Genomic DNA, 48,386 nt, shown 5'->3' on the forward strand with positions numbered 1-48,386 from the left:
TTTCTTTACACTCCAGACTACAAGTGCAACATCGGTGGCGAAACATCTGCCACCGTGTTTTCTATGCAGTCCAGACTACAAGTGCAACATCGGTATTCAAAATCGCCCCCCATGTTATCTTCACACTCCCGGTCATAAGAGCAACACGGTTCACGTTTCTGCCTACTGGTCACGGTATGAAAAAAAGTTCAAATGCCCCATATATTCATTAATGTGACACTTGAGAAAGAAAAATCATCACTTTAAACGTGGATGCGCACATAAACGGTGTCAACGGTCACAAATCGCGATATATATGACCGTTGAAGACCAAAAGTGATCGGTTAGAGGGCTGGATTGTCACATACGTGTTAGGAGACCACACGCTTGCATCAGGTGGTGGTCATCGGTCACGTCTTTTTACCATTCAGCAAACGTGTTCTGTGTTTCCCACAACCCTTGCAGTAACGAACAACGATCGACATCGAAGTGAGATGAACTTCAACAGACGATCGGTAGGTGTTTGCCTGTAAAGATCGATCTCGGTCATTGGATTCAGAGAAATTCTTTCGTTCAACTTATATAGAATACGATTAAACTAATATATCCGTTAGTTGGAGAAGAGTATTTTACAAAAAATTATGGAAATCTGTTTTTAAAGTAATAGCAACATCGAACGCTAACAGAGCTTTATTTTTATATGGAGGAAACGATCGATTAGAAGTGGACGAGAGCTCAATACCATTGAACCACTGCTTGGCAATGACCTCAGTTTGACGATGATGCGATAAGACACACGGTGGACGTGTAAAGTGAATCGAACACACCACACCTGGTCCCTGTGACAAAAAGGCAATTCAGCAGGTTGCCCAAGCTGCTTTAACTTGTAGAGAGAATAAGAAGAGGAGGTTAGTGGGCATCCCACTCTCCTCCTCTTCTTGAATCAGCTCCGCCAGTAATGATCCCGGCTTCGTCATCGACAACGATACTTTGCACGCTGCCAAAGTAAATGGCGCTTTTCGTGTGATCAACGGTATACCCTTCTTGTTCAAGTGATTCGGTGACGTCTGGAGGGATGCGACCTTCAACAGATATTGTTGGGGAGTGAAAATCATAGAATGATCGATTCGCTTCGATGGCATCTTCAATCGGTTCATCCATTAACAAGTGGCGGACGAGCACTTGCGTAAGTGTCGACGTAATGCGGCGGCCACCAGAGCTTCCAATGCCGATTTTTGGTTGTCCATCAGCTGCAATAATCGTCGGGGTAATATAGCTAATCGGTCGTTTGCCAGGTTCATAGCGATTCGGAGACGTTGTGCTCGCTGAAAAGTTATCCAACTGGTTGTTTAAGAAAAATCCGTCCATGTATATTCCCGACCCAAAAAAGCTACTCAGTGTATTCGTCGCTGAGACCATCATCCCTTCCTCATCAACGATCACAAAATGCGTCGTGTTGCCATCCGTTTCTCCGCCTTCCATATCTTCAGGAAGCGGATCTTTGCCGGTATCGTCAAGAAACTCCTTTGCAAGGTTATCCACGTAATCCGAATCCAAGATGTTCGTTAGCGGCACGTCTACAAATGCAGGGTCACCAATCGTTTGAACTCGGTCTTCGTAAGCGGTGCGGGCAATCCCCCCGACTCGTTTCATAAATTCGGATGGGTTATCCGCCCATTCATCAAGTGACAGCCGCTCCGCCATTTGCAAAGCGTGCACGAGCATCGTCCCCCCTGCAGGGGGTGGCGCCGCGTATACATCCATTCCAGCAAAAGTCGCACGCACCGGATGGCGAACTTGTACGTCATATCCTGCCAAATCTTCACGACCTAACCCGTCAATGCGTGTAATGATCCGGTCCCCAATCGGTCCATGATAAAACGCGCCAGGTCCTTCCTCTTGAATGGTTTTTAACGTTCGCCCTAACTCTTCTTGAACGAGGGGGTCTCCAGGCTCAATTGCTCGACCTCCTGGAAAGAAAACATCTGCGGTCTGAGGCTCTATATGGGAGTACGCATTTTGTAGGTGAGTATGAAGTGTATAAGAAACATCCACTCCGTCCATGGCGAGTTCGATTGCAGGCTCCATGAGGTCCTCGATCGGTTGTGATCCGTAGTTCGCGTTTACCTTTTCCATCCCACGGACGAACCCGGGCACACCAATGCCCGGGTCTGGTTTATTGTTTTGATTCGGTGCGGTCTCTCTGTAATCAAAAGCGACGGGTTCCTGTTCCTCAGGTGCGTGGACAAGCATCAGGCCGCCACCACCGATGCCTGATGCTTGAGGTTCAAGAACACTGATGGCATAAGAGATGGCAACAGCGGCGTCAGCTGCGTTCCCCCCTTGATCAAGAACTTCCATTCCAATCTCTGTCGCTACAGGGTGGTCGGTAGCGACCCCGACGCATCTACTAGTGAATTTGATGGGGTGTCTGTTTTCATTTCGGGTACTTCGGTCCGATCTTCTTCGTGATCTCGCTCATCGCTCGTGAAATTTAAACTCAAAAGAACGACCGCAACGAGGAGGAGAACGATGACGATGATTGTTTCGATTCGACTGCGATTCATTACGATCCCTTCCTTTTCTTACATGAACACGAGTAAAACGAGTAGAGAGGCGACAAACGCAATCATCGTCTGAACGGAAGCATCTTTTTTCTGGTATTTTACTGCACGCACGCACCGTTCTTTAAGTGGTAATGATTGTTGCATGGTATTCCCTCCTGTTTTTTAGACAAACAATAGTTGATACACAAGCAGAATCCCGAATGTAGCTACGCTTAATAGCGTTGTACTTGCCATCGTTGCCACAAATCCTTGTCGCTGAATGGTATTCGCGACAAGGCCTGGGACGATCAAGCCGATCGCTTGCAAATTCCCAACATCTTCAGGTGTGAAATTAAACACGGTGTCAAATGCTAGCTTGAGTATAATTCCGGTTAGGAGCATTGCCGCGAACTTTCTACGGCCATAGAGAATCGTGAAGCGATTGATAATGTGCATGACAACGAGGTACGTTGCAAAGCTAATAAATAAAATGGATGTTGCGTATAGCGGTGAGGTCAAGACGAGTGCAATGTACCCTGGGACAACGAGTCCGGCAGGTACAATACCTGTTTTCTCAGCGAAAAATAAACTGAGTGTCACACCGGCAACGAGGGCGACGGTTACTTCTGCGATATCCATGGTGAGTCTCCTTAATCAAACGTTTGTTTATTGTAGGACTGCGATTTTTTCTTCATTTGTTTTCTGCATGTTTCTAAGCTCTTGTGTTAGCGGCTCGGCAGCTCCGTGAATGTTGCCGACGCCATAAATGACGGTATCTTTTATATAAGGGCGTACTTCTTCAATAATGTCGGCGGTGTCGTAGCTTTCTAGGTTCAGGAACTGGTCTGCGGGAATCTCTCCACGATCAAACGCAGCAGCGATTGGATTCGTCGTTTCTCCGATAGTGACGAGTGTTCTGCACGGCAAGTGCGGCAAAACATCGCTTGCAAATTGTTCTGTGCGTTCGTAACGATCGCTTCGGCAATTCATAATAACAACCGCATCATCGGTTGGGTAACCGAGTGATTTTACCCGGTCCCATATATTAATGGTTGACGCCGCATCATTGGCAGCAAAGCCGTTTACGAGGTAAGAAGGGGTTGAATCGTCAAGGTCAATCGGCATGATTTGTAATGATCCTGGATCAGGCCAAGCATTGAGCATGCCTCGAAACGCTGTTTCGCGATCAATGTCGAGCGCTTCTGCGACGGCAAGAGCAAGTGCCGCGTTCTCTGGAAAGACCATATAGTCAAACTGAAGCAAGTAGGCTTCAGGAATTTTGGTTGTGTCACACACAATGACTCGGGTGTTCCTTTTCTCAGCAATTTCTTTATACATCGGAACGTAGGGGCTGTCGTTGACGATGAGGTGACCATCGTAAGGGATGGTGGCGGTAAAGGCGTGGGCCACTTCATCTAGAGTTGGCCCCATGAGGTCCATGTGATCTTCAAGTACGTTCACGATGACACCGATGTTCGCTTGGAGCATTCGCTCTTGAAAAACGACCTGGTAATCAGGAGTGACAGCCATGCATTCACTGACGATGGCTTCTGCATCTTGGTCGGCGACTTGTTTCATCACATGTTTTTGCTCTCCGATGTTTGGACCTTCTGGTCGGCGCACAATCGGTTCTTCTTGACCACTATACCAATAAAGCATTCTTGCTTGTGTTCCTGTCGTTTTTCCTACCGTTTTAAGCCCTGCTTCTGTAAGAACACCTGTCACGAGGCGAGTGACTGTAGACTTACCGCGTACACCATTTATATTGATGCGTATCGGAATTGAAGAAACATTTTTGTTGTGTTTACGGCTCTCTATAATGCCAAAGACCAGTAATGATAATAAGCAAGTTGCGACGATGAGTAGCATAGATGATCTCCTTTATTCTTTGTACAATTGACATCACTCGTCAGTATACCTACCAAAGATAAACGTGCCATCACAACAACATTAAAAACCATTACGTTTGGATTAAGCATTCGAATGTTTATTATTGGTGTATAATGAAAAACCGAGTAAAATAGGTTGCTCATCCTACTCTATCTGGACGATAAATATAGAAATATCTACCAATAACTGTTTGGCGTTAAGCATGAGCTTAAGAATAGTCCCGAATTCATCTAGAAAATCACGGTGTCATCTCACTGTGATATGGCTGTAACATAACTCAGGAGCTATGACCTAAAATTGTTTTTCTCTCTTGAAAGACGGGAATAGAACTGCAAATAGATCGAGTATTCGGTGTGAGGTGAGTGCAAATGAAAGAATATACAAACTTCGATGCGGTTGGGCTGGCATCTCTCGTCCAAACGGGGCAAGTAAAGGCAAATGAATTAGTAGAAGCGAGCATTGCACGTGCAGAAGTGGTGAACCCGAGTCTGAATGCAATTGTGAAGGAGCGATACGACGGGGCGCGAAAAGAAGCGAAGGAACGTCGTTTTCACAATGAAGCGTTTGCCGGAGTGCCGTTACTACTCAAAAATCTATCACATACAATACAAGGAGAACCAATAACGGCTGGGTCAGCGTTGCTTTCACACCGGGTCGCCCAAAGAGACAGTCACTTTGTCAGTCGACTCAAGAGAGCAGGGTTTATGATGACGGGCTTTACGAACACACCTGAATTCGGCTTAAAAAATATTACCGAGCCGAAGGTGTATGGACCGACCCGCAACCCGTGGGGAGAGGCATTCTCACCTGGGGGATCGAGCGGGGGTGCTGCAGCAGCTGTTGCGGCACGGATTGTACCGGTTGCTGCAGCGAGCGATGGGGGAGGATCGATTCGAATTCCAGCATCGTTTACAAACCTTGTTGGTTTGAAACCGACAAGAGGGAGAATACCCGTTGGTCCAGGGGTAGGAAGGCAATGGCAAGGGGCGGCCATTGATTTTGTTCTATCTCGTTCTATGAGAGATAGCGCACGAGTGTTGGATGAGCTTCAGGTGTATCAAAAAGAAGCCGCATTTCATACGCCCATATATGAAGAAAGTTTTGAGAAGCAAATGGCAACAGCCGAAAAGCATAAACTTCGGATCGCTTGGAGTGATCGTTCCCCTGTCGAGACACCGGTCTCGGAAGATGCGAAGCGGGCTGTGCGTCAAGTTGTACGTTGGTTGGAAACAGAAGGTCATTACATTGAAGAATGCGGTCCAGACATTGAAGGAAAAACGCTTATGGAACAATACTATACGATGAACGCTGGTGAGATGGCTGCCCTATTATCTTCAATAGAACGTGACCTAGGGCGATCAGTAACGCGAGAGGATGTTGAAGTAGAGACGTGGCTGTTGCGTCATTTAGGAGACAGACTTTCCGCGGCTCACTATGCCAGTAGCCTGTCGGCTTGGGATCAAGCGAAAGCCCGTATGGTCAGGTTTCAAGATACATTTGATTTGTACATCACACCAACAACGGCGTTTTCCGCACCGCGTGTTGGGGAGTTGACCCCCACTCACAAAGAAGTTGAACGCTTGTATGAATCTGTGGAGAAGTCAACGGAACAATTGTTTGAAACGGTTTATGAGATGTTTTTGCCAAGCTTAACGTATTCTCCGTTTACACAACTTGCGAACATGACGGGGTTACCGGCGATTTCATTGCCGGTGTACAAGACGTCTGAAGGAATGCCGCTCGGTGTACAAGTAATCACACAAGCAGGACAAGAACACCGTCTACTCCAACTTGGATGGCAACTCGAACAGTCGCCACTTTGGGAAGGAGGATAAGCGGTTTGAAAGGGGGGAAATTCTATGAGGAATCATTCACTAAACATTGTACCAGTTCCAACACAATTTCATGTGCCGATTAACGAAGACGCTGAGCCATTGAGTGTAGCTACACAACAGCAGGTGGATGCCTACTGGCAGCGGGTAAATGCCGATGGCAAGTTCTTTCGCGGTGAACTTTTCATTATTGATTCGATTCATCATACAAATGACGAACTCGTCATCGCAATGAAAGCGAGTGATTACGCCCACCACCTGTATGCAAAGTCCAGCACGTTACCCCCGCAAGAGGCATGCACGATATTAGCACCGGCAGCACTCATTCGAACGAAAGATAATTATTTAATTTTCGGGAGGATGGGTGAACATACAGCAAAACCACGTATGATCCAATGTGTCGGCGGTGGAATTGACGACGCGGATGTCGTGAACGGTGAAATCGACCTTGTTGGAAACGTTCAACGAGAAGTACTGGAAGAAGTCGGACTTTCTACACAAATGATGGAGCACGTGACGTCTATTGGACCTCTTTGCCTCGTGTATCCAGAAGCATATGTGTGGGTCGCGGTGATTTATGAAATTAACATACCGATGCGAAAAGACGAATTTGTATCCTTTTTTGAAGCGCATCAAATGAGACTACGAAGGCTGGTAATGAGCCCGAACTGATGGAGATCATATCGGTAAAGGCGGACCGGAAAAGTCTGCGCACGTTCGTATCAGACCAATCAGATGACTTGATTCGTTATTTGCCGCCTTTGTTAAATGCGATCAAATAGGGTTTTTCAAAGCTTTCACTGTGATTCACTGCCAGAGAGAGTTGCGTTTTCATACGACGTGTGCAAAAGTGAAGCATTAGCCAATTAGCGCATAAGTTGAAAGGTTAAGATTATGGATCAATTTTTATTTAGCTGAAGCGAGTGATTCTTCAGATCAGTGAAGCATCGCCCCCATTCTTATATTTGAAGTGAGCATTACTTCAACTGCTCGTTAACATAAACGCTGTAGGATTTGTATGAGGTAGTAATTCGCTATGGGAGGATATTCTCGAATTTGCTAGCGTTTTTGGATGAAATCTTACCACTGGTCATTCTATGGTAAGATTTTCGTCCCTCGGTCCCCTGGCAATGCTCCGTTCGTGGAAGTTATCGAAATCTTGTAGGCATATGAATCGCTTTAATTTACCTTATCTATAAAAGGAACGATACATTTGTGTGCGCATCGAGTTGAGAGAGCTGTGCAAGTGGGGTTTGGGAATATGTAAGTATGCAAAGAAGGTAAATTTGAATGGGTATCGGTTCTCTACGATGTTGAAGAACGATTTGGCTCATAAACACTTCTATTAGGTAAGCACATGGATATTTCTAGGAGAATGGCGATCTAGATAGAATGAACGTAAGGCTTTCCTGATTTGCGATGTTGGTTGCTGGGTGAAGGGGTAGTGCGGTGCCATTTTGTGCGCAGTTTGTTCCAACTGGATCGCAGGTTCCAGGCTGAAGTGCCAACGACACGTCTGCCCCGCCGGGGCCGAAACGAAACCGAACTCGGTTCGGCGCGGCTTGCGCCGACAGGATGCTAGGTTTATGGCTTGGAAATGCAAAGGATGGTTCTCTGAACCCGTTGCCGCAGGGATGGTGGCACATGCGGGCAAGACGAACGACCGTACTGCGCGCTAGTTTCCCCCATCTGCGCGCAAGTTTGCGGTTTTGACCAATTTTAGCGCCGAATTCGCCAAACTTGCGCGCAGTTTGTTCCAACTTGCGCGCAGATTCCAGGCTGAAGTGCCAACGACACGTCGGCCCCGCCGGGGCCGAAACGAAACCGCACTCGGTTCGGCGCGGCTCGCGCCGATATTATGTGGGTACTTCAGGGCGAGGATGTACATGTAACCTTGTAATCTGCTACCAAGCTTACCATCGGTTCTTGAAGAAATTCTTTCGTTCAACTTATATATATGGTTTTTCGCTGTTTTCGGCACCGTCCGTGTCGATACTCGCCCCAGTATTGGGGATTCCTAGGAGACCCGCGATCTAGATTGCTTCAAAACATCGCTTTTTTTTTCAGATACTGGGCGATCTAGATCGTTATTGAACAGTTTGTTGTTGCTTTCCGCTGCTGGGTGTACTCTGGAGTGAAAACATCTGCCATGAGTGTAATTTACTAAACGACACTTGTTCAAAACCTCTGTTTATTGTGTACGTAAATAAAGTTATGAAATTCATTTATCTACCCACACTACCCATTGGTTTATCTCTTTAGGACTAGGGGAATAGTATAGGCGTGTTATGAAGATGTCCCAGAGCTTTACAGCTCTGACTAATGCACGTACAATACTAAGTGGACGAAAAAAATAATGTTTTCGTCTACAGCTAAGGATGAGCACGATGGAGAAATCGATACAATCTGAACTATCCAGTTACATTGGAAGATTATTTCGTGATAATTTCGGTAAAGGACCGGCTTCGGTTTACGTATCAATAAAAGCCGATTATGTTGTCATTCATTTACGAGACTTTCTAGCACCGATGGAGCGGGTGCTCGTTTCGAAACATCAGAACTTGATGGTTGAAGAAACGAGAGACTTATTAATGGAAGAATTATTACCAGATATTAAAGCAACCCTTCGGGTGCGGCTAGATACTGAAATAGACGAATTGTATTATGACTGGTCTCTTTCAAATCGTTCAGGAATTATTTTGGCAAGGATTAACGCCAATGAATTAAAAGAAGAAGACGACTACCCTGAAAAAGATAATGTCCATGAGCCATTTGCAGAGTGACCGAAGAGGCGGAGAAACAACCGCGATCGGTTCAGTCGTTTTTTGCCAACGATCGCACGCTTGTCGTCTTTCGTGAAGGAATTCTTGTGACGATTGAAAAGGAACTGATTCGGACAGGTTTTGAAGAACATCTTAAGATTACAAAGAGACACCTTGAAAAGAAACTGCTACATGCGGCTGGTTTTGAAGAAATTCTAAAACGAGGTGTTGAGGATATCTTTGTGGATTGGGATTTTCAACGAGATAAAAGCTACATTATATTTACATTGAAACCATAGGTGGGAATGGGCCGGACGATAGTGTCGGACATAAGCCGAAGAGGAGGAGACTCCTTTTCGGCTTTTTTTGCAGTGTACAACGTTTTTTATTTGGAGGGAAGTATTGTGAATCCGTATCTTATCGACCATCACAACAAAATTATACACAAAACACGTTTTATTACCGATCAATGTAACCACAAACACATCCTACATGAAGATAAGCAGTTCACATCCATTGACCAAGAGTGTACGTCTTACGTGCAGCAAGGCTATACGTTTTGTACATACTGTAATCGATGACGAAAACGCGGCGGGGCACGTCGCCACCGCCGCTTTGTTAGGACCGTTTAATAAATAACCATAAGTTCCGTGCGCCGATGAACGCCACAACAAAGCTTGCGGCAAGCACCATCGCCCAGAGCCACAATGGATATTCAATTAATAATGTCGTGAATAATAAAACCATACCGATAAAAACCATAAGCATTCCATTTCGTAACTGTGGATCCATACGAGCCTCCGTGCGGGTTTTAGTGAGAAACGTAGTTGACGAGACGTTTCGCTGCTTCTAATAATACATGGTCAGAGGCGGCGTATGAAAGTCTCAAGTATCCTTCACCAGCGTCTCCAAAGGCGGTGCCCGGTACCGTCGCAACACCGGTATCCTCAAGCAAGCGCAACGCAAATTCGCGAATGTTCGCTTCTTGATGGTGGACGCGAACGAAAAGATAAAAAGCGCCGGCCGCTTCCATGACTTGTAACTGTTCAGTATTGGAAAGAGCATCGGCAAGCAAGGTTCGTCTTAGTGCGAATGAATGACGCATGTATTCAAGAACATCTCCTGCACGTTCCATTGCTGCAAGCGCAGCTTTTTGTGTGAATGCAGGCACGCAGGCTGTGTTAAATTGATGCACCCGGAAAATGCCTTGGTATAAAGGACTTGGAGCATGCAAGTAGCCGATGCGCCATCCGGTCATTGCATACGCTTTTGAAAATCCATTCACTGTAACGGTTCGCTCAGCCATGCCAGGTAAGCTGGCGATGCTCACGTGCTCAGTGCCGTCAGAGATGATTTTCTCATACATCTCGTCAGAAAGTACAATCAAGTTATGTTTCTTGGCGATATTGGCAAGCTGGTCGATTTCTTCTTTGGTCATCACGAGTCCCGTCGGGTTATGTGGCGAATTTACGATGAGCATTTTTGTCTTTGGTGTTATGTGCGCCTCAATCGTCTTGAAATCGACGCTTAGCCGATTGCCGTTTTTTGAGAGCGGGATGTGCACCGGTGTCGCACCAGCTAGGTGCGCAGCAGACTCGTAGTTCGGCCAAGCTGGCTCGGAATTAAGACTTCATCGCCTGGATTCAAAATGGCAAGTATGATGTTTAATACCGCCTCGCTACCCCCAGCTGTGACGATGATTTCATCGGCTTCTGCGCGAACGCCATTATCGTTAAGTAACTTTTGAGCAAGCGCTTCTCGAAGTGCAGGGATGCCGTGGTTCGGTGTATAGTGGGTGTCCCTATCACGCATTGCGTTGATGGCTGCTTGTTGTGCCGCTTCTGGGGTGTCAAAGTCTGGTTCACCGAGCGTCAAGCTGTACACAGGCACGCCGGAGGCGTCTAGCTGCCTTGCTTTTTCCGATAGTTCTCGAATTTTAGAAAATTGAACGTCGTTCATTCGCTTTGCAATCGTCGGTAACATCCGATCACCTCTTTTTGCATTTCTTATATCATATCATGTGGACAACATACACGTATAAATATCTGGGAATCATTACATACTAGTACTGTCTTGATGTGAGAACGTCGAGGCGACCACAAGGATTGGTCCCTTTATGGATGAATTTCTCTAATAATGACCTTCTTCAATGTTTGCGCGCATTGAGGAAGGTTATTTTTTGTTCTGTTCTTGTATGCATAATGGTTGTCGCTAGGGGCAAACTGTTGAAGACTTGCATGAAGGGAGCGAATCGAGTGGTTAGAGAGGCTGCAGAAACGCTGAAAAAGAGTGTTTTATGGGATTTACTGACGACAGTAGACCACAAAAAAATAGCAGTTTTATACTTATTAGCAGGAACGCTATTCTTTGGTAAGGCTGGTTGATGGCAATTATCTTCCGCATTCAGCTCATGTATCCAGAAAGTACAATTTTAAGTGGCCAAACGTACAACGAATTTATTACGATGCACGGAACCATTATGCTGTTTTTAGCAGCAACACCACTTTTGTTTGCATTTATGAACTACATGATTCCACTGCAAATCGGTGCCCGTGATGTGGCATTCCCATTTTTAAACGCATTAGGGTTTTGGTTTTTCTTCTTTGGAGGATTGTTATTAAGTCTTTCCTGGTTTTTTGGGGGTGGTCCTGATGCCGGTTGGACGGCTTACGTGCCCTTGTCGAGTCGAGACTACGCAGGCATAGGACTTGACTTTTATGTGCTCGGTTTACAAATATCCGGGCTCGGTACGCTCATATCAGGAATTAACTTTATTGTGACGATGATTACGATGCGAGCACCAGGGATGACGATGCTTCGTATGCCATTATTTTGCTGGACATCGTTTGTCACGAGCATGCTCATTGTATTCGCGTTCACTCCGCTTGCCGCCGGTCTTGCGTTATTAATGCTTGACCGTATGTTTGGTGGACAATTCTTTATTCCGAGTGAGGGCGGGAATGTTGTGATTTGGCCGCACATCTTTTGGATTTTCGGTCACCCGGAAGTATACATTCTTGTATTGCCTGCATTCGGCATGATATCAGAAATCATTCCTGTGTTTTCAAAGAAGCGATTATTCGGGTATACCGCGATGGTTTTTGCGACGATCATTATCGGGTTTCTCGGGTTTATGGTATGGGTTCACCACATGTTTACGTTGAACTTAGGGCCAATCACGAATTCAATCTTTGCATTGGCAACAATGATCATCGGGATTCCGACGGGGATCAAAATCTTTAACTGGTTGTTTACGATGTGGGGCGGGAAACTTTGGTTTACGACCGCGATGCTCTGTGCGTCCTCCTTTGTTCCGACCTTTGTTCTTGGTGGGGTCACCGGGGTAATGTTGGCAATGGCGCCAGTGACCCATCTATACCACGACACGTATTTCGTCGTTGCTCACTTTCACTACATTATTCTCGGAGGGATTGTTCTCGGTCTATTAGGCGCAACGTTTTATTGGTATCCGAAAATGTTCGGGCACTGTTTGAATGAAACCCTAGGGAAAATTATGTTCTGGATCTTTTATGTCGGTTTTCATTTGACGTTCTTCGTACAACACATTTTGGGTCTCATTGGGATGCCAAGACGGGTGAACGTATACCTTGCTGATCAAGGGTGGGACGGGATGAACCTTATCTCTTCCATCGGATCATACATGCAAGGAGTCGCGATTATCATCTTGCTGATCAACGTCGTTTACTCGGCAATAAAAGCACCAGACAAACCGGTGAATGATCCGTGGGACGGTCGAACATTAGAATGGGCGACCCATACACCTGTACCGGAATACAACTTTGCGCAAACGCCGCAAGTTCGGTCGCTAGACCCGTTGTTTTATGAGAAAGTGCACGGGGATGGAACGATGAAACCTGCAGAGCCAATCGGTGATGTGCATATGCCAAACGGATCGTTTTACCCGTTTCTCATCGCGCTAGGTTCATTCATCGTTGGATTTGGCTTAATTATGTTGCATATGGACGCCTGGATTAACCCGTATATCGTCGTCGGTATCGGTGCAGTTTTAATGTTTGGCTCTATGGCGATGCATTCATGGAAAGAAGATCACGGCTATTACATCACGAAAGAAAACATCGAAGCTATGGAACAGGAGGCGTTGGCAGATGAGCGAAACCGCTGATTTTTCGAAAGGGTTGCCCGCTCACCCGGAACGAGCAACGACCGAAGGTAAGAACAAGTTTGTTGGGTTTTGGGTATTTCTTTCTGGGGAAGTGACGATGTTTGCGACGTTTTTCGGGACGTATCTCGCCTTCGAAACGGTACGGCTTCAGGTCCTGAAGCCGCCGATATCTTCTCCATGCCCCTTGTTTTTATTATGACGATGATTTTATTAACGAGTTCATTGACGAGCGTAATTGCCATGTTTGCGATGAGAAAAAACGAATTTAAGAAAATGAAGCTGTGGTTGTGGATGACTACACTGTTAGGTCTTGCCTTCCTTGGCTTCGAGATATATGAGTTTGTTGAGTACGTGCACTACGGCTTAGGATTTACAACGAGTGCGTTTGCCTCATCGTTTTATTCTCTTGTCGGGCTGCACGGTGCTCACGTCGTATTTGGTCTCGGCTGGATTATTCTATTATTGATACGTTACAACAACGCTGGGATCACACTGACAAACGCACCGAAATTTTATACGTTTAGTCTCTACTGGCATTTCATTGACGTCGTCTGGGTGTTTATTTTTACAGTCGTCTATCTTATGGGAATGGGAGGTTAATCACTATGGCCGACAACTTATCGGAACCCTTTGAGAAAAGCGCCATGACTCAAGAGGATCAAAGAAAGAATCGTGAGGAACAACGCATTCAGTATATCGCTTTTGCGTTTATGATTGTCCTCACACTGCTTGCGTTTATCGCTGTTGGCGCCGACCTCTTGCCTGCTGCTTTTGCAGTTAGTTTTATCATCGTGCTTGCTGTCATTCAAATGTTCTTACAGTTGTACTACTTCATGCACCTAAGAGAGAAAGACCATGGGTGGGCAAACACCTTTATGGTGACAGGATTATTTCTCGTCATCCCAACGATCGTTGCACTCATGTTACTAATCGGTGTTGTCAAGTACTAAACGTCGTAGCGTCGGGGCTATTCCAAGGATTACCATTGGGATGTGCCCCTTTTTTGTTATGCGCCACTTGACGATCTTTCGATTTGTCCATGCTATACTGGAGGAAAAATCGAGAGGAGAGCAACGATGAGACTGTCTCATGGTCAAACTGCGCAACTGACGCGTGTATTTACCGAAGATGATGTGATTCGAAGTATGGAATTGACACAAGACCATTCGCCTGTATACACCGAGCAACACAATGAGTGGACCGACGTTTATCCAGAACCGATACTGCCCGCCCTACTGGCAGAAAGCTTAATTACACAACTGATTAGCACGAAGCTGCCTGGCGTTCCATGCATACTCGTCCAAAAAGATTTGGTCTATTATTCACCTGTACATATTCATGATTCGATTACTGTAGAGTTGATGGTCATTGACATTAATGAAGAACGCAAATGGATTACACAAAAAGTGACCTGTTGGAACTCCAAAAAGAAAGAAGTTATTAAAGGTCAAGTCGTCGTCTTTTTGCTTCCAGAGAAAGTGGAACAGTGATGAGTGTAATTCATGAAGGCGGGACGTTAGGAGCTGTTTACACGGACGCAAAAGGGAAGATTATTGATGTGAGTCAATCTTTTTGCGATCATTTTTTAGAAAATAAAGAGAGTTGGTTAGGGGGATTCATCCACCAATTCATTCATGAGCAAGAAGCCGATCGTGAGATCATTGCAGGCCAAATTGGCGACGTTGCTTGCTTATTTCGAATGGTGGAGCAATCAGAATGCCGTGTTTATTACGTGCTGCTTCGAATCGACGAAGTCGACAGACGCAACTTTAAAGACTGGGTAGCGAGAAACTATGCAGCGTTTCGAGCGAAGCGAGAGAAGAGCGCTTCGGCAATGAGTGAAATCATCGGGCGAAGCGAAGTGTTAGTCAACGTTAAAGAATTGGCTGCCAAAATTGCGACGAGTGATTCAACCGTGTTGTTAAGTGGAGAGAGCGGAACCGGGAAAGAACTGTTTGCTCAAGCGATTCACGAGAGCAGTTCGAGAAGTAATCACCCTTTTGTTGCGGTAAACTGTGTGGCCATCCCTGACGAGTTGTTCGAATCTGAAATTTTCGGGTATGAGGCCGGAGCGTTTAGTGGAGCGAAAAAGGGTGGAAAACCGGGAAAGGTCGAACTCGCCCAGCATGGAACACTATTCTTAGATGAAATCTCAGAACTAAGTTATTTGTCGCAAGGTAAGCTCATGCGTGTGCTACAAGAGCGAGAAGTTGAGCGACTAGGCGGTACGCACAGTGTGAATGTAGACATCCGCGTGATCGCCGCTACGAACAAAAACTTGCAGCAACTTGTGCAAGCCGGAAAGTTCCGTGAAGACTTGTTTTATCGACTGTACGTATTTGATCTGCACATCCCTTCGTTGCGCGAGCGAAAAGAAGATTTAATGACGCTCGCCTACACGTTCATTGAACACTTCAATCATATGCTCGGACGCGACGTTGAGAATATTACCCCGAAACTCGAATCACAAATGCTCGCATATGATTGGCCAGGCAACGTCAGGGAGCTACGTGCATTTATCGAGCGGGGGATGAACATTACAGAAGGAAGCTGGCTCGAGCACGAACATGTATCGTTCTCAACAGTGGCTAACCATCCGACGGCTGTTGGCGTTGTTGAGAGTTCAAACACTCACCAGCGTCTCGATGAAATCGTGCAAAGCGTCGAGAAAGAAGCGATACAGCGAGCGTTGAAAATTGCAGGTGGAGACCGCTCAAAGGCGGCTATTCAGCTTGGAATCCACCTCTCAAGCTTGTATCGCAAGATGACGAAGTACAAAATAGACTAAAACCAAGCATGGGGATCATTTCTTATGCTTGGTTTTTTTTGCCCTTTTGCACATCTGATTCTCACATTCGCGAAAAAGTTCGCAACTATGCGAATGGCTAATCGGGGAACGCCCGATTCCCCAAGGTGGAGAAACTGGCATGAACTTTGCAGTTTTTATGGGCAGCGATAAAAAGGAGGAAATGACGATGCTCGATTTTTCGTTTACAGAAGAACAAGATTATTTTAGAAGGATGCTCAAAGATTTGGCTAAAGATGAGCTCCTCCCCAATTATACAAAATGGGACCGCGAAGGGATTACACCGCGACATCTATGGAAGCGTCTCGGCGATGTTGGCATTACAGGACTGCGCATTCCTGCTGAATATGGAGGGAGTGAGGCAGACTGTGTGACGACAGGAATTGCCGCTGAAGAAATTGGTCGGGGAGATTTTAACTTAACGTATGCGGTGATGCTTAATGCGCTCATCGGGGAGATTATTGCGTCTCATGCGAGTGATAAGCTTAAAGATCAGTATTTGCCGCCGCTTGCTGAAGGGACGAGTATTTTTGGCATTGCGATTACGGAGCCTGATGCAGGTACAGACGCTGGCGGAATTAAATCGACGGCGCTACGAGACGGTGATGGTTATATTTTAAATGGCGAGAAATCAGGAATTTCCGTTGCGACGGAAGCGGATGCGTTTATCGTGTTTGCGAAGACCGATCCGTCTCTTGGGAACCGAGGAATTAGTGCGTTTATCGTGCCGTCCAACTTGAAAGGAGTGGATAGCAGAGGATACGAAGATATGGGCAATGTAGCAATTGGGCGTGGCTCCGTGTACTTTAATGATGTACGCGTACCGGAGAATCACCTCATTGGTGAGGAGAACAAAGGGTTTGCGCAAGTAATGAATGGATTTGACCTCAGTCGATTGCTCATTGGTCTCCAATGTGTGGGCGCCGCTTTCCAAAGTCTTGATGAGACGATAGAACATGTAAAAACGAGAAAAACGTTTGGTAAGGCGCTTGCGACGTATCAAGGCGTATCGTTTCCAATCGTGACGCATTATTCCAAACTAGAAATGCTCAAATGGCAAGCGTATCGCGGGTTATGGCTAAGAGATAACAATAAAAAGCATTCAAAAGAATCGGCTTCGGTAAAGTGGCTCGGACCCTTGTATAGCCAAGAGGCCATTCATGAATGTTTGCTATTAAATGGGCATTACGCATACACGAAAGAGATGCCGCTCGAACAGCGTTTGCGTGATGTGATTGGCCTTGAGATTGGCGACGGTACAGCTCAAGCCAACCAAATGGTCATCGCCAAAGACATCATTGGCAAAGAATACCGCTCGTACACACCTGCAGGAGCATCCACATAATAAGGAGAGATTGTCATGACGTATGAAGATATTGTATTTGAAAAGAACAACGGAATTGCAACGATAAAGATCAATCGCCCCCACGTATACAATGCATTCCGAGGTCAAACGATCCGCGAGTTAATTGCTGCGTTTCGGGAAGCATGGGATGACAACCGCATTGGCGCCGTCATCTTTACCGGTGAAGGCGAGAAGGCGTTTGTGTCGGTGGCGACCAAAAAGAAAAAGGAGACGAAGGCGGTTACGACTATGGTGGTGGGCTCGGAAACGGTATCGGTTTAGAGGTCGAGAACCTGCACAATACGATTCGCAACATTCCAAAACCCGTCATCGCTGCCGTAAATGGCTATGCGATTGGAGGCGGGCACGTGCTTCATGTCATTTGCGACCTCACTATTGCAGCATCAACGGCGAAGTTTGGTCAAAGTGGACCGAAAGTGGGAAGCTATGATGCCGGTTACGGTTCGGCTTATCTCGCAAGAATCGTCGGTGAGAAAAAGGCGCGGGAAATTTGGTATTTGTGTGAGCAATATACAGCAGAGGAGTGTAAAGAGATGGGGCTTGTGAACCGCGTCGTTGCACCAGAACAATTGCAAGGGGCCGCACAGGAATGGGCCGAAAAAATTCTCGAAAAAAGCCCAACAGCGATTAAGATGCTGAAATATTCATTCAATGCTGATTCAGCCAATATTGCTGGCATTTCGCAGCTTGCGATGGGAAGTCTCGCGATGTTCTATGACTCCAAAGAGTCCGAAGAGGGAAAGAATGCGTTTTTGGAAAAACGTCCGGTTGATTTTCACAAATTTCGCCAATAAGGAGGCGTGAGAATGGCATTTGAGACGCGGTTAACTGATGCATACATTGCCCAGTATGAGAACATTTGGCCGAACAAAACGATTCTCGATTATTTTGATCGAGCGGTCGATCGTTATCCGAACAAAGAAGCGATCATTGATAAACGAAGTCGGTTCACGTATGCGGAATTGGCCCAATCCGTCAATCGTGTTGCCCTCGGTTTGCTTGAAGCGGGCTTAAAAAAAGGGGATGTTATTTCGATCCAACTGCCAAATTGGAATGAGTTTGTCATTTTGCATCTCGCTGCTACGAAGATTGGGGCGATTACGAATCCGCTCATCCCGATTTACCGGGACCGAGAAATCGGCTATATGGTGAAGATGGCGGAAACGAAAATGATCGTCGTGCCTGATGAATTCCGGAGCTTTGATTACCCGGCCATGATCGATCGTCTAAAGGATGATTGGCCCCAGCTGGAGCACACGTATGTTGTGGGAGAGAACGTGCCGTCACATATGAAAGCGTTTACCGACCTCACGAATATTGCCTGGGAAGAGCGACTTGACGTGAAAGAACTCGAAGCAATGATCCACGACCCGAATGAGCTGACAGAAATTATCTTTACGTCTGGAACGACAGGTTCCCCTAAAGGAGTGATGCATACGCACAATACGCTCTGTGTATCAACCGACTATTGGATTGAGCGCCTGAAGCTGACCGATGACGATGTGATGTTTATGCCGTCCACGTTCGGGCACCAAACGGGTTTTGGCTACGGGCTACGATTGCCGATTCATTACGGTGGAACAGCGGTCTTCCAAGACGTTTGGAATCCAGAAGTATTTCTCGAGCAAATCAGTACTGAGCGCATTACGTTTACGGCGAGCGCGACCCCGTTTTTGCAAGATGTGGTTGAGTTTGAGGGGTTGGAGAACTATGACTTGCAAACTTTTAGAGCATTTATTGCGTTAGGTGCGCCGATTCCTCGGGCCATCGTGAAAGAGGCAAACGAGAAAGTTTCCTTTTCCATTCTCTCTGGTTGGGGGCAATCAGAGAATGGTCTTGTCACGCTAACGTTGCTCGATGATTCCATTGAGAAGCTGACGGGTACAGATGGAACGACATTTCCTCATATGGAAGTGAAAACGATTGATGAGTACGAAAACCCGTGCCCGCCAGATGTTGAAGGAGCATTGCTCGCAAAAGGGCCGGCACAATTTGTCGGGTATTTAAAGCAACCGGAAGTCACAGAAAGTGAGCATATTGACAATTGGTTTATTACAGGTGACCGGGCAACGATTGATGCGGACGGATACATTCGCATCACTGGTAGAAATAAAGACATTATCATACGCGGTGGAGAGAACATCCCGGTCGCCTACGTTGAGAATATGCTCTATGAACATCCAAGCATCCAGATTGCCCAAATTGTCGCCATGCCTGACGCACGTCTGCAAGAAAGAGCTTGTGCGATGATCGGCATGAAACCAAACGAGACACCCCTTACGCTAGAAGACATTAAGCACTTTTTAGAAGAGAAAGGTGTGGCTAAACAATATTGGCCCGAGCGCGTCGAAGTGCTTGAACAGTTTCCGAGAACACCGAGCAGAAAGATCCAGAAATTCCGCCTTCGAGACATGATTAAACAATAGAGAAACGTGGAGGAAACCAACATGAGCGAAGTAGCATTTATTACCGGAGCAGGACGAGGCATTGGTCGGGAGATTGCCAAGACACTCGCAAACAAAGGCATGAAGATCGTCGTGACCGATATTTCCATCGACTCAGCAAAAGAAACCGCCGAGCTGTTAAACACTGAAGCTTTACCCCTTGCATGCGACGTCACTTCATTAGAAGATGTAGGAGAAGCTGTAAAGAAGGCAGCGGATCACTTTGGCAAGATTTCCATTCTTGTGAACAATGCCGGATGGGATAAAATTGAGCCGTTTCTAAAAAGCGAACCGGACACTTGGCAGAAAGTCATCTCCATCAATTTAATGGGCCAAATTCATACGTGTAAAGCCGTATTGCCAGTCATGATTGACCAAGGGCACGGCAAAGTCGTGAACTTGGCGTCAGATTCGGCGCGCGTCGGTTCAAGCGGGGAGGCGGTGTATTCCGCAGCAAAAGGGGGCGTCGTGTCCTTTACAAAAACGCTCGCTCGTGAAATGGCGCGTCATAAGATCAATGTGAACTGCATTGCGCCTGGACCGAGTAACCCCCCCCTTCTTGCTGAGATTAGTGAGTACAATGACGGGATTGTCAAAGCATTAGAAAAAGCGATCCCATTCCGCAGGTTGGCAGAAGCTGAAGACATTGCCAATGCTGTTGCCTTCTTTGCATCCCAAGAAGCCGGTTATGTGACCGGACAAACGTTGTCTGTTAATGGCGGGTTAACGATGGCTTAGGAGGGATTTATATGGACGTACGGTTGGATGGCAACACCGTCCTCGTCACCGGTGCAGCAAAAGGAATTGGAAAAGCGATTGCACTTGAGGCGGCCGGAGCGGGGGCGAACATTGCCCTGCATTATCATCATTCCAAAGGGGAAGCCAAGCGTACCGCAGAGGAAATCCGCGAGATTGGTGTGGACGTACAGATGGTGAGTGGAGATGTCGGGGATTATGCGGATGTCGATGTGATGTATGAAACAACTGGACCGGTCGATGCGATCGTCAATAATGCTGGCTGGACACAGTTAAAGCCATTTTTCTCTTATGAACGTGGAGAGTGGCAAAAAGAGATCGACATTTGCTTACAAGCGGTCATGAACTTGGCGCACCGTTTCGTGCCTGACATGATGGAGCGGGGCAGCGGGAAGTTCATTAATCTGATTGGAGACTCCGCCCGTACGGGGGATCGCTACTTGAGCGTGTCTGGGGCTGCGCGGAGCGGGGCAACGAGCTTTGTGAAATCGCTCGCGCAAGAAGCCGGTCGCAGCGGCGTGCAATGCAATACCGTATCTCTTGGAATGATCAACCAAGGTGAGCTTGATGAGTCACTAAAAACGAAACTCGTCAAACACTATCCCCTCGGTACCTCGGGGATCGTACTGATGTTGCCAACATGACGACGTTTCTGTTGTCTGAACAGACGAACTGGGTGACCGGACAAGTGATCGCGGTAAACGGAGGCTACACGATGATTGGATAAAAGAGAAATCCACGTTGGACCTCTCTTTTATTGTTTCGTCGCCCGCACAATGAGCATCATCGGCCGGCGCATCTCGTCTTCCATCTCTAACGAAGCAGGGGGCATCGGCTCGACGAGGCGATCTAATCGAAACCCATTCGTAAGCAGTGCGTCTACGTACGTCGTGAGTGTCCGGTGATACTTCGTCACCGTTTCGCCGAGGAAAGTGGTATCTCGTTCTCCCTCATAGAAGTAGCGGTCAACGGGAAAATGTTGAATGTTCCCTTTATCATCGGTGTGCCACTGTTGACTTCCCTCTGCAGTGAAAACAGGGTGTTCAACGGAAAACACGAATTGTCCTCCAGTTGCGAGCATGCGATGTACGTTTTTCGCAACACGATCAAACGATTCAACATAATGAAAGGCGAGAGAACTCATTACAGCATCAAAACTCTCGTCGTCGAATCGAACGTCTTCGATTGCAGTCTGTACATACGACACATTGTCCATCCCCGCCGTTTTTTCTTTGGCGACCCCGATCATTTTCTCTGACACATCGATGCCAACGACTTGTTTCGCTCCTTGTTCTAACGCGTATACACAGTGCCAACCGTAGCCACAACCTAAATCAAGCACACGGTTATGCTGAAAGTCAGGTAACAATTGTTGCAGCGTTGACCACTCTCCGGCGCCTGAGAGTCCATACTTCGAGCGGTCCATCTGTTCGTATTTCTCAAAAAAAGCTTGTTGGTCGTAAGGGTTACGTTTCATACAATCAGCCTCTTTCATACGACTAGTATACTATAGATGTTGGAGGTGTTTCGAATGAGGGTTGCTTTTTTGATCGCGACGGAACGATCATTGAAGATGTTCCTGATGAGGAATGGGGGCGGTGGAATCGCCAGTGTGGATTCGAGGTGCGATGGATACGCTTGAGGCTGTGCGCGGGAAAGGGTATGAGGTCATCATCGTCACGAATCAATACATCATTAACGAAGGGTACATTACTGCCGAGCAATACGAGCATATGAATCGTCAAGTGCTGGCAACGCTCAGAGAGCGTGGCATTCGTATTTTGGACGTGTTTCATTGTCCTCACGCCCGAGACGCGGGGTGTTGTTGCATCAAGCCGAACACGGGAATGGTCGAGCAAGCGATCAAGCGGTATCCGGCGATGGAGCTGGGCGAATCCTTTATGATCGGAGATTCAGATGTCGACGTTCAATTAGCAACGAACGTAGGCATTCGAGGATTCGGCATTGGGGTGCAGTCAGACGACCCAGCGGTCACAACGCTCGAGCGGGTGGCGGATTTATTGGAATATATATAGCGAGTTGATGATGAGTATCCCTTTTTTGGCTGGGAGCCGTAGTCGGAACGGGGAAGCAAGGGTAAGAGGAATTTGTGTCCGGTAGACCATCTATTCCCCCTGTCAACGGACAATATCGCCAAGCCCCCGCCCTTTGACCAAACGTCTTAGTTATCGTCAGACGGATGTTGTATGCAAAAGTCAGTCAGTTCATCGATGTACCTTTGTTTAATGTTTGCGATGCTTTAGATGTATATCTTTAAAGGAGGCAGATCAATGAATTTAGGTCATGCGCTAATCTTCGGAGGGACGGGAATGCTAGCTGGCGCAACGAAATGTGTCGCGGAGCACGCAACACATGCCACCGCATTTGGGAGGAATGAACAACGGTTGCACAGGTTGGAACAGACGAGCGCGGCACTGGGTACTCGGCAACTTGACTACACTGATTCAGAACAGCTGAAACAGGAGGTTCAGAGGGCATACGATACGTTTGGACCGATTCATACGGTAGTCGCTTGGATTCATGGGACAGCGCCAGGGGCTCATTCTCTTATTGTTGAACATATTGACCAGATGCAAGCGGACGTCTGGCAGCTTGTGACGGTTCGTGGCAGTAGCCGTGATGTTCAGCAGATTAAGAAAGAGCAGAACATCATTTCTGAACAATGTCACTTCATTGACATTCAATTAGGCTTTATATATGATGGTCGTGTTTCCAGGTGGCTCACACACGATGAGATTTCTGCAGGGGTCATCCGAGGAATAAAAGATCAACAAGCTGTATCGGTCGTCGGTACGTTAGAACCTTGGAACGATTGACCTTAGACAAGCAATTAGACGAGAGGATATCAACTAGATGGCACAGAAAATATTACGCGGTTTACAACTGCCCGCCCCATTCGAAAAATCAGAGAAGATGTTTTGGCAAGATCCGCACATTGCTCCGTTTTTACTGGAAGCTCAATTGGAGCCAAGCCATGACGGGGCGAGTCGCTCGTTTACGTTTATAGACGAGTCCGTCGAGTTTATTACCGAAAAGATGGTAAATAATGATTCCGCAAAAATCATCGACTATGGCTCAGGGGCGGGTCTTTATTGTGAGCGGCTAGCGAAGAAAGGGTTACGCGTAACGGGCGTCGACTTCTCGTTGAATTCCATCAACTATGCGCGGGAGCAAGCGGCAAAACAACAGTTGCCCATCGAGTATCGGTATGAGAATTACTTAGAGTCCGCCGAGGTCGACCGGTATGACGCAGCGCTTTTAATCTATTGTGATTTAGGAGCTCTTAGCCAACCAGACCGGCAAACGTTGCTCACAAATATTCGCAGAAGTCTAAAGCCGGGCGGTCGCATCTTGTTGGATGTATTTAATGAACAGCAGTATCACGCGTTTGTGGAAACACGTACTTGGGAGGCTCATGAGAACGGAGGATTTTGGTCACCGGAACCGTATGTGGAGCTCGTACAAAATGTGAAATACAGTGCAAGAATTACGCTGGAACAAACAACGGTTATTACGGATGATCATGTGGAGACGTACAACATATGGCACCAATATTTCACTGAAGAACAGTTGGTTCAAGAGCTGGAAGAGGCAGGCTTTTCCGTCGAAAAATGTTATGAAGATGTGAGCGGTCGCCAACGATCACTTAATAGCAAGACCATTGCTGTCATTGCAAGGCGCGAATTTTAGTAGGTGCTTTATAAACTACTTAATGTAAGTGGTCAGAATTATAAGTTTTATTTCATGTTTGTTAGGGAATAGAGAACAGTAGAAACATCAACTTTAGTGATGAAGGAGAGATTAAGGTGAAAGGTTTTCAGCTTCTCCCTATTTTCGCATTTCCCTTTTTGATCGGCAGTGACATGGCGGACGAACCTGCTGTCGGTGGTCACTATATGAGCGATATTCATTGGGGCGTCGAGGCAGAAGAAGTCGCGCTTTCAAGTAACCGCTTTACGTTAGGACCAGAGTTTGTCATGCCGTTCTCGATTGAAGCAACTAACGAAGTGATGGTCGGGCTATACAACCACGATACCGATTCAATCGTTTGGCAATACGGTGAATCCTCCCATATCGATGGCCACCTTGTCACAGAAGAAACAGCGCTGTATAGCGTTGTCATCGGTAATCCGAATGATGAGAAAATTGAGGTGACGGGTGAATATGAAGTATAAACGGTTGTACACATGGGTTCCTCTATCGTTTCTTTTTGCTGTTTGTGCTGTCGGGTGTTCAGACAGCGATGAACAAACCGAGGAAGTGCTAGAATCTCAAACAACACCTGTATCAGAAAGTTTCTCAATTCATGACATTGACGCCAACTTCTCAGAAGGTTATCCAAACGGCAATCCATTGCCTGAGAACCCTTCGACTTTTCCGTTTCTTGATGAAGGGGTAGAACATGATGGGGGGAATTGATCGAGACTATGTGGTTGCTCCGAATGTCTGCTACAATAACAAAGGCAGAATAAAGGAGTGAAGGACTTTGAAGAAATGGTTAGTGTTGGGTCTAGCGGCAACGTTCTTCTTCGGTTGTGCTACCGATGAACAAGAGCAGCAGTCCGGTGAAGATATGGATGTGTCTGAAGAGGAGATGCTCGAAGCGACGATTCTTCTTACAGAAGATGGTGGTGAGGTCATCGAGGAAGAAGAGGTCATGTTTACGGAAGGCGATTCATTAATGGACATTATGGACGAGAATTTCGATCTTGTAACGGACGCTGACGGTGCTTTTATTGAAGGCATTAACGGCTATGATTCAAACGAAACAGACGGTTACTTTTGGACGTACACGATCAATGATGAAGAAGTGTTCGAAGGTGCCGAAGACGTTGAATTAGAAGAAGGCGATGATGTCCATTTCGATTTTGCCGAGTGGTAGGCAAGACTCGGGTCAGTCCATTTCATGGACTGTTCTTTTCATCTGAAAAGTGTGTTTATTTTGAATATATAAAGGTTATAGAGCCGTATACGACAAAAACTAAGTGGGGGGTCTTATGAAAGGAATTATCGTCGGCTCAACGCTCGTATTGGCTAGTGTTGTATTATACGGCTTTGTTTTAAATGCGGCATCGGTTTCAAATACGATTGCGAGTAGTGTATTTGGACGGGAACTCATTTATGATCAACTATGGATTGTGTACTCGGTGGAAGTGATTGTTGCGATTGCGTGTTTGTAATCGGCCTCATCTCTGTCGTGTGGGGCTTGTTTTCCAAACAGGAAAGGTACTAAGTGTGTGAAAAAACCTTTTCATTCAAGTTAGGAAAAAGGTAACATGTATGTAGATAATTTTTAAAATAAAGGGTGATGAGATGTTTAATGCTAAATTTGAATCGCAAGATGGGTATGACAAAGGAATCGGGGAGCTTGTGTATATGCTCCAACATACGCGAATGATGACGGAGTTTGAAGTAGCTGAGCTGACGGATAAACAGTTGGACTATTTGCTCGATCCGACGAGTAATTCAATTGGCATGTTGCTTCAACATATCGCCTCGATTGAGTTTTTGCACCAAGTGATGTCATTTGAAGAGCGGATGATGAACGAAGAGGAAGAGAAAGAGTGGATGGCGGCGATGCAGCTCGGCGAGCGTGGTCGAGAAGAGATTAAAAACGGCACCGTGACGATTATTTGCAAAAATTAAAACAAGTTCGAGAAGAAACCTACAATTTCCTAAAACAACAAGAGGATGAGTGGTTATACAAAGAACGACAGTTTCCAGATGGTACGCCGTACAATAACTATTTCCTATGGTTTCATGTTTTAGAAGATGAGATTAGCCACCGTGGGCAAATCAAATTGATAAAACGACACCTAGAAGCCAATGCCTAAACGATGCGTTTGCGTGTGAGGATAGTCATTTTTGTTAGCATTGGGGTAAGTATTTTCATAAGTATTCTGTTTGTAAGTTTCATCTATCACCAAGTGCAGTTGGTTCGAGAAGAAGCATGGATTCAGCCAATGGGAGAGATGGTGGATCGTCACGGTATCGCCATGCACGTGTACACAGAGGGAGCGGGGGAGCATACGCTCGTATTTATGGCAGGGGGAGGCACAAGTGCGCCAGTGTTTGACTTTTTGCCATTGTATAAAGAGCTTGCCGACCGGCATACGGTTGTCGTTATTGAAAAGGCAGGGTACGGATTTAGTGAAGTGACCGACCAGTCCCGAGACATTGACACGATACTAGCTGAGACGAGAGAAGCGCTGCGACAAGCGGGTGTCGATGGGCCATACGTGTTAGTGCCACATTCTATGTCAGGCATCGAAGCGATCTATTGGACAGAGCAATATCCAGAAGAAGTGACCGCACTGATTGGCTTGGATATGGCGACCCCTGAAGCCTACGAGAACATGGCGATTCCGATGCCCCTTGTCCACGCCGGCAGTGTGGCTGCCAATCTCGGATTAACGAGATGGATACCAAGTCTCGTATCCTACGAAGTGCTGGAATATGGAACGTTTACAGAGCATGAAGAAAAGGTGTACCGAGCGCTCCAACATCGCCGTACATCAACGACGAACATGGTCAATGAAGTGGGATTAATAAAGGAAAATGCACAAGTTGTTGCATCAGGCCAAAACCGGTCTGTCCCTACTCTTCAATTCGTCTCCAACGGCGAGGGGACTGCATGGGACGAGGCGACGTGGCTCGGATTTCAACAGACGTTTCAGCAAAATCAACACGATGCGACACTCGTGCACATCGACGCCGCTCACAATCTTCATTATACGAACTCGAAGCAAATTGCCGAGGAAGTCGATGTGTTTTTGGGTTCTGTCAGATGAGTCACGAATTTCGGGCATAAGGACATGTAGTGCGCAATCAGATAGGGTTTAGTTTTACTAGTCTATTCGTATAATGAATGTTTCGTAAAATTTAAAAAGTGGTACATAAGGAGTAGTAGCGATGCCCGCCTTTTTCGCAACAGTATATTCCGGCTTGATTATTATCATTACAGTCAGAGCGATTGTGATCGTGCTCAACATCGCGAGATCAAGAGGTGAAGTGTCACGTTTCACGTGGCGATTTGCAACAATATGTGCAGGGTGTGCAGGGGTTGCCGTATTCGTACTACTGCCTTTTGTTTATGACCGTTTGTTTGCTTATTTTTCTTAGTTGGAGGTGGATGGGTTGTCTTTTAAAGAACGAATGCGACATGCCCGGTACAAGCGAGTGATGGGGTCCATCTTCGTGTTGCCTATTATCGTCGTGTTATCGTTTCTCGACGTCGTACCATTATCAACAGGGGTCACATGGATGTTGCTGGCAGCATTTGTTGTCGCACTGATCGTATTTTTCACGACATTCAAAGGCACAGCAAAAGAAGGCTGAATAGAAAAAAGAACGAGGACGGTGCGGCAACCGTCCTCGTTTCATTTGTGCACTCAGTTCGCGAGGCTACAGACCGAATATTGGGGTGTAAAGAGAATCTCACCATAGATGATTCTATGGTGAGATTCTCTTTGATTTACGAGGTATATTGTCAAAAATCTTACCATAGAAAAGAGAAATTGTACCATAGATTGACCAATGGTGAGATATTAGCCTAGTACGCAGTCAACTTTCGGAAAATCATCCCATAGCGGATAACAACGCTTAGATCAATACCGTTCGTGTTGTTCATGGCAAATATAAAAGGACGAGGCAGGGCGTTAAAGGAATACACAAACCGCCACAAAAACGGTTATATGTGACGATTGGTCAAGTCAAATTCAACATTCTTAACCTGGATTGCCACATAAGCTTCGCGAACTGTCACTAAAATAAATTTATGAGGCGTTTGCTGCCCTAAAATACCGGGCTTGTGTGTTGGATTGTCACAAAGTATACGTCTTCAATCATGCTCAGCACCGAAGGGGCCGACGGGCAACTCGTACTTGGCATTTACGCTGTAAACTCAATTTGGGTGTATAAAAACGGATGTCCCCCTTTCGGGACATCCGTTTTTGCTCGCTTGGTTATTCATCTTCGTCTTCGATGTCTTCTTCAATGTCTTCGATTTCTGCTTCTAAGTGCTCGTCTTGATCGCGATCTTCGATGTCGACGTCGTCACCGATCACATCTTCGAGTTGGAAGAAGGCTTCATCGTATTCAATGTCTAGTTCGTATTCTACCAATTCAAAGGTGATGCGGAACGGGTTTTCGGCGTGTTCGTTTTCGAGACGGATGACCTCAAATGTATCTTGATCGATCCAGTAGTGTCGAACTTCTTCTTCGTCACTGAATGTTAAATGATACGTCATGTAGTCGTTGATTTCTTCTTCGCCTTCTAAAGCGACTTCGTAATCTTCCATCATCTGATCAAATTGATTTTCGCGGACATTGACGTCTGCGGGGTCACCCTCCATATCTACCTGTTCAACCCGGTAGGCAACGTCTTCCTCTTCGGTATAGGTGAGCGTATATTCACTGTCACCTGCGGTATACTCCGTCGGTTCACCGTCAATCATGCGCTCCATTCGATTGCTAATGGAACCGTCTTCGTGGTGGTAAATGTATTCAATCAGCTCTTCTTCTTGAGCGACGCCGGCTTCCTCTTCAGGTACATCGGCCTCTGTATCACCGTCTACGCCTGTCGTCATAACGGAGTGCGAGTAGATACTCTGGAAATCGTCTTCGGCAGCAATCGCGGCATCAATGATTTCTTCGGCAGTCATTTCCCCTTCGTCATCGGCTTCTGCCACGTCGTCGTCTTCTTCATCCGATTGTTCGGTCGTTTCTTCATCGGTTTCGTTGTCGGCTTCTTCAGTTGTGTCGGCGTCGCCGTTGCACGCGATCAGCACGAGCTTAAGCTAGTAACGCCAAGTAGTGAATAAAACTTCTTCATGGGTCAATCTCCTCTTTCTCTCTATAGCTACAAGTCTCATACCCGGAATTTTGCCATTTGTAACGTTTTTGTGAAAAAGTGATCCGTTTGCGTGTGTGTTGCGTTTAATATGTAGCATCTTTATTTGGCATTTCTCCAACAATCCATGTACAATCAGCAGAGAGTCAATATTCCGATTTTTACTCCCTAAATCGAGATCAGATCGAAAAGGAGATACCGATGCCCAAAAAAGATGTAGATGTGTATGTCAGGCTAAGGCAGGGCGATAAAGATGCTTTGGAATTGATGTATGATCGCTACGGCAAACTTCTTTATTCCTTTAGTTACAAGATGACCGAAGACCAGCAATTCTCAGAAGAAATTGTTCAAGAAGTATTTATAAAGATCTGGACGCAGAAAAGTTCATATGATGAGACGAAAGGTAAATTTTCGAGTTGGCTGTTGACGATTACCCGGAATACGGTAATTGACCATCTTCGTAAAAAGCGGGAAACAGCATCGGAGATTGCCACGAAAGAAATGGCGGAAGATCCTGATCCGAGTGTTGAGGACCAAGTCGAGTGGAATGAGAAGCGAGGCGTTGTCCGAGAAGCGATCGAGCAACTGAAGCCAGAGCAGCAAAACGTTATCGTTTTATTTTATTACCGAGGGTTGTCCCAACAAAAAATCGCCGATCAGTGTGATATCCCGTTAGGAACGGTAAAAGGCGTCTCAGGCTTGCCTTAAAGCATCTGAAAGAATCGATTGAGCAGATTGAACAGAAAGGAGGGGTTACTCATGAGTAAACGTTGTGATCATTTAATCGACTATATGAATGGGCATTTATCAGAAGAAGAGAAACAAGCGTTTGAAGTGCATCTAGAAACGTGTTCAGACTGCCAAGAAGAATTAAATGAACTCAAAGAGCTTACGAGTGATCTAGGATTTCTATCAGAACCTATTGATCCTCCTCCGTCAATGAAAGAGCGCGTGCTATCTGCGGCCTTTGAGGAAAAAGCACCAACGGAACCTGAAAAGGTGTCAGAACCAGTTGAATTCAAACCGAAGAAAAAGAATAGATGGATTATGCCAACGATGGCAGCGGCGTTGATGTTGTCACTCGTAGGGAATGCCTTTCTGTTTACCGAACTGGCTTCGTCTCCAGAAGAAGGGGAAGAAATTCCTTCTGTAAGTATAGACTCTCTCGTGCAACAACTGAGTTTACAGCCATCCGCAGAAGACATTCCGTTTGAAGCGAGAGCGTCTTTTGTTGACAAAGACCAGCACCAACAGTTGATCGTTGAAGCTGATCAACTGAGCCAGCCTGCAGATACAGAAGTGTATCAAGTGTGGCTACTCAAAGATGAAGAGCCGTATCGTGCGGGGACATTTACCCCAGGAGAAGACGGCAGCGGCATGTCCACTTTCGACATTGACCCAGAGATGGGCTTTGACACGATCGCAATTACGATCGAACCCGATGAAACGAGTGAGCAACCTGAAGGCGAAATCGTCTTGCTGCAAGAATTATAAAGTAGCTCCCGGTAGAGTGCGCAACACTCCGCCGGGTTTTTTTGTTTTTAGACGTTGCGAACTACATAAATGAACTTCCCCTTTTAGCTAAAATCTAAAACAACAAAAATCTTTTTTTCCAAAAAGTGATCCATTTGAGCATTCTGTGCGTTAGCTTAACAAACCAAAACATACAGAGGAGTGCTTGATTATGAATTTGAAAAAGGTATTAATTCCAGCATTAAGTGTCTCATTGCTTACACCAACGTTTATGCAGACGGTTCATGCGGAAGAAAATATGTCCGGAGTCATGACACCCGCAGTAGAACTTAGAGGAACATTGGATCATCTCTTATCGGAGCACTTTGCACTCGCAGTTCTATCGATGCAAAAGCAATACGATGGGGATGAAAGTGCCGAGGCAGCACAAGCGCGCTTGAACAAAACGCAGCCGATATGAAACCGGCAATCGCATCACTTTACGGTGATGAGGGCGCAGAAGAGTTTGACCGCATCTTCTCTGCACATAATGATTACACTGCAGACTATGTGCAAGCAGTGAAAGATGAAGACATGGCAGCACAAGAAGAAGCATCGGCGATGCTGGATGCGTTTTATGTAGAGTTCGGTGAATTCCTTGAAGGAGCAACAGAAGGCGAATTACCAAGTGACGCAGCCATTGAAGTGTTAGACGTTCATGAGCAACAAGTGAAGATGCGTTTACTGCCTATGTAGAAGGTGATTACGAAACAGCATACATGACGTACCGTGAAGGCTTGTCGCATATGTTTGATATTAGTGCAGCTCTATCTGGTGCGATTGTCGAGCAAAACCCAGAGATGTTTGATGGAACGGTGCCAAATACTGAAGCGGGCAACTTACGCTCTGATGTAAGCAATCTCGTCGCAGAACACTTTGCACTTGCCACGTTATCCATGTCTAAAGAATTTAAGGAACGCGAAGACTTGGACTTTGTAAGCTGGGCAGAAGATGAGAACACGGCTGACTTAAAAGCAACGATTGCTTCGGTTTATGGTGAAGAAGGCGGCGAGCAGTTTGAGCAAATTTGGCAAGGAAATCACATTCTTGCTCAAAGTGAATATGTCGTAGCAGCGAAAAACAATGATGATGCGGCAAAAGAAGAAGCGGAAAATAAATTGAGCACGTTTGCGGATGAATTTGGGATGTTTTTAGATACAGCCACGGAAGGTATCTTGCCAGCAGCGGAAGCAACTGAGCTTGTGAATGTGCACGAGAGCCAAGTACTCGGTACATTTGATTACTATGCAGCTGGTGACTACACAAGTTCATTCGATACGTTCAGAGAAGGTTATGCATTTACGTTTGATATTGGTGCAGGCCTAGCGGATGCGATTGTTACGCAGCACCCTGATATGTTTGAAGGTGGCGAAATGGTTCCAGAAATGCCACAAACAGGTATGGGTGGCGCCACTGCGAATGGAATCTCCCTTCAGTGGATGGCTTGGATCTTTGCTGGTGCAACGGCAGGTCTAGTTGGTTACTTTGGCGTACGAAGATACCGCACACGAGCATAACGAGATAGGAGAGTGAGAGCCGATGTGGAAAAGGCAAGTTATCTTTTTCATCATCAGTCCATTTGTCCTCATCGGCTGTAGCCTCACTGAGGATGCGGATGTGGGTAGTGTCGTGGAGGAAGAACGAGAGGAACAAGAAGAAGTGAGAGCTCAGGCGGAAGCATGGAGCTCCCGACGAAGATCAAACGATTGCTGAAGAATTCGGTATTGATGAAGCGCGCATCGATCAAGCGTATGAGGATGCGAATCAAGCGCAGGAAACGTACCCGACGGGCCTGACGATTCCTGCGCTCGATATTGATGCGCCAGTCATTGAAGTTGGGCAATTAGAAAACGGGCAGATGGGTGTGCCCGATAACGGAGAAGATGTGGGCTGGTATGAGCCAGGCACACAGCCAGGTGGTGCAGGCAACGCGGTATTGGCCGGTCACGTTGATGACCGTACGGGACCAGCAGTGTTTTTCGACTTGGGGGACTTAGAACCTGGTGACCAAATATTCGTAACGGGAGAAGATGGGGAAGAACTTGAATTCATCGTTGATGAGATGGAGCGCTATCCATTTGATGACTCTCCTGTAGAAGAAATATTTGGACCTTCGGATGAGAAACAGTTAAATCTGATTACATGTACAGGGGTATTCAACCAAGAAAACGGAACACATGAAGAACGACTCGTCGTTTACACATCGCTTGTCGAAGAAGAAGAGGAGGAGCCGGTATTACCTGTTCCTACAGAACTGACGATTCAAGGCGATTTGTTGACATGGCACTCTGTAAGAGATGAAGAGATTATCGGTTACCGAATCTACGAAATCGATGCAAGTGGCGAAGAGACTCACGTAGGAAGCGTATCGCAGCTAGAGAGAAAATCATTTCTTGTTAACGATCAAGATACGGACTATACCGTAAAAGCCGTCGATCACTTTGGAAATGAATCTGACCCAGCTGAAGAAGCGGACGCTTAAGTGTTGGGGTGGATATGACGTGCGGGTGCTGTAAGCACCCGCACGTTTTTTGGTGTGTGTCATGGCCTAAAGCATGGTAAGCGCAAACAGTATGATTCGTGCAGATGTCCCGGGCACGTTTGTGAGCCCCAGACTCGAAGCTCCGCGCGGCGAAGGTTGTTACGGGTAAGCGGGTCTGGGGAGATCAAGAATAGATGTAAAGGAGTAATGGAACGTCCCGCTTGCGCGAATGCTGAGCGGTCTAATTAGAAACGACTACCAATCTATAACCGCGTGAAAACATCAAAAGATTTGTATGATGGCGGCACATGCTGGCAAGACGAACGACTGTTCTGCGCGCAAGTTTGAGCTTTTCACCGATTTTAGCGCCGATTTCGCCAAACTCCTGCGCAGTTTGTTCCAACTTGCACGCAGATTCCAGGCTGAAGTGCCAACGACACGTCGGCCCCGCCGGGGCCGAAACGAAACCGAACTCGGTTCGGCGCGGCTCGCGCCGACAGGATGTGGGTACTTTGGGGCGGGGATGCATAGGTGATCCGGTAATCTGTTCCCAAGTTTGTTCATTCTGTTCCCTAGTTTATGAGAATAGACCGCTTTTCCTGCGATTTGCCCTAACTTGAGCACAGTTTCCACTTTCCCAAGCTTACCATTGGTTCTTAAAGAAATTCTTTCGTTCAACTTATTTAAATCGCCCAGTATCTCGAAAAACCTAATGTTTTGAAGCGATCTAGATCGCGGGTCTCCTAATCATTCCCAAAACCAGAGCAAACCCCGCCTCAACCTCGATTGAAACCTGCTGCAAACATCAACGCATCATGTACATTACCCAAAAACTGGACCGCTTTTCAATACCGCGCGGCTTTGCGCTATAATGATACTGTCCAACGGGCGCACATCTTGACCAGATGGTACAACAAAAGGGCGGTAGGATGATTATAGGGGGGTGAGTACAATGACGTGGGTCCAGTCGTTGCAAGTCGCGATTGATTATATGGAAGATCATTTGCTGGAAGAGTTATCGGTGGAAAGTATTGCGAAAGAAGCCAACTTCTCTTCCTTTCATTTTCAGCGTGTGTTCTCGGTACTAACGGACATGTCTGTCGGTGAGTACCTCAGACGGCGGCGCTTAACGCTAGCTGCCCATGAGTTGACAAGGGAGAACACGAAAGTGATCGACATCGCCTACAAATATGGCTACGAAACCCCCGAAGCTTTCTCTAAAGCTTTTCGTAAGCATCACGGAATTTCGCCTACGAAAGCACGCGCGTACAAGGGAAAGTTAACATCCTATAACCGCCTGGTCATCCAGGTGAGCCTGAAAGGGGCAGAACCAATGAATGTGAAGATGGTTGAGAAGGAAGCATTTGATGTGGTCGGCGTGAACGAGACGTTTTCATTAGAGAACGGAGAGAACTTCAAGGAGATTCCGAAAAGATGGGATCGATTAATTAACGAAGGTACGACCGATCAGCTGTTTGCGCTGAACGACGGGCCGATAGCCGGTTTACTCGGTTTATGCGTAGGGAAGAATGAAAAATCGGTCGAGTATTGGATTGGAACGGCGAGTGGTGCTGGTCGTTCCGACAGCTTTAATCACATCCAGATTCCAGCATCAACATGGGCGGTCTTTGAAGTGCATGGCCCGATGCCTGGTGCGATGCAAGCGGTATGGAAAAAGATCTATTCCGAGTGGCTACCATCCAGCGGTTATGAGCACACCGGTACCCCTGAGCTAGAAGTGTATTCAAAAGATGATCCCTATCGTGAAGATTTATATTCCGAAATTTGGGTTCCGGTAAAATAAGTAAGGGCAGTGTCTGTGCGTCCACACAGATGCTGCTTTTTTGTAAAGGGATTTGCAATGATGTGTCGAATTGTATGGCTTGGGAAGTTTCACAGATTGGAGGAGGGAACATGTTGACACGAGGAATGCTTCATCATATTGAATTGTACGTCTCTGATTTACATACAGCGTCACAGTTTTGGGGGTGGTTTCTCGAAGGGCTCGGCTATGAACCATTTCAGCAATGGGCGGAAGGGGCAAGTTGGAAGTTGGGGGACACGTACATCGTGTTTGTGCAAACCGAAGACAAATACTTGGATGTTCCGTATCACCGTAAACGGACGGGATTGAATCATTTAGCTTTCCACGCGGATTCTCATCGGCATGTAGATGAGATGACCGAGGAGTTAAAAGCTCGAGGGTTTAACGTTTTGTATGAGGACAAGCATCCGTACGCGGGAGGGCCCGATTATTATGCGGTTTACTTTGAAGGGCCTGATCGCATGAAAGTGGAACTCGTTGCACCGTAAAGAATGGAGAGAAGCCGATGAATGAGAAGTTTGAACAGTTTACAATCATTTGCAAGGCGTTAAATGAGCAGGGGATTACCCCGCTACTCATGGGCAGTGTTGGCTTGGAAGTGCTCACCGAGCGGAGTTGGCAGGCACGAGATTTGGATATTCATGTGCCTGGAGATGCCAGGGGGTGGGATGTTCCAGCAGAGAAGTCCATTGATGAGTGGTCAGAGATTATGAAACGGATGGAAGGGCTCGGCTATCGACTCGTCGACTTGCATGAACATCAATTTCTAAAAGACGGAGAAGAAGTTGAATTTGGGATTATTGATACACTTCCTGCGTTTGCGGGGATTCCTATCGAGCAGTTGAAGCTCCAAGAACGAGCCGGTGTGTGTTTCTATTTGCCAACAGCCGAACAATACTTACGCATCTATGAAGCTTCTTCCAAAGACAGTTACCGGTCAAATAAGAACAACAATAAAGATCAAGAGAAGATCATGTATTTACTAGAGTTGCAACAGAACAACCCCGGAAATCTTTCTTTTTGAGCGTCGCTCGTTTGTTGTGCAATATGAACTGAAAACAAGTAATTTGCTGGATTTGACCGAGGCCCCACCCTCGTGATCAAGTAGGCATCTTCACCGTGCATCACGAGAAAAAGTGGGTGTCGGCGAGCATGAACGCTTTTTTAAAAGAAGTACATATACTGAATTAATTCGAGAAGGTGAACGTCTTGAATCGACGAATGTTACATATTGAAGGGATAGCTGTTTTTGTTGTGTCACTTTATTTGTACGCTACAACAGGGTTTAGTTGGTGGTGGTTCTTCCTTCTCTTGCTCGCCCCGGATTTATCTGCGCTCGGGTATTTGAAAGACCGTCGAGTCGGCGCGGTCGTCTATAACGTATTTCATACGTATAGTTTTCCGCTCCTTCTTATGCTCGTTAGCAAGATGACCGGGTGGAATGTCGTGTTTGCGGCAGCGGTCATATGGCTCGCACATATTGGCATGGACCGAGCGCTAGGGTATGGATTGAAGTACCCGTCTGACTTTAAGCATACTCATCTGCAGCGGGTGTGAAGTATGAAGAGGTATATCGTCGTCATCACGGCTATGATCGTATTTTTCGTCATAGAACTTAACATGTCGACCATTCATTATACGAGCGAACAGGAAGCCGATGAAATTGAACGGATTCTTGACCGGGCATGGGGCGAGTTCGCCGTAAATGCTTATCAAGTTGACGGGGAAGAAAATTGGATCTTTGTTCAAGTAGGATATAAAGAAAACATAGAACAAGTCAAGGAGAAAATCATCGCAGATCTTGATGAACGTGATTTAAATGAATACCGAGTGAAAGTCACGGAAGGTAAATAAAAGCAGTGTAGAGGGTATACTCATTGATCGTACAACCTGTTGTTCAGCCACTAATGGTCACAGCAGGTTGTGGGCCTTCTTATTCTCTCTTTTTTCGAGACAGTTATATTTTCTCTCGGTATTTCGACTTTCATGTATCTGCTAACAAAAGATGGCAGTTCGAGCAGAAAAAAGGAACAGTGAACCTGAGTCAAGTATGAATTTACAGAGACAATCCTCAATGATAAAATACGGGAAATAACTACCATGGGGGAGATAAAATGAAAAGTTATTTCCTAGCAATTCTAATCTATTCTTTTCTAGGCTACTTGTGGTATATCTTTTCACATAATCTTATCAACTTTGTGAACGAAAATGACATAAACATTATACTGTCGTTCGCAATACTTCTCATAGGCTTCACATTATTTTTCGAAATTTGTCGAAGAATATCACCTTTTTACTCACTCAAATTTAATCATCCACTAAGAATTACAGGGATCTTAAGTTTTTTAATCTGTGTAATTCTTATAGTAGTGATAGACTATATATGATTGTTAATATCTAAAAATATAATTTTTGTAAAATTATATTTTTATTATGCATATGGATGTACACCCTCAAGCTTACCAAGCGACTCTCGTAAGCATCTTGATGAAAAGGGCTGCGTTCTGCGGCTGCCTTTAAGTCTATGGATGATGTGCATTCGATAAAACACAACCACACGTGTTTTGGCTTTTATGGGTGTTCTATTGAGAGTTGTAGTGAAACAATTGCCCGTGAAAGATCTTAATAAATAGAAGTTTCTTATAACAATTATTTACAATTGGAAATAGCAATTACAGTTAAGTGAAATATTTTTAATATGACGAATTGTGGATTTGAAATTGGTAATAACTTTGGGGATATTACACAGTGGAGAATTAAAGTGAATTTGAAAGGAGAAGAAGTATGTCTGAAAACATAATCATAAGAAGGGTTGAAGCCCCCGGAAAACACTTGTGTGGATTATCTTGGGATGGTAAGAGGATCTGGCATTCAGACGGTAAGGAAAACTATATTTACAGCTTAATGAATAATCAATTTATAGAACAAATAAAGATGACGAATATAAGAACCGATTTAACAGTTCATGGAAATAGAATTTTTCAGATCGCTGGATTGCACAAAAAAGAAATATGCGTATTAACTAAAACCGAAGGAAAACTGTTAACCAAATTAAGATTGGATCGTCATGATGGTTTATGTGGAATGGAGTATTATAACGAAGGCCTGTGGCTAGGGTATAAGGATCCTGGTGAGATTATATACTATTCGTTAAGAGAAAACAAAGTAATGGATAGATACTATGTAAATAAAAATATAGCAGGTTTAACTTACGATTCTGATAATGAAATTGTTGTATTTGCTGATTTTGATGAAAGTAGTATTAATTTTTTCCAACTAAATACGTGCAAGTTAATGACCGAAGAACTCGACTTTCAAGCTACTGGCCTAACTTTTGATGGGGAAAACTTTTGGATTGCAGATTTTTTTAATCATGAAGTAAAAGTTCTAAATGGTAAGTATTATATAGAAAAATGTAAAAAGTTTTTTTATGATAATGAATAAAAATCTTTAGGTGAGTGATTAAAGGCAAGAGCGTGAAATATCTTGTGTGAATTGATAAAATTAAAAAAATAAAATCCTTTTCTAGTGGAATTAAGTCACCACGACTAACCCAAAGAAAAGAGGACTTTCTAATGGCTCATCTTACTACAGATTCTGCTCAAGCCCTCGGTCAAAAGGAAGATTTAAACGACATGCTTCCTCACCAACGCGATAAAACCGAACGAAATACCCTTCACGAGAAGCTTTTCGTCCCAACCCTGTGGCTAAATGCGTCTTCCCTGTACCGGGTGCTCCTGTAAAAATGACATTTACCTGGCGTTCGATAAGGGATAGATCCATCAGTGTTCCTTGATCCACGTGGCGTGGAAACTGCACATTTTGTGTTAACTATTTGGCTTGCTTAATGTAACGCCCAACTTTGGCATTCTCTCGGTATTTCAATTTCTTTTTAAACAAGGCTTCTAAGTACGTTTATGTCTCAAACGGTACGTGTGAATACCGTTCTGCCACATACAGCAAGCGTAACGATTTACATAATAAGGTTAAGCGTTCCGACCTCTCCTTGCGAATGCTCTTAAGGCTGTAAGGTATCATACAACTGCCAGTCGATATTAAACCGATGCTACCTCACTCTTTGCTGAATTTCAGCGGCGAGTAGCCATTGGCCCTCTTCTTCAGTCCAATGTTCAATCGTAAACAGCTCAGCTAAAGAACGACCTTCATGAATAATGTGCATTCGATAAAACACAACCGCACGTGTTTCTGTTTTCATGGAGATGACGCGATCATCAAATCGTTTCTTCATCCCTTTCAGATCAGCAGCAGAAGATCGCATGCCTGCAATCGCTTCTGCTTTCGTGAACGTTGCAGGTTCTAGAACATTTTCATCATAAAATACGACGGTGTAATCGTCTGTCATGTTTTCTAGCTTCGTTGTGTCCCCCGAATGCATAGCTTCCTGCCAATCCTTAATAAAAGCGTCGTGCGTGCGTTCGAAATTCATCGTCTTCCTTCTCCTAATACGTGTTTTACCTTCACTCTCAACAGACAAATGTGTGTACTTAAATGATGAAACTTGAATGCAACTACCTACCCGAAAAACCCAACATAAATATAGACGATTGCATAGCTGGCGAGTAGCAGACTGAGGATCATTACCGTTTTGGCAGGTGCAAATTGCAAGGCCGCACTCGTGTCTCCTATAGGCATTCGCTTCACACGAGACCCAACTAAATCGCCTACAACGTAAACGAGGTTGAAAAGAAATGAGCCACCAACAATGAAGTTTGAGAGAACGGGCTCATTGAAGAACAAGTAGACGATGAAAAAAGCGATTAGAAGAAACGAAACACTCTGAAAAATGAAGCCGCCCATCACATAAATGAGTGAGTGCTTCCCGGCTGTGTCGTATTTAAAATAGGTATGTACATAGTTGCCGTGCTCATCACCAGGCTTTAACCATTGTCCGTGCTCATCTTTAAGCGCCACATGGGGCGGGTACTCTGTAAGTTTGATGCGAATATTCTCTTTTGGAATCTTTACGACATAACGGCCAACAAGATAGTGCCCAAGCTCGTGCACCCAAACGTGAAAAAATAGCAACACGTAGCCACTAATCATCCACACGATAAATTGCAAACAAACACCCCCTGGGGATAGTATATCGCAACAGCAGGAGGTGGGGGTGTTGTTAAGATATTTTATTGAATAAATTCTAAAGATGCTAGTGCTGAATAAAGTTCTTCCTCTGTTAGTCGTTCATTACTAATATTAAACAAATAATCTTCGCTAGGAATCCATACTTGGTCTCGCTGCCCGTCCCTTATGTCGGTATATACGATTTGGTCACCGATCATCTGTTTTTCAATATTTCTTGAATTTCCAATTTCCTCTTCTATATAAATTTGTTGATTTTGAATTGTAAATGATGCTGGCATTTCTTCTTGCATAACGGCAACGGCCCATTCCCCACTCCCTTTCTGTTCAACAGAACCGTATGTGGAATAGATCACACGATGCTCACTCTCTAAAATGGAAACATCTAGCAATATTTGCTTATTTTCAGGGAGATCTTTTAGTACTGCGAATGGCAAATCATTGATCTCTTTCAATTGATCCAAAGCAGTATCGGAGAAACTGATCGAATCGTTGCGATCATCCGTAGCTACAGAACGTTCGACCTCATGAAATGTGTCCGAATACTCATTGGAAACGTCATTGGTAAAATAGACAAACGTTCCGATGAATAGAAAGGCAAATATCGCGATGGAGCCAGCATATTTAAAAGAGCGATTCACAGTGAAATTTCTGCGTCTATTGTTTCTTATAGAGTGAATAATTCTATTTTTAACAGTAACGTTTCGTTTTTCATCCCAGTTCATATTCTTATTTATCTTAGAAAAAACATTAGAATCTCTAACTTTTCTTTTCATAGTACACCTCCTCGGCCCGAATATAGCTATCTTCTAGAGATTTCATCGCACGATGTAACGTCGTCTTTACTTTGCTTTCTGACCACTTTAAAATATCGGCTGTCTCTCTTATTGAAAATTCATGAACTTTCCGTAATAAGATTATTTTTCTATATCGATCTTTTAGATTGTTTATTCGATCTATGAGTTCTCGTGATTCTTCCATCGTTTGAATATATTTTTCAGGCTGAAGAGATGGATCAGGAACACTTTTAATAAACTTCTCAATAAGGTGAATTGGCTTTTTCTTTCGTAAATAATCCATGCTAGCGTTATGCGCAATCTTAAATAGCCATGCCCTTGAATTTTCTATCTCTTTCATTCGATGCACATTTTTCCATGCGCGAATAAACGTCTCCTGCAATAGATCTTCGCTTTGTAGTTCATCATTCACGAGCATATAAATATAGCGGATAAGTTCGTAAGAATGGATATCATAGAGCTCAACAATCAGCAACTCTTCGTCAGCTTCCGGAGTTATCAAACCATGCACCTCCTTGAATGAAAATTGTTATCCTTATGACGGATGAGAAATGAAAAAGTTACAATAAGATACAATAAATTGTTTGGGTTTATTAACTGGTCCATTGTTTTGCATAAACGGGCATTATAAACAAGTGGTAGTAGTTTTGATATATTTTTCTTAGAGGCCGAAGAATCCTAGGGTAGTATAATACATTGCGTCTGTAGGTTGTCACGCTACGCTACTCAAGAAGGCAATCGCAGCTTTTGTATCAAATTCCTAGAGAAGAACAGTTATTGAAGTATGTACCAGGTTTGGGTTCAGGCACAGAGATATATGTTAAACTCAACCAATTATCATTTTATATGATATTTTTTCATAACGTCTCATTGTCAATTAATTAATGCGTTGGCAATAAAAGTTTAAAGGAGCGTCCAGCTGTTATTAAAAATATTATGTTATAGAGTGATAGTATGACTTTTATCTGCTTGTTGTAGACATTCAGTTTCCTGCTCAGCTTTTAGTAGGTTATTGAAATCATTGAATAATTTCTAGGTTTCTCTTCTTTTGCAATTCATAGTCAACAGTTTCAAAATCAGTGGTGTTTAATGGTGATATAGTTATCAGTAATTAACACTTCTGTAAACGCTTAAGCAGCAAGGCCCACCTGATTAGAATTTGGAATTTTTGTGTGTTGAACTTTAGTGATTAATTGTGAAAAAGATGCTTCAATAGCACTGTCATACGACACGAAAAGTTTACATCTGAGCTAGATTTTTAAGTTATTTCATAACTGACAAACCTAAAATATAATCGTCAAATTTCGGTTCAGATTTCGGAAAAGGGAAGAGTGGGTCACATCTAAATAGTTTAGCTGTATGGGAGTACCATGATGATAGGTTTTTTACAAGCAAAGGTATCGGAAGGGTTTCAATCGCCGAAGATACCTCCTTAATTTGATAGGGAGGTTTAAATAATATAAATACTTTAGGTTAAAACAGCATCGTTAACAAGTATTGGCAACAAGGTAACCTTTATACAGACTAAGTATTGGTTATACTTAATATATTTGGTTACTTATAAAGGTTATCTTTAATTCGTTGTGTCAAAACTTGTAATAGTAAGACTGAAAATCCCTCAATTGATTAATATTATTAAATATTCTAAATTTAATGTTGATTAAGGTGTTTATATCTGATAGTCTTGAATTATAAAAAATTAGGAGGGATTTACCTTGAAATCTATTGTATTAGGGAGTGTGCTAGTATTGTCAATGTTACTTGTAATTCCTCAACAAGTGGGTGCTTACGATTTTCAAAACTGGAGAACTTGGGACACTATAAGTCAAGGATCTAGTGGTGGTTTTGTTGGAGCGGCGCAAATTAATCTTCATTCTTCTGGAATACAGTCAGCTACTGGTCCAATTGACGGTATATTTGGTGCAGGTACAAACTCAGGTGTTCGAATATACCAGGATGCAGAAGGCTTAGGAGTTGATGGAATCGTGGGTCCTAACACCTGGGTCATATGGAGGCATACGCATCTTCTGGCATCAATAACAGAGTGTATGATCATCCTGGAAGTGCAATATATACTGGTTATTATAGCATATATGGTGGCGGTGATCGCAGAGAGTATGTAGAGGCTAGGCTTTGGGAAAACGGAATACCTACGCAAACTTTATTTACAGTTTATGTTCAGAATTAACGCAATATAATTTATATTTAGTATTGGAGGTTTAAATAGTGAAGAAGACATTTTGCATTACTTCAACATTCATTTTGTCGATAGTTACTGGAGTATTATTAACCTCAAACTCTAGTGAAGCTAATGAAGATAATATTGATGGTCAGACAACACTCCCTGTTATAGAAGAAGCTAAGGTGAAAATTTCGTCAAATAATGAAAATGAAATAGGTCTTTTAACAAGTTTACCAGGGGATGATCCTCACCTTTTATCTTTAGCTCATGATACGGAAGGTGACGAAGATGTTTTTTATTCAAGATATGGAAGTCCGGATCAAGACTTGTCTAGTGATAGTTGGGAATGGGAAGCTACAGTTCTTCAAGAACAGCTTAGAGAAGGTGAAAGTCTAGAAGAGGTTAAAAATATAGTAGAAGAAGATTTTGGAGAAGTTGAAAAGCTTGACTATAGTGATAGGGTTGGATATGTGCAAATGAATGATTATGGATTAAGCTTCGTATATATTATTACTGATGAATATTTCTATAATATAGCTAGTGACAGTCTTAGCGAGATAGAATTAATTGAGGCTGGTAAAACATTGGAGTTCATAATATAATATCGATAGAGATATTTCTAAAAAAACACTAAAGAATATTTTATTAGACGAATTAGCTAATATAAACGGTGTTTTTATTATTTATGAAGAGATCATTACCGTTTTGGTAGGTGCAAATTGCAAGGCCGCACTCGTGTCCCCTATAGGCATTCGCTTCACACGAGACCCAATTAAATCGCCTACAACGTAAACGAGATTGAAAAGAAAAGAGCCACCAACAATGAAGTTTGAGATACCGGGCTCATTGAAGAGCAAGTAGACGATGAAAAAAGCGACGGTAAGAAACGAAACACTCTGAAAAATGAAGCCGCCCATCACATAAATGAGTGAGTGCTTCCCGGCTGTATCGTATTTAAAATAGGTATGTACATAGTTGCCGTGCTCATCACCAGGCTTTAACCACTGTCCGTGCTCATCTTTAAGCGCCACATGGGGCGGGTACTCCGTAAGTTTGATGCGAATATTCTCTTTTGGAATCTTTACGACATAACGACCAACAAGATAGTGCCCAAGCTCGTGCACCCAAACGTGAACAAATAGCAACACGTAGCCGCTAATCATCCACAAGATAAATTGCAAACAAACACCCCCTGGGGATAGTATATCGCAACAGCAAGAGGTGGGGGTGGTTTTTGAGTACATTGTATGAGATTCATCTGCAGGCCTAATCCCCTTTGAATTTCTAAAACGAAAAGCGCAAAAAAACGAACACATCCGGTACATATCATGTATAATATATGATATATAACATGTGTTATTTATCATGTGAAATTCGAAAGAGAGGTATCTATGCCACCGAAAAATAAGTTTTCTAAGGATCAAATTGTTGAAGCGGCTTTTGCGATTGCTGAAACAGAAGGAATTGATGGGATAACGATTCGCAAAGTGGCGGATCGGTTAGGTAGTTCCATTGCCCCGATTTATGTGAATTTCACTGATGTAGACGCATTAAAACAAGCGGTGATTGGGCAGGTTGTGAACGTGAGTCACCGCTTGTTGGCGGAAGAAACGAGTCGCTCGCCGTTTGCGAATATTGGGGTTGCAAGTCTCAGATTTGCCAAAGAGTATCCAGTCCTTTTTAAAGACTTTGTCATGAATCAAAATGATTATTTGCAAGACTATGATGAGGGGATGGGGGATGTTCTGATTGATCAGATGAGAGACGATCCTGAGCTACAAGAATTCAATGACGAAGAGCTTCAGGATATTTTGTTCAAAATGAGAACGTTCCAGACAGGCTTCTCAGTCATGGTTGCAAATGAGTTATTTCTGAAAGAATTCGATATGGATAAAATGATCGAGATGATGGACAGTACCGCTGAAGACGTGGTGCACGCTGCCCGACTTCGTAAAGGGAGGGACGCTTGATGGGCCGAGTTTTGGATGAATCGTTTCTTCAGAAAACCGTGGAGCAAATGGCGAACAAGAAAAATAACTGGGGAGCCATTTTGTGTGTCGAACAAGGCGACGGCGACTTTTCGTGGTCGGGCGCAGCTGGGAATCTGAAAGCGCACGACCAATATTTTATCGCAAGTGTCACGAAGTTATATGTGACCGCAGTTGTTCTCATGTTAAGGGCAGAAGGTAGATTGCAACTGAGTGATCCGATCAATACGTACTTATCAAATGATGTGATGACCGACCTTCATGTTCTAGATGGTGTTGATTATTCGAAGGATCTAACCATTCAACATCTCATCTCGAATACGTCAGGCATTCCGGATTACTTTGCATACAAACGAGCGGACGGTACGGCTGTTGCCGACGATCTGTTCACGGGCAAAGATCAACGCTGGCCGTTGGAGCAAGTGGTGAGGTTAACGAAACAAATGAAACCGAAATTCAAACCTGGCGAAAAAGGGAAAGTGAACTATTCAGATACGAACTATCAACTGTTAGGCAGAATCATAGAGAATCAGACAGACATGAGCATTGCCGAAGTGTTCAAACGTTATATTTTTGACCGGTTAGGGTTTACGAAAACATACGTATACACCGACATATATGATGAGAAGCCAGTTGCCCTTCATTACAAAGCTAGTACGGTCCGCCTGCCGCTTTACTTTTCTTCGGTTGGTGCCGAAGGCGGCATCGTGTCAGATGCAGAAGAAACGATGCAGTTTTTGCGCGCATTCGCAAACGGGTATTTCTTCCCGAAAGAGCAGCTGGAAGCGTTAAAAGAATGGCGTTTGATCTTTTTTCCAGGCTCTTTTTATTATGGGATTGGCTTGGAAAATTATGGGTGCCGCGCATCTACTCGCCATTCAAACGGATTCACGAAATAATCGGTTTCTGGGGACAAACGGGCGCGTTTGCCTTTTATAATCCAGAGAGGGATTTGTTCTTTACGGGTACGGTGAACCAAAGCAGTGGGTGGGGGCATAGTGCGGCGGTCAAGGCGATGATTCGGATTATTCAAGCCACTTGATGAATTCTGCTACAATAAAGGAAAAGATTTGCTTCAGGGGGATATGGATTTGATCTATTGGGTCTTAACCGCTGTCGTTCTCGTCGTACTGCTCGCGATTATAGGGTTATGGCGGTTACTCAGTTGGCAGCAAAAGCCAGATGCAAACTACGTCGAAACGTTCATTCGTAAACATCCAGCCCGTTCTTCACTGCTCGTGACGATAAATGGGGAGACGCTCGTTGAGGAGCAGGCTGATGAGCCGAGACACTTGGCGAGTACAGTGAAAATCATCGTCGCCATTGAATATGCAGAGCAGGCGGCAAACGGAGATGTTGATCCGTCGGAGCGCATCGCCATCGCCGATTTAGCCCGGTTTCATATTCCTCAGACGGATGGCGGCGCTCATCCGAGTTGGCTTACAGATGTGGAAGCAAACGACCGTTTGCAAGAAGGGGCAGTCTCATTGGAGGACGTTGCCAAAGGGATGATTTCTCACAGCTCCAACGCCAATACCGAATACTTACTCATGCGGTTAGGAATTGAGCAAGTGAACCGCCATCGCGAACGACTCGGATTGTCCAACCATGACCGGATCGTTCCATTCGTCTCTAGTATGATCATTCCGTACGAAGTGGCAAAGGCCAACGATCTGAAGATTTTTGATAAGGAAGACGCCAAGAGAATTCCAGCACTTATGGATGCCATGTCAAGCGAGGCCTATGAACAACAAGCGTTAACCATCCATGAAAAGTTAAAAAATGATCAGGATGGTTCGTACAAAGACAACGTGAAGTTGCACGCATGGCATAATCAGAAACTGGACCAGATCGTGTCCAAGCGCGATACACGTTCAACGGTGCGGGAATACGCGAGTATCATGCAGAAAATAAATTCAGATGGTTATTTTGCAAAAGAGGTTCAAGACCACTTGCAGCCGGTCTTGGAAGGGTGGCTTTTGAACAACTCGAAGAAGCGGTCGGCATTCACTCGTCTTGGTGGAAAAGGTGGTTCCACCTCTTACATCGTCACCTTCGCTCTTTACGCAGAAGACAAACAAGGAAATCGCACCGAAGTTGCGGCGTTCTTTAACGACGTGCTCGGATATGAAACGATCAAGCTCGAAAACAGCATCCTCGCTTTTCAGCTAGATGTCGTCGGTAACGATGCCAGGCGGGCAGAGCTTGTTCGGCAGTTTGGTGGGGAATAGTCTCTCGTTCTTATATAGTTGAACTGAACAACACTTCAGTTACTCGCTAACCCAAACGATGTGGGATTTGGTTAAGGTGGGGACTCACTATGGTGGGATTTTCTCAAATTTGCTAGTATTTTCGGCCGGAATCTTACCATTGGTCATTCTATGGTAAGATTTCTCGTCTCTATGGGAGGATTTTCAGCAATGCGCCTTGTAAAATAATGAAAATCTTACCATGAAACCATCTATGGTAAGATTCTCATCCCGCGGATGTTATCGAACAATATAAGTTGAACGAAAGAATTACATCAAGAACCAATGGTAAGCTTGGTAAAGTGGAAACTGTGCTCGAGTTACGACAGAACGGTTCTCAAGTTTGGGAAAATCGCAGAAAAAGCGGTCTAATCTCATAAACTAGGGAACAGAATGAACAAACTAGGGAACAGATTACCGGATTACCTATGCATCCTCGCCCCAAAGTACCAACAAGCTGTCGGCGCGAGCCGCGCCGAACCGAATTCGGTTTCGTTTCGGCCCCGGCGGGGCCGACGTGTCGTTGGCACTTAGCCTGGAATCTGCGCGCAAGTTGGAACAAACTGCGCGCCAGTTTGGCGAAATCGGCGCTAAAATCGTTCAAAAGGGCAAACTTGCGCGCAGCTGGGGGAGACTCGCGCGCAGAACAGTCGTTCGTCTTGCCCGCATGTGCCGCCACCCCCTGCGGCAACGGGTTCAGAGAACCCTCCTTTGCATTTCCAAGCCAAAAACCTAGCAAGACGTCGGCGCGAACCGCGCCGAACCGAGTTCGATTTGGCTTCGGCCCCGCTGGGGCCGACGTGTCGTTGGCATTTAGCCTGGAATCTGCGCTCCAGTTGGAACAAACTGACGCA

At 45.0% G+C, this 48,386-nt stretch carries 56 protein-coding genes and 4 pseudogenes; 45 read left to right on the forward strand and 15 right to left on the reverse strand.

Annotation, left to right across the window (positions count from 1 at the left end):
- Nucleotides 1–888: 888 nt before the first annotated feature.
- The 5 genes from ggt to pgsB are packed head-to-tail and all read right to left on the reverse strand — an operon-like array spanning nt 889 to nt 4,394.
- Nucleotides 889–2,340: a gamma-glutamyltransferase gene (gene ggt / locus JCM19039_RS18070; RefSeq protein WP_052398925.1), complete on the reverse strand. Its 1,452-nt coding sequence runs from the start codon at nt 2,338–2,340 to the stop codon at nt 889–891.
- A 14-nt stretch (nt 2,341–2,354) separates the two neighbouring features.
- A complete protein-coding gene (locus JCM19039_RS22560; protein WP_052398926.1) occupies nt 2,355–2,546 on the reverse strand; it encodes a hypothetical protein in 192 nt (63 codons plus the stop codon).
- A gap of 18 nt (nt 2,547–2,564) precedes the next feature.
- On the reverse strand, nt 2,565–2,690 hold the full coding sequence (locus JCM19039_RS26740) for a hypothetical protein (protein ID WP_255343700.1): 126 nt from the start codon (nt 2,688–2,690) through the stop codon (nt 2,565–2,567).
- Nucleotides 2,691–2,708: 18 nt separating this feature from the next.
- A complete protein-coding gene (pgsC, locus tag JCM19039_RS18075; protein ID WP_042397130.1) occupies nt 2,709–3,164 on the reverse strand; it encodes a poly-gamma-glutamate biosynthesis protein PgsC in 456 nt (151 codons plus the stop codon).
- Between the two features lie 27 nt (nt 3,165–3,191).
- Nucleotides 3,192–4,394, reverse strand: coding sequence for a poly-gamma-glutamate synthase PgsB (gene pgsB / locus JCM19039_RS18080; RefSeq protein WP_042429841.1), 1,203 nt, complete (start codon nt 4,392–4,394; stop codon nt 3,192–3,194).
- Nucleotides 4,395–4,777: 383 nt separating this feature from the next.
- On the opposite strand from pgsB, the gene JCM19039_RS18085 reads away from it, so the two are divergent.
- The 4 genes from JCM19039_RS18085 to JCM19039_RS25945 all read left to right on the forward strand — a co-directional run bounded on the left by JCM19039_RS18085 (nt 4,778) and on the right by JCM19039_RS25945 (nt 9,308).
- Nucleotides 4,778–6,250: an amidase family protein gene (locus JCM19039_RS18085; protein ID WP_042429844.1), complete on the forward strand. Its 1,473-nt coding sequence runs from the start codon at nt 4,778–4,780 to the stop codon at nt 6,248–6,250.
- Nucleotides 6,251–6,274: 24 nt separating this feature from the next.
- The gene (locus tag JCM19039_RS18090; protein WP_042429847.1) at nt 6,275–6,919 is read left to right on the forward strand and encodes a hypothetical protein; all 645 of its coding nucleotides are present in this window, start codon (nt 6,275–6,277) and stop codon (nt 6,917–6,919) included.
- A 1,715-nt stretch (nt 6,920–8,634) separates the two neighbouring features.
- A complete protein-coding gene (locus JCM19039_RS25940) occupies nt 8,635–9,030 on the forward strand; it encodes a DUF2294 domain-containing protein (protein ID WP_238545132.1) in 396 nt (131 codons plus the stop codon).
- Complete coding sequence (locus JCM19039_RS25945) at nt 9,027–9,308, forward strand: Na-translocating system protein MpsC family protein (protein ID WP_238545133.1); 282 nt, start codon at nt 9,027–9,029, stop codon at nt 9,306–9,308. The genes JCM19039_RS25940 and JCM19039_RS25945 overlap by 4 nt, the downstream gene beginning before the upstream one ends.
- Nucleotides 9,309–9,627: 319 nt before the next feature.
- Here the strand turns inward: JCM19039_RS25945 and JCM19039_RS24590 are convergent, their stop codons facing one another.
- Together JCM19039_RS24590 and JCM19039_RS28195 are read right to left on the reverse strand one after the other, a co-directional pair.
- Entirely contained in the window at nt 9,628–9,801 is a 174-nt protein-coding gene (locus tag JCM19039_RS24590) for a hypothetical protein (RefSeq protein WP_193744287.1), read from the reverse strand.
- Between the two features lie 19 nt (nt 9,802–9,820).
- A pseudogene (locus tag JCM19039_RS28195) lies at nt 9,821–10,992 on the reverse strand (pyridoxal phosphate-dependent aminotransferase).
- Nucleotides 10,993–11,246: 254 nt separating this feature from the next.
- On the opposite strand from JCM19039_RS28195, the pseudogene JCM19039_RS18105 reads away from it, so the two are divergent.
- The 11 genes and pseudogenes from JCM19039_RS18105 to JCM19039_RS28200 all read left to right on the forward strand — a co-directional run bounded on the left by JCM19039_RS18105 (nt 11,247) and on the right by JCM19039_RS28200 (nt 21,252).
- Nucleotides 11,247–13,153, forward strand: a pseudogene (locus JCM19039_RS18105) (cbb3-type cytochrome c oxidase subunit I).
- Nucleotides 13,137–13,753: pseudogene (locus tag JCM19039_RS18110) on the forward strand (cytochrome (ubi)quinol oxidase subunit III). The pseudogenes JCM19039_RS18105 and JCM19039_RS18110 overlap by 17 nt, the downstream one beginning before the upstream one ends.
- 5 nt (nt 13,754–13,758) lie before the next feature.
- Nucleotides 13,759–14,103 carry a cytochrome C oxidase subunit IV family protein gene (locus JCM19039_RS18115; RefSeq protein WP_042429849.1) on the forward strand — a complete coding sequence of 115 codons (345 nt, stop codon included), beginning with the start codon at nt 13,759–13,761 and terminating at the stop codon, nt 14,101–14,103.
- Between the two features lie 126 nt (nt 14,104–14,229).
- The gene (locus tag JCM19039_RS18120; RefSeq protein WP_042429851.1) at nt 14,230–14,643 is read left to right on the forward strand and encodes a hypothetical protein; all 414 of its coding nucleotides are present in this window, start codon (nt 14,230–14,232) and stop codon (nt 14,641–14,643) included.
- On the forward strand, nt 14,643–15,941 hold the full coding sequence (locus JCM19039_RS18125) for a sigma-54-dependent Fis family transcriptional regulator (protein WP_052398929.1): 1,299 nt from the start codon (nt 14,643–14,645) through the stop codon (nt 15,939–15,941). The genes JCM19039_RS18120 and JCM19039_RS18125 overlap by 1 nt, the downstream gene beginning before the upstream one ends.
- 139 nt (nt 15,942–16,080) lie before the next feature.
- Nucleotides 16,081–17,304 (forward strand): acyl-CoA dehydrogenase family protein, encoded by a 1,224-nt coding sequence (locus tag JCM19039_RS18130; RefSeq protein ID WP_238545134.1) that lies wholly within the window; start codon nt 16,081–16,083, stop codon nt 17,302–17,304.
- A 15-nt stretch (nt 17,305–17,319) separates the two neighbouring features.
- Nucleotides 17,320–18,119, forward strand: a pseudogene (menB, locus tag JCM19039_RS18135) (1,4-dihydroxy-2-naphthoyl-CoA synthase).
- A 12-nt stretch (nt 18,120–18,131) separates the two neighbouring features.
- Nucleotides 18,132–19,751, forward strand: a complete 1,620-nt coding sequence (locus JCM19039_RS18140) for an AMP-binding protein (RefSeq protein WP_042429854.1) — start codon at nt 18,132–18,134, stop codon at nt 19,749–19,751.
- A gap of 21 nt (nt 19,752–19,772) precedes the next feature.
- Complete coding sequence (locus tag JCM19039_RS18145; RefSeq protein ID WP_042429856.1) at nt 19,773–20,507, forward strand: SDR family NAD(P)-dependent oxidoreductase; 735 nt, start codon at nt 19,773–19,775, stop codon at nt 20,505–20,507.
- Between the two features lie 11 nt (nt 20,508–20,518).
- Nucleotides 20,519–21,169 carry an SDR family NAD(P)-dependent oxidoreductase gene (locus JCM19039_RS18150; RefSeq protein ID WP_052398930.1) on the forward strand — a complete coding sequence of 217 codons (651 nt, stop codon included), beginning with the start codon at nt 20,519–20,521 and terminating at the stop codon, nt 21,167–21,169.
- The gene (locus tag JCM19039_RS28200; RefSeq protein ID WP_081834607.1) at nt 21,166–21,252 is read left to right on the forward strand and encodes a hypothetical protein; all 87 of its coding nucleotides are present in this window, start codon (nt 21,166–21,168) and stop codon (nt 21,250–21,252) included. Before JCM19039_RS18150 ends, JCM19039_RS28200 begins: the two co-directional genes overlap by 4 nt.
- A 27-nt stretch (nt 21,253–21,279) precedes the next feature.
- On the opposite strand, the gene JCM19039_RS18155 is transcribed toward JCM19039_RS28200, so the two are convergent.
- A complete protein-coding gene (locus JCM19039_RS18155; RefSeq protein ID WP_042429858.1) occupies nt 21,280–22,002 on the reverse strand; it encodes a bifunctional 2-polyprenyl-6-hydroxyphenol methylase/3-demethylubiquinol 3-O-methyltransferase UbiG in 723 nt (240 codons plus the stop codon).
- A 133-nt stretch (nt 22,003–22,135) separates the two neighbouring features.
- Between JCM19039_RS18155 and JCM19039_RS18160 the strand changes: the two genes are divergently transcribed.
- The 12 genes from JCM19039_RS18160 to JCM19039_RS18210 all read left to right on the forward strand — a co-directional run bounded on the left by JCM19039_RS18160 (nt 22,136) and on the right by JCM19039_RS18210 (nt 27,884).
- Complete coding sequence (locus tag JCM19039_RS18160) at nt 22,136–22,561, forward strand: HAD-IIIA family hydrolase (protein WP_238545135.1); 426 nt, start codon at nt 22,136–22,138, stop codon at nt 22,559–22,561.
- Between the two features lie 255 nt (nt 22,562–22,816).
- The gene (locus tag JCM19039_RS18165; RefSeq protein ID WP_042429860.1) at nt 22,817–23,362 is read left to right on the forward strand and encodes a hypothetical protein; all 546 of its coding nucleotides are present in this window, start codon (nt 22,817–22,819) and stop codon (nt 23,360–23,362) included.
- 37 nt (nt 23,363–23,399) lie between these two features.
- The gene (locus tag JCM19039_RS18170; RefSeq protein ID WP_042429863.1) at nt 23,400–24,236 is read left to right on the forward strand and encodes a bifunctional 2-polyprenyl-6-hydroxyphenol methylase/3-demethylubiquinol 3-O-methyltransferase UbiG; all 837 of its coding nucleotides are present in this window, start codon (nt 23,400–23,402) and stop codon (nt 24,234–24,236) included.
- 116 nt (nt 24,237–24,352) lie between these two features.
- On the forward strand, nt 24,353–24,721 hold the full coding sequence (locus tag JCM19039_RS18175; RefSeq protein WP_042429867.1) for a hypothetical protein: 369 nt from the start codon (nt 24,353–24,355) through the stop codon (nt 24,719–24,721).
- The gene (locus JCM19039_RS18180; protein ID WP_042429870.1) at nt 24,711–24,965 is read left to right on the forward strand and encodes a hypothetical protein; all 255 of its coding nucleotides are present in this window, start codon (nt 24,711–24,713) and stop codon (nt 24,963–24,965) included. Before JCM19039_RS18175 ends, JCM19039_RS18180 begins: the two co-directional genes overlap by 11 nt.
- A gap of 67 nt (nt 24,966–25,032) precedes the next feature.
- Nucleotides 25,033–25,428: a DUF4430 domain-containing protein gene (locus JCM19039_RS18185; RefSeq protein WP_042429873.1), complete on the forward strand. Its 396-nt coding sequence runs from the start codon at nt 25,033–25,035 to the stop codon at nt 25,426–25,428.
- 115 nt (nt 25,429–25,543) lie between these two features.
- On the forward strand, nt 25,544–25,726 hold the full coding sequence (locus JCM19039_RS18190) for a hypothetical protein (RefSeq protein ID WP_042429876.1): 183 nt from the start codon (nt 25,544–25,546) through the stop codon (nt 25,724–25,726).
- A 133-nt stretch (nt 25,727–25,859) separates the two neighbouring features.
- Nucleotides 25,860–26,192, forward strand: a complete 333-nt coding sequence (locus JCM19039_RS28205) for a DUF664 domain-containing protein (RefSeq protein WP_373976039.1) — start codon at nt 25,860–25,862, stop codon at nt 26,190–26,192.
- Nucleotides 26,180–26,380 carry a hypothetical protein gene (locus JCM19039_RS28210; RefSeq protein WP_373976041.1) on the forward strand — a complete coding sequence of 67 codons (201 nt, stop codon included), beginning with the start codon at nt 26,180–26,182 and terminating at the stop codon, nt 26,378–26,380. Before JCM19039_RS28205 ends, JCM19039_RS28210 begins: the two co-directional genes overlap by 13 nt.
- A gap of 15 nt (nt 26,381–26,395) precedes the next feature.
- Nucleotides 26,396–27,337: an alpha/beta fold hydrolase gene (locus JCM19039_RS18200; protein WP_193744288.1), complete on the forward strand. Its 942-nt coding sequence runs from the start codon at nt 26,396–26,398 to the stop codon at nt 27,335–27,337.
- 121 nt (nt 27,338–27,458) lie between these two features.
- The gene (locus JCM19039_RS18205; protein WP_042429882.1) at nt 27,459–27,668 is read left to right on the forward strand and encodes a hypothetical protein; all 210 of its coding nucleotides are present in this window, start codon (nt 27,459–27,461) and stop codon (nt 27,666–27,668) included.
- Between the two features lie 15 nt (nt 27,669–27,683).
- The gene (locus JCM19039_RS18210) at nt 27,684–27,884 is read left to right on the forward strand and encodes a hypothetical protein (protein WP_042429884.1); all 201 of its coding nucleotides are present in this window, start codon (nt 27,684–27,686) and stop codon (nt 27,882–27,884) included.
- Between the two features lie 626 nt (nt 27,885–28,510).
- Here the strand turns inward: JCM19039_RS18210 and JCM19039_RS18215 are convergent.
- A complete protein-coding gene (locus tag JCM19039_RS18215) occupies nt 28,511–29,335 on the reverse strand; it encodes a hypothetical protein (protein ID WP_052398931.1) in 825 nt (274 codons plus the stop codon).
- A 263-nt stretch (nt 29,336–29,598) separates the two neighbouring features.
- Here JCM19039_RS18215 and JCM19039_RS18220 point away from each other — a divergent pair, with 263 nt between their 5' ends.
- From JCM19039_RS18220 to JCM19039_RS18265, 13 genes are all read left to right on the forward strand, one after another.
- Nucleotides 29,599–30,105 carry an RNA polymerase sigma factor gene (locus JCM19039_RS18220; protein WP_238544486.1) on the forward strand — a complete coding sequence of 169 codons (507 nt, stop codon included), beginning with the start codon at nt 29,599–29,601 and terminating at the stop codon, nt 30,103–30,105.
- Between the two features lie 51 nt (nt 30,106–30,156).
- On the forward strand, nt 30,157–30,891 hold the full coding sequence (locus tag JCM19039_RS18225; protein WP_042397180.1) for an anti-sigma factor: 735 nt from the start codon (nt 30,157–30,159) through the stop codon (nt 30,889–30,891).
- 190 nt (nt 30,892–31,081) lie between these two features.
- Nucleotides 31,082–31,330, forward strand: coding sequence for a hypothetical protein (locus tag JCM19039_RS23980; RefSeq protein ID WP_152550270.1), 249 nt, complete (start codon nt 31,082–31,084; stop codon nt 31,328–31,330).
- Nucleotides 31,327–31,605: a hypothetical protein gene (locus tag JCM19039_RS23985; protein ID WP_152550271.1), complete on the forward strand. Its 279-nt coding sequence runs from the start codon at nt 31,327–31,329 to the stop codon at nt 31,603–31,605. Before JCM19039_RS23980 ends, JCM19039_RS23985 begins: the two co-directional genes overlap by 4 nt.
- A gap of 23 nt (nt 31,606–31,628) precedes the next feature.
- A complete protein-coding gene (locus JCM19039_RS23990; protein WP_152550272.1) occupies nt 31,629–32,426 on the forward strand; it encodes a hypothetical protein in 798 nt (265 codons plus the stop codon).
- Between the two features lie 22 nt (nt 32,427–32,448).
- A complete protein-coding gene (locus JCM19039_RS24595) occupies nt 32,449–32,622 on the forward strand; it encodes a hypothetical protein (protein WP_193744289.1) in 174 nt (57 codons plus the stop codon).
- Nucleotides 32,623–32,707: 85 nt separating this feature from the next.
- Nucleotides 32,708–33,391: a class F sortase gene (locus JCM19039_RS18235; RefSeq protein WP_255343703.1), complete on the forward strand. Its 684-nt coding sequence runs from the start codon at nt 32,708–32,710 to the stop codon at nt 33,389–33,391.
- A gap of 952 nt (nt 33,392–34,343) precedes the next feature.
- Nucleotides 34,344–35,195: an AraC family transcriptional regulator gene (locus JCM19039_RS18240; RefSeq protein ID WP_042429889.1), complete on the forward strand. Its 852-nt coding sequence runs from the start codon at nt 34,344–34,346 to the stop codon at nt 35,193–35,195.
- Between the two features lie 113 nt (nt 35,196–35,308).
- Complete coding sequence (locus JCM19039_RS18245) at nt 35,309–35,704, forward strand: VOC family protein (protein WP_042429933.1); 396 nt, start codon at nt 35,309–35,311, stop codon at nt 35,702–35,704.
- A gap of 17 nt (nt 35,705–35,721) precedes the next feature.
- Nucleotides 35,722–36,240, forward strand: coding sequence for a hypothetical protein (locus JCM19039_RS18250; protein WP_042429891.1), 519 nt, complete (start codon nt 35,722–35,724; stop codon nt 36,238–36,240).
- A gap of 176 nt (nt 36,241–36,416) precedes the next feature.
- On the forward strand, nt 36,417–36,773 hold the full coding sequence (locus JCM19039_RS18255; protein ID WP_307190294.1) for a DUF4260 domain-containing protein: 357 nt from the start codon (nt 36,417–36,419) through the stop codon (nt 36,771–36,773).
- A gap of 3 nt (nt 36,774–36,776) precedes the next feature.
- Entirely contained in the window at nt 36,777–37,070 is a 294-nt protein-coding gene (locus JCM19039_RS18260) for a hypothetical protein (RefSeq protein WP_152550273.1), read from the forward strand.
- A 930-nt stretch (nt 37,071–38,000) separates the two neighbouring features.
- The gene (locus JCM19039_RS18265; RefSeq protein ID WP_042429901.1) at nt 38,001–38,660 is read left to right on the forward strand and encodes a YncE family protein; all 660 of its coding nucleotides are present in this window, start codon (nt 38,001–38,003) and stop codon (nt 38,658–38,660) included.
- Between the two features lie 144 nt (nt 38,661–38,804).
- Here JCM19039_RS18265 and JCM19039_RS26930 read toward each other — a convergent pair whose 3' ends face one another.
- The 5 genes from JCM19039_RS26930 to JCM19039_RS18285 all read right to left on the reverse strand — a co-directional run bounded on the left by JCM19039_RS26930 (nt 38,805) and on the right by JCM19039_RS18285 (nt 41,615).
- Nucleotides 38,805–39,017 carry an ATP-binding protein gene (locus JCM19039_RS26930; RefSeq protein WP_152550274.1) on the reverse strand — a complete coding sequence of 71 codons (213 nt, stop codon included), beginning with the start codon at nt 39,015–39,017 and terminating at the stop codon, nt 38,805–38,807.
- A 265-nt stretch (nt 39,018–39,282) separates the two neighbouring features.
- The gene (locus JCM19039_RS18270) at nt 39,283–39,663 is read right to left on the reverse strand and encodes a DUF4440 domain-containing protein (protein ID WP_042429904.1); all 381 of its coding nucleotides are present in this window, start codon (nt 39,661–39,663) and stop codon (nt 39,283–39,285) included.
- An 86-nt stretch (nt 39,664–39,749) separates the two neighbouring features.
- Nucleotides 39,750–40,298, reverse strand: coding sequence for a hypothetical protein (locus tag JCM19039_RS18275; protein ID WP_042429906.1), 549 nt, complete (start codon nt 40,296–40,298; stop codon nt 39,750–39,752).
- Between the two features lie 62 nt (nt 40,299–40,360).
- Nucleotides 40,361–41,092 (reverse strand): hypothetical protein, encoded by a 732-nt coding sequence (locus tag JCM19039_RS18280; protein WP_042429909.1) that lies wholly within the window; start codon nt 41,090–41,092, stop codon nt 40,361–40,363.
- On the reverse strand, nt 41,076–41,615 hold the full coding sequence (locus JCM19039_RS18285; protein ID WP_052398933.1) for an RNA polymerase sigma factor: 540 nt from the start codon (nt 41,613–41,615) through the stop codon (nt 41,076–41,078). Before JCM19039_RS18285 ends, JCM19039_RS18280 begins: the two co-directional genes overlap by 17 nt.
- 1,213 nt (nt 41,616–42,828) lie before the next feature.
- On the opposite strand from JCM19039_RS18285, the gene JCM19039_RS18290 reads away from it, so the two are divergent.
- Together JCM19039_RS18290 and JCM19039_RS18295 are read left to right on the forward strand one after the other, a co-directional pair.
- Nucleotides 42,829–43,236: a peptidoglycan-binding protein gene (locus JCM19039_RS18290; protein WP_042429913.1), complete on the forward strand. Its 408-nt coding sequence runs from the start codon at nt 42,829–42,831 to the stop codon at nt 43,234–43,236.
- 103 nt (nt 43,237–43,339) lie between these two features.
- Nucleotides 43,340–43,897, forward strand: a complete 558-nt coding sequence (locus JCM19039_RS18295; RefSeq protein WP_042429916.1) for a hypothetical protein — start codon at nt 43,340–43,342, stop codon at nt 43,895–43,897.
- An 81-nt stretch (nt 43,898–43,978) separates the two neighbouring features.
- Here JCM19039_RS18295 and JCM19039_RS18300 read toward each other — a convergent pair whose 3' ends face one another.
- Nucleotides 43,979–44,476: a hypothetical protein gene (locus JCM19039_RS18300; protein WP_042429919.1), complete on the reverse strand. Its 498-nt coding sequence runs from the start codon at nt 44,474–44,476 to the stop codon at nt 43,979–43,981.
- 210 nt (nt 44,477–44,686) lie between these two features.
- Here JCM19039_RS18300 and JCM19039_RS18305 point away from each other — a divergent pair, with 210 nt between their 5' ends.
- The 3 genes from JCM19039_RS18305 to JCM19039_RS18315 all read left to right on the forward strand — a co-directional run bounded on the left by JCM19039_RS18305 (nt 44,687) and on the right by JCM19039_RS18315 (nt 47,514).
- Nucleotides 44,687–45,265 carry a TetR/AcrR family transcriptional regulator gene (locus JCM19039_RS18305; RefSeq protein ID WP_042429922.1) on the forward strand — a complete coding sequence of 193 codons (579 nt, stop codon included), beginning with the start codon at nt 44,687–44,689 and terminating at the stop codon, nt 45,263–45,265.
- The gene (locus tag JCM19039_RS18310; protein WP_238545136.1) at nt 45,265–46,182 is read left to right on the forward strand and encodes a serine hydrolase; all 918 of its coding nucleotides are present in this window, start codon (nt 45,265–45,267) and stop codon (nt 46,180–46,182) included. The genes JCM19039_RS18305 and JCM19039_RS18310 overlap by 1 nt, the downstream gene beginning before the upstream one ends.
- A 192-nt stretch (nt 46,183–46,374) precedes the next feature.
- Entirely contained in the window at nt 46,375–47,514 is a 1,140-nt protein-coding gene (locus JCM19039_RS18315; RefSeq protein ID WP_052398934.1) for a serine hydrolase, read from the forward strand.
- Nucleotides 47,515–48,386: the final 872 nt, after the last annotated feature.

This window comes from Geomicrobium sp. JCM 19039 (genome assembly GCF_000698145.1).
In the GTDB taxonomy this organism is placed as follows: domain Bacteria; phylum Bacillota; class Bacilli; order Bacillales; family Marinococcaceae; genus Geomicrobium_A.

Bases quoted from the DNA above. Each gene is read 5' to 3' on its own strand.
- ggt (WP_052398925.1), bottom strand. From the start codon at position 2,340: ATGGAAGTTCTTGATCAAGGGGGGAACGCAGCTGACGCCGCTGTTGCC.
- JCM19039_RS22560 (WP_052398926.1), bottom strand. From the start codon at position 2,546: ATGAATCGCAGTCGAATCGAAACAATCATCGTCATCGTTCTCCTCCTC.
- JCM19039_RS26740 (WP_255343700.1), bottom strand. From the start codon at position 2,690: ATGCAACAATCATTACCACTTAAAGAACGGTGCGTGCGTGCAGTAAAA.
- pgsC (WP_042397130.1), bottom strand. From the start codon at position 3,164: ATGGATATCGCAGAAGTAACCGTCGCCCTCGTTGCCGGTGTGACACTC.
- pgsB (WP_042429841.1), bottom strand. From the start codon at position 4,394: ATGCTACTCATCGTCGCAACTTGCTTATTATCATTACTGGTCTTTGGC.
- JCM19039_RS18090 (WP_042429847.1), top strand. From the start codon at position 6,275: ATGAGGAATCATTCACTAAACATTGTACCAGTTCCAACACAATTTCAT.
- JCM19039_RS25940 (WP_238545132.1), top strand. From the start codon at position 8,635: ATGGAGAAATCGATACAATCTGAACTATCCAGTTACATTGGAAGATTA.
- JCM19039_RS24590 (WP_193744287.1), bottom strand. From the start codon at position 9,801: ATGGATCCACAGTTACGAAATGGAATGCTTATGGTTTTTATCGGTATG.
- JCM19039_RS18115 (WP_042429849.1), top strand. From the start codon at position 13,759: ATGGCCGACAACTTATCGGAACCCTTTGAGAAAAGCGCCATGACTCAA.
- JCM19039_RS18120 (WP_042429851.1), top strand. From the start codon at position 14,230: ATGAGACTGTCTCATGGTCAAACTGCGCAACTGACGCGTGTATTTACC.
- JCM19039_RS18125 (WP_052398929.1), top strand. From the start codon at position 14,643: ATGAGTGTAATTCATGAAGGCGGGACGTTAGGAGCTGTTTACACGGAC.
- JCM19039_RS18130 (WP_238545134.1), top strand. From the start codon at position 16,081: ATGAACTTTGCAGTTTTTATGGGCAGCGATAAAAAGGAGGAAATGACG.
- JCM19039_RS18140 (WP_042429854.1), top strand. From the start codon at position 18,132: ATGGCATTTGAGACGCGGTTAACTGATGCATACATTGCCCAGTATGAG.
- JCM19039_RS18145 (WP_042429856.1), top strand. From the start codon at position 19,773: ATGAGCGAAGTAGCATTTATTACCGGAGCAGGACGAGGCATTGGTCGG.
- JCM19039_RS18150 (WP_052398930.1), top strand. From the start codon at position 20,519: ATGGACGTACGGTTGGATGGCAACACCGTCCTCGTCACCGGTGCAGCA.
- JCM19039_RS28200 (WP_081834607.1), top strand. From the start codon at position 21,166: ATGACGACGTTTCTGTTGTCTGAACAGACGAACTGGGTGACCGGACAA.
- JCM19039_RS18155 (WP_042429858.1), bottom strand. From the start codon at position 22,002: ATGAAACGTAACCCTTACGACCAACAAGCTTTTTTTGAGAAATACGAA.
- JCM19039_RS18165 (WP_042429860.1), top strand. From the start codon at position 22,817: ATGAATTTAGGTCATGCGCTAATCTTCGGAGGGACGGGAATGCTAGCT.
- JCM19039_RS18170 (WP_042429863.1), top strand. From the start codon at position 23,400: ATGGCACAGAAAATATTACGCGGTTTACAACTGCCCGCCCCATTCGAA.
- JCM19039_RS18180 (WP_042429870.1), top strand. From the start codon at position 24,711: ATGAAGTATAAACGGTTGTACACATGGGTTCCTCTATCGTTTCTTTTT.
- JCM19039_RS18190 (WP_042429876.1), top strand. From the start codon at position 25,544: ATGAAAGGAATTATCGTCGGCTCAACGCTCGTATTGGCTAGTGTTGTA.
- JCM19039_RS28205 (WP_373976039.1), top strand. From the start codon at position 25,860: ATGTTTAATGCTAAATTTGAATCGCAAGATGGGTATGACAAAGGAATC.
- JCM19039_RS18205 (WP_042429882.1), top strand. From the start codon at position 27,459: ATGCCCGCCTTTTTCGCAACAGTATATTCCGGCTTGATTATTATCATT.
- JCM19039_RS18220 (WP_238544486.1), top strand. From the start codon at position 29,599: ATGCCCAAAAAAGATGTAGATGTGTATGTCAGGCTAAGGCAGGGCGAT.
- JCM19039_RS18225 (WP_042397180.1), top strand. From the start codon at position 30,157: ATGAGTAAACGTTGTGATCATTTAATCGACTATATGAATGGGCATTTA.
- JCM19039_RS23980 (WP_152550270.1), top strand. From the start codon at position 31,082: ATGAATTTGAAAAAGGTATTAATTCCAGCATTAAGTGTCTCATTGCTT.
- JCM19039_RS23985 (WP_152550271.1), top strand. From the start codon at position 31,327: ATGAAACCGGCAATCGCATCACTTTACGGTGATGAGGGCGCAGAAGAG.
- JCM19039_RS23990 (WP_152550272.1), top strand. From the start codon at position 31,629: ATGACGTACCGTGAAGGCTTGTCGCATATGTTTGATATTAGTGCAGCT.
- JCM19039_RS24595 (WP_193744289.1), top strand. From the start codon at position 32,449: ATGTGGAAAAGGCAAGTTATCTTTTTCATCATCAGTCCATTTGTCCTC.
- JCM19039_RS18240 (WP_042429889.1), top strand. From the start codon at position 34,344: ATGACGTGGGTCCAGTCGTTGCAAGTCGCGATTGATTATATGGAAGAT.
- JCM19039_RS18250 (WP_042429891.1), top strand. From the start codon at position 35,722: ATGAATGAGAAGTTTGAACAGTTTACAATCATTTGCAAGGCGTTAAAT.
- JCM19039_RS18260 (WP_152550273.1), top strand. From the start codon at position 36,777: ATGAAGAGGTATATCGTCGTCATCACGGCTATGATCGTATTTTTCGTC.
- JCM19039_RS18265 (WP_042429901.1), top strand. From the start codon at position 38,001: ATGTCTGAAAACATAATCATAAGAAGGGTTGAAGCCCCCGGAAAACAC.
- JCM19039_RS18270 (WP_042429904.1), bottom strand. From the start codon at position 39,663: ATGAATTTCGAACGCACGCACGACGCTTTTATTAAGGATTGGCAGGAA.
- JCM19039_RS18280 (WP_042429909.1), bottom strand. From the start codon at position 41,092: ATGAAAAGAAAAGTTAGAGATTCTAATGTTTTTTCTAAGATAAATAAG.
- JCM19039_RS18305 (WP_042429922.1), top strand. From the start codon at position 44,687: ATGCCACCGAAAAATAAGTTTTCTAAGGATCAAATTGTTGAAGCGGCT.
- JCM19039_RS18310 (WP_238545136.1), top strand. From the start codon at position 45,265: ATGGGCCGAGTTTTGGATGAATCGTTTCTTCAGAAAACCGTGGAGCAA.